The 45,178-nt window shown below is 42.0% G+C and carries 34 protein-coding genes (1 of these 34 running past the window's edge); 28 read left to right on the top strand and 6 right to left on the bottom strand.

Going from position 1 to position 45,178, the window contains the following annotated elements; translation table 11 throughout:
- Window positions 1-297: 297 nt before the first annotated feature.
- Window positions 298-1,278 carry a 3'-5' exoribonuclease YhaM family protein gene (locus BTR25_RS11565; RefSeq protein WP_075688215.1) on the bottom strand — a complete coding sequence of 327 codons (981 nt, stop codon included), beginning with the start codon at window positions 1,276-1,278 and terminating at the stop codon, window positions 298-300.
- Window positions 1,279-1,613: 335 nt separating this feature from the next.
- On the opposite strand from BTR25_RS11565, the gene BTR25_RS11560 reads away from it, so the two are divergent.
- Entirely contained in the window at window positions 1,614-1,979 is a 366-nt protein-coding gene (locus tag BTR25_RS11560; RefSeq protein ID WP_075688214.1) for an aminoacyl-tRNA hydrolase, read from the top strand.
- A 647-nt stretch (window positions 1,980-2,626) separates the two neighbouring features.
- Window positions 2,627-7,669 (top strand): 5'-nucleotidase C-terminal domain-containing protein, encoded by a 5,043-nt coding sequence (locus tag BTR25_RS27560; RefSeq protein WP_075688213.1) that lies wholly within the window; start codon window positions 2,627-2,629, stop codon window positions 7,667-7,669.
- A 147-nt stretch (window positions 7,670-7,816) separates the two neighbouring features.
- On the opposite strand, the gene norA is transcribed toward BTR25_RS27560, so the two are convergent.
- Window positions 7,817-8,998, bottom strand: coding sequence for a multidrug efflux MFS transporter NorA (gene norA, locus BTR25_RS11550; protein ID WP_075688212.1), 1,182 nt, complete (start codon window positions 8,996-8,998; stop codon window positions 7,817-7,819).
- Between the two features lie 108 nt (window positions 8,999-9,106).
- Here norA and BTR25_RS11545 point away from each other — a divergent pair, with 108 nt between their 5' ends.
- The 7 genes from BTR25_RS11545 to BTR25_RS11515 all read left to right on the top strand — a co-directional run bounded on the left by BTR25_RS11545 (window position 9,107) and on the right by BTR25_RS11515 (window position 16,628).
- On the top strand, window positions 9,107-9,931 hold the full coding sequence (locus BTR25_RS11545; protein WP_075688211.1) for a MerR family transcriptional regulator: 825 nt from the start codon (window positions 9,107-9,109) through the stop codon (window positions 9,929-9,931).
- Between the two features lie 190 nt (window positions 9,932-10,121).
- Window positions 10,122-11,756: a nickel ABC transporter substrate-binding protein gene (gene nikA, locus BTR25_RS11540; protein ID WP_075688210.1), complete on the top strand. Its 1,635-nt coding sequence runs from the start codon at window positions 10,122-10,124 to the stop codon at window positions 11,754-11,756.
- Window positions 11,757-11,774: 18 nt separating this feature from the next.
- Window positions 11,775-12,719, top strand: a complete 945-nt coding sequence (gene nikB, locus BTR25_RS11535) for a nickel ABC transporter permease subunit NikB (protein ID WP_075688209.1) — start codon at window positions 11,775-11,777, stop codon at window positions 12,717-12,719.
- Complete coding sequence (gene nikC, locus BTR25_RS11530) at window positions 12,716-13,546, top strand: nickel ABC transporter permease subunit NikC (RefSeq protein ID WP_075688208.1); 831 nt, start codon at window positions 12,716-12,718, stop codon at window positions 13,544-13,546. Before nikB ends, nikC begins: the two co-directional genes overlap by 4 nt.
- A 20-nt stretch (window positions 13,547-13,566) precedes the next feature.
- Window positions 13,567-14,385 carry an ABC transporter ATP-binding protein gene (locus tag BTR25_RS11525; protein WP_075688207.1) on the top strand — a complete coding sequence of 273 codons (819 nt, stop codon included), beginning with the start codon at window positions 13,567-13,569 and terminating at the stop codon, window positions 14,383-14,385.
- Window positions 14,386-14,414: 29 nt separating this feature from the next.
- Entirely contained in the window at window positions 14,415-15,233 is an 819-nt protein-coding gene (nikE, locus tag BTR25_RS11520) for a nickel import ATP-binding protein NikE (RefSeq protein ID WP_075688206.1), read from the top strand.
- Between the two features lie 63 nt (window positions 15,234-15,296).
- The gene (locus BTR25_RS11515) at window positions 15,297-16,628 is read left to right on the top strand and encodes an MATE family efflux transporter (RefSeq protein ID WP_075688205.1); all 1,332 of its coding nucleotides are present in this window, start codon (window positions 15,297-15,299) and stop codon (window positions 16,626-16,628) included.
- A gap of 254 nt (window positions 16,629-16,882) precedes the next feature.
- Here BTR25_RS11515 and BTR25_RS11510 read toward each other — a convergent pair whose 3' ends face one another.
- The gene (locus BTR25_RS11510) at window positions 16,883-17,566 is read right to left on the bottom strand and encodes a TetR/AcrR family transcriptional regulator (protein ID WP_254842685.1); all 684 of its coding nucleotides are present in this window, start codon (window positions 17,564-17,566) and stop codon (window positions 16,883-16,885) included.
- 172 nt (window positions 17,567-17,738) lie between these two features.
- On the opposite strand from BTR25_RS11510, the gene BTR25_RS11505 reads away from it, so the two are divergent.
- The 4 genes from BTR25_RS11505 (at window position 17,739) to BTR25_RS11490 (ending at window position 23,176) form a co-directional block, all read left to right on the top strand.
- Window positions 17,739-19,304, top strand: a complete 1,566-nt coding sequence (locus tag BTR25_RS11505) for a BCCT family transporter (RefSeq protein ID WP_075688204.1) — start codon at window positions 17,739-17,741, stop codon at window positions 19,302-19,304.
- Between the two features lie 2 nt (window positions 19,305-19,306).
- Complete coding sequence (locus BTR25_RS11500; RefSeq protein WP_075688203.1) at window positions 19,307-21,355, top strand: CocE/NonD family hydrolase; 2,049 nt, start codon at window positions 19,307-19,309, stop codon at window positions 21,353-21,355.
- 145 nt (window positions 21,356-21,500) lie between these two features.
- Complete coding sequence (locus BTR25_RS11495) at window positions 21,501-22,628, top strand: M24 family metallopeptidase (protein WP_217696967.1); 1,128 nt, start codon at window positions 21,501-21,503, stop codon at window positions 22,626-22,628.
- A 20-nt stretch (window positions 22,629-22,648) separates the two neighbouring features.
- Window positions 22,649-23,176: a DUF2179 domain-containing protein gene (locus BTR25_RS11490; RefSeq protein ID WP_075688201.1), complete on the top strand. Its 528-nt coding sequence runs from the start codon at window positions 22,649-22,651 to the stop codon at window positions 23,174-23,176.
- 67 nt (window positions 23,177-23,243) lie between these two features.
- On the opposite strand, the gene BTR25_RS11485 is transcribed toward BTR25_RS11490, so the two are convergent.
- Window positions 23,244-24,791, bottom strand: a complete 1,548-nt coding sequence (locus tag BTR25_RS11485) for a sigma-54 interaction domain-containing protein (protein ID WP_075688200.1) — start codon at window positions 24,789-24,791, stop codon at window positions 23,244-23,246.
- Between the two features lie 165 nt (window positions 24,792-24,956).
- Here BTR25_RS11485 and pruA point away from each other — a divergent pair, with 165 nt between their 5' ends.
- From pruA to BTR25_RS11450, 7 genes are all read left to right on the top strand, one after another.
- Window positions 24,957-26,501, top strand: a complete 1,545-nt coding sequence (pruA, locus tag BTR25_RS11480; RefSeq protein WP_075688199.1) for an L-glutamate gamma-semialdehyde dehydrogenase — start codon at window positions 24,957-24,959, stop codon at window positions 26,499-26,501.
- Between the two features lie 56 nt (window positions 26,502-26,557).
- Window positions 26,558-27,472 carry a proline dehydrogenase family protein gene (locus BTR25_RS11475; RefSeq protein WP_075688198.1) on the top strand — a complete coding sequence of 305 codons (915 nt, stop codon included), beginning with the start codon at window positions 26,558-26,560 and terminating at the stop codon, window positions 27,470-27,472.
- A 798-nt stretch (window positions 27,473-28,270) separates the two neighbouring features.
- Window positions 28,271-28,981: a GntR family transcriptional regulator gene (locus BTR25_RS11470; RefSeq protein WP_075688197.1), complete on the top strand. Its 711-nt coding sequence runs from the start codon at window positions 28,271-28,273 to the stop codon at window positions 28,979-28,981.
- Window positions 28,982-29,055: 74 nt separating this feature from the next.
- Window positions 29,056-30,528 carry an argininosuccinate lyase gene (gene argH, locus BTR25_RS11465; RefSeq protein ID WP_075688196.1) on the top strand — a complete coding sequence of 491 codons (1,473 nt, stop codon included), beginning with the start codon at window positions 29,056-29,058 and terminating at the stop codon, window positions 30,526-30,528.
- A 42-nt stretch (window positions 30,529-30,570) separates the two neighbouring features.
- Window positions 30,571-31,587: a TAXI family TRAP transporter solute-binding subunit gene (locus BTR25_RS11460; RefSeq protein ID WP_075688195.1), complete on the top strand. Its 1,017-nt coding sequence runs from the start codon at window positions 30,571-30,573 to the stop codon at window positions 31,585-31,587.
- Window positions 31,588-31,801: 214 nt separating this feature from the next.
- The gene (locus BTR25_RS11455; RefSeq protein WP_075688194.1) at window positions 31,802-33,739 is read left to right on the top strand and encodes a TRAP transporter permease; all 1,938 of its coding nucleotides are present in this window, start codon (window positions 31,802-31,804) and stop codon (window positions 33,737-33,739) included.
- A 57-nt stretch (window positions 33,740-33,796) separates the two neighbouring features.
- The gene (locus BTR25_RS11450; protein ID WP_083652336.1) at window positions 33,797-34,879 is read left to right on the top strand and encodes an NAD/NADP-dependent octopine/nopaline dehydrogenase family protein; all 1,083 of its coding nucleotides are present in this window, start codon (window positions 33,797-33,799) and stop codon (window positions 34,877-34,879) included.
- Between the two features lie 109 nt (window positions 34,880-34,988).
- On the opposite strand, the gene BTR25_RS11445 is transcribed toward BTR25_RS11450, so the two are convergent.
- Together BTR25_RS11445 and BTR25_RS11440 are read right to left on the bottom strand one after the other, a co-directional pair.
- Window positions 34,989-35,474: a DUF2798 domain-containing protein gene (locus BTR25_RS11445; protein WP_075688193.1), complete on the bottom strand. Its 486-nt coding sequence runs from the start codon at window positions 35,472-35,474 to the stop codon at window positions 34,989-34,991.
- A 103-nt stretch (window positions 35,475-35,577) separates the two neighbouring features.
- On the bottom strand, window positions 35,578-35,766 hold the full coding sequence (locus BTR25_RS11440) for a hypothetical protein (RefSeq protein ID WP_075688192.1): 189 nt from the start codon (window positions 35,764-35,766) through the stop codon (window positions 35,578-35,580).
- A 147-nt stretch (window positions 35,767-35,913) separates the two neighbouring features.
- Between BTR25_RS11440 and BTR25_RS11435 the strand changes: the two genes are divergently transcribed.
- The 8 genes from BTR25_RS11435 to BTR25_RS11405 form a co-directional block, all read left to right on the top strand.
- Complete coding sequence (locus tag BTR25_RS11435) at window positions 35,914-36,825, top strand: LysR family transcriptional regulator (RefSeq protein ID WP_075688191.1); 912 nt, start codon at window positions 35,914-35,916, stop codon at window positions 36,823-36,825.
- A 107-nt stretch (window positions 36,826-36,932) separates the two neighbouring features.
- Window positions 36,933-38,036 (top strand): 5-methyltetrahydropteroyltriglutamate--homocysteine S-methyltransferase, encoded by a 1,104-nt coding sequence (locus BTR25_RS11430; protein WP_075688190.1) that lies wholly within the window; start codon window positions 36,933-36,935, stop codon window positions 38,034-38,036.
- A 156-nt stretch (window positions 38,037-38,192) separates the two neighbouring features.
- The gene (locus tag BTR25_RS11425) at window positions 38,193-39,044 is read left to right on the top strand and encodes a MurR/RpiR family transcriptional regulator (protein WP_075688189.1); all 852 of its coding nucleotides are present in this window, start codon (window positions 38,193-38,195) and stop codon (window positions 39,042-39,044) included.
- Between the two features lie 22 nt (window positions 39,045-39,066).
- Window positions 39,067-40,266 (top strand): N-methyl-L-tryptophan oxidase, encoded by a 1,200-nt coding sequence (solA, locus tag BTR25_RS11420; RefSeq protein WP_254842684.1) that lies wholly within the window; start codon window positions 39,067-39,069, stop codon window positions 40,264-40,266.
- A gap of 27 nt (window positions 40,267-40,293) precedes the next feature.
- The gene (locus tag BTR25_RS11415; protein ID WP_075688188.1) at window positions 40,294-42,378 is read left to right on the top strand and encodes a hydantoinase/oxoprolinase family protein; all 2,085 of its coding nucleotides are present in this window, start codon (window positions 40,294-40,296) and stop codon (window positions 42,376-42,378) included.
- A complete protein-coding gene (locus BTR25_RS11410) occupies window positions 42,365-44,104 on the top strand; it encodes a hydantoinase B/oxoprolinase family protein (protein WP_075688187.1) in 1,740 nt (579 codons plus the stop codon). The genes BTR25_RS11415 and BTR25_RS11410 overlap by 14 nt, the downstream gene beginning before the upstream one ends.
- Before the next feature lie 16 nt (window positions 44,105-44,120).
- Window positions 44,121-44,270: a hypothetical protein gene (locus tag BTR25_RS27555; protein WP_175596758.1), complete on the top strand. Its 150-nt coding sequence runs from the start codon at window positions 44,121-44,123 to the stop codon at window positions 44,268-44,270.
- A 21-nt stretch (window positions 44,271-44,291) separates the two neighbouring features.
- On the top strand, window positions 44,292-45,178 hold the 5' portion of the coding sequence (locus tag BTR25_RS11405; protein ID WP_175596757.1) for a sodium:solute symporter family protein. 553 nt of this gene lie beyond the right edge of the window; only the first 887 of its 1,440 coding nucleotides appear in the window; it begins with the start codon at window positions 44,292-44,294; its stop codon lies beyond the right edge, outside the window.

Below are 45,178 nucleotides of genomic sequence, written 5' to 3'. Positions count from 1 at the left end.
CTGTATAATAGTTGCGAACACTTGTATAAAAATGTATGAAAAATAGGTATCGGATTGAATCCCCAATACGACGTAAATTGAAAAAATCCTTCAACGAATAAAAATTTATTTTTGGTGGGGTTACCATATTTTAGTTCATTAGCGAGGGCCGCGACTTCATTCTTCTCTGGCAATCAAAAATTTTGCGCTATGATCTTCTGCTTAAAAATCATCAAAGGCACAACTAGCTCATTAACGCTAGTTGTGCCTTTTTACGCGCAAAACTTCCGATTGTCCGCTTTAAGAACCGTCCCTGTGTCACTTTTTAGGTTTATAGATGTTACCGAGTCCCCAGACTTTTTGTACTTCTCCTTCTTGCATGTCGACTGTTGCTTTGGTGATCATGTTGATTTTTGCGTCGATATTATCGATCATGTGGCAAAGGTGAGCTTCTAACGTAATCGGTTCCGCTGTACTTCCCCAGCCGTTGTTGAGAGGACCGTGATGACTTGAGATAATGTTCATTAATTCATAGACCACCGTCACTTCATCATTAGAAACAGCTCGTTCATTACGGATCAGCACTAACTTTCGGTCAATCATCTGGTTTACGATTTGAATATGGCCTAAAAATTTTCCGAAAAGGGTGTATTCTGGAGCGGTATAATTGCGAGACATCTCCACGATTTTTCCCATATCATGAAGCGTAAGTGCTGCATACATCTTGCTCCGATTTACTGATTCACCATATTGGTCACAAATGCTTTTACAAATCCGAAGAAGTGAAAGGGTATGATACGCCAGACCCGAACGAAAATTATGATGCATTTTCACTGCGGCTACATGAGTCATGAAGTATTTCTTGTTTTCTTCAAACAAATCAGAGGTGATTTGGTGCAAGATCGGAATTTTGATTTCATCAATAAATGAAAGAATTTCTTTTTCCATATTTTCAATGGACTCTGGGGCGCTATCGATATAGTCACTCAAGTCCACTTCGTCGTTACTCGGAATGTGGAAATCGTTAATCGTCATTTGAAGCCTTCCGTTGTATTCAGATGCATTGCCGCTAATGTGCAGGACGGCTCCATTTGTGAATATGGTCAGCATTTCTTCAACGGTCCTTCCTTCAAACCCGTTGTTCCACAGCTTGCACTCGACGACCTTATGCTTTTTTCCAACCGTTACATCGAGATATGGATCACCTTTTTTGGTTTTATCCGATTTCACTCCTTTAATCAGGCAAAAACCGGCGAAGGATTCGCCTGGGACAACCTCTAATAAACAGGAAACAGCCATTTCATTTATCCTCCAATCTTCTCTGAAAGAACATATGTTTTTTACTATTTTAGCATAAAATACTAGGCGGTGAAATGAACATGGGGACGGTACTAGTGGCTTTTCTTAAAGCGTTGATGGGGTACTGAAAGGTTTGGAGCAAATATATTCGGACCTTTCATCAACAAGATGATTTGGATTACTAATTGGTCATTTTTTCTCAAACCTGACATCGGTGATTCATTTTGCTATGATATATCAAAAAATGGAAATATTATTGAAGTTGCGAGGATAATCGAAGTGGGCTAGCAGCTTCTGGTTGTGGGAAAAAATTTATAAATGAGGACTGATCATGGATGGATAAACAGGATCTCGTTCAATACTTTATTGTCAATCAGGATTTACATATGTCGAAGGGGAAGACAGCAGCACAAGTGGCTCATGCGGCAACGATTAGTACGATTAACCTGATGTCTACGCAATCCTCTTTTCCTGAACGGCATGAAAAGTTTGTAGAATGGGTAAAAATAGGAATGAAAAAAGTGATTTTAAAGGGGAAACAAGCCGAGCTTGAAAAGTTAGAAAAAAGTGGGTTTTTCAGTGTACGTGATAGTGGTTTAACCGAGGTTAAGTCAGGTTCTTTGACCGTTATTGCCCTTCCACCGATGGGGAAATTTGAAGCGAAAGAAATCGTCGGGCACTTAACACTCCTTAAAAACTAAACTTTGCGTACAGAGGGACGGTTCTCCTGCTTTATTTTCTTATTAAATAAAGTAGCAGAAGAACCGTCCCCGTGTGTGACCTCGACACTGTAAAAACATAACAGGGTGCTAATCCAGGTAGGATACGCCCTTTTTTAGTTAAGGCACAATCCTTATTACTAAACAGATGAGCACAATTGCTGTTAGAAATGGTTGATGATTTGTTTGTTATGCCAAAGAGTGGTGGTAATTTTTAGAAGATAAAGAAGGGGGGATGTGTACGGTTGCAGTAAGGACGCATAAGAACCGTCCCCATGCGTTTTTTTTACCAGATATTTCGACAATTTTCGGAATAATTCTCTTGTTAATAGTGTTCTAGGATTATATAATCGTGTAAGGGATTTGATTGCTGTATTTTAATACTAGAATAATTTCAGAAATTTACTTCTGTTTTAGTTTAGTATGATTGCTTTGATATTCAAATACTAGTAATTTTTGATGAGTATCGGTTTTGCAGGCGTTAACTTGTAAACTCTTTCATTCGTAAAGTGCTAGGATAAGATTTTCAAACAGCAAAATTTCCTAAAAAGTGCAATTGATGTACGGAGTTAACGCAATACGATCTGGGTACGGTTTTTACAAAGATTTCAGTTTTAAGGGGGAGAAACATGAAGAGAAGAAATCGAAAGAGTATGAGTATTGTCACGGTGCTTGCTTTGCTTATAAGCTTAATCTCACCAGCCGGCAATCTTAATGCAAAGGCTGAAACGGCTTTAGCTACAGATTTAATTATCTCAGAATACATTGAGGGCAGCAGCTTTAATAAGGCTATTGAACTCTACAATGGTACAGGTGCAGAAATCGACCTAAGTGCGTATACTCTTGAACACTATAATAATAGTGCTTCTGCTACTACTGGAACCCGTACTACGAGTAATATCTTACCATTAGATGGCAAGCTTGCGAGTGGTAAAACATACGTTATCTCTCGTTCAGATGCACATGCTGATATCGTAAAGGTAGCTGACAAAATCGATGAAAGCAAAACTGTTATTAATTTTAATGGTAACGACCAAATCGTTCTAAAGAAAAACGGAACAGCAGTTGATTCAATTGGTCAAGTTGGATCAGTTGAAAATGTTCTAATAGATATGACGCTTGTTAGAAACAGTAATGTTCTATCAGGAGATACCATTATTGATGATACCTTTGATAGAACCAAAGAATGGACTAATTTAGGGAATAATGTTTTTACCGACCTAGGCAAACACACTATGGACACAGCTTCCGAGCCTGGTGAACCAACTGAACCAACTGAACCAGAACCGGTTCCTGCTATTTCCATTGCAGATGCACGTAAAGCAGCTGTAGGAGAAGTGGTAACAATTGAGGGGATCGCAACAACTAATTCAGGCCTTTTGGGTGCTGGAGAGTTATTCCTGCAAGATGCTACTGCTGGTATATATGTTTATAGGAGCACACAAAATGTAACCAAAGGTGATTTTATAAAAATCACTGGTAAGTTAGCAACCTATAAAACTCAATTACAAATTGTGCCAACTGAGGTTGTCGTTGTTTCCAGTGGAAATGTACTTCCTGCCGCACAGTCTGTAAAGGCAGTAGATGAATCTACACAGGGAGAATTACTGAAGCTTGAAAGAGTAACAATCACAGAAATGACTAAGGATAGCTTCGGAACTGCTACTATCCAAGCTAAATTTGAAAGTGGCGAAACTGTAAGGGTTATTCAGGATAATCGTGCTGGCGCTAACTATGATGATTTAGTAAAACATTATAATGTAGGCGACCTAGTTCATATTATTGGAAATGGCTCAAAAGATGATACTGGTTTCAACCTAGTAACGACTGGTCTTGATAGCTTTGACTTAGTTAACAAACCAGCTGTTTATGTTACACAGTCACAGGGCGTTGTTCCAACTGGTACAAAAATTGAGTTGAAATCAGGCCTTGAGGGTGCTGAAATCTACTACACAACAAATGGTACTGAACCTACTGCAGCAAGCATAAAGTATGTGGAACCAATAGCATTATCAACTGGTGAAACAACGATTAAAGCCATTGCAGTAAAAGGTGAAGAAGTAAGTGAAGTGTTCAGCTTTACTTATAAAATATTAAATACTGAAGGCGTTAAAATCCATGATATTCAAGGAAAAGGACATGTATCTGAATATAATGGGGCTTCCGTTACAAACATCACTGGTGTGGTAACGCACGTTTTCAATAGAAACAGCTTTGTTATGCAAGATGTTGAAAACGCTGATAATGACCCTGCAACATCAGAAGCGATTGAAGTATCGTTAACGGCTCACGGTTTCATTGTTGGTACTAAAGTTTCTGTTGACGGAACAGTTGCAGAAGTTAATAATGGCATCTCTAAAACAACTATCAAGGCAACTGCAGGTACTTCACAAGGAGCAGCAGCTCTACCTGAAGCACTTGTAATAGGCAAAGATATTTTTCCTCCAAACAAAATTATTGATAATGATGGAATGAAATCTTTTGATCCAGAAGAAGATGGTATCGATTTCTGGGAATCTCTAGAATTCATGCGCGTTTCATTCCCAAATGCTCTTGTAGTAGGACCTCCGTATAGTAACGATGTTCCGATCGTTGTACCAGGCACTACAAATAATGAATTGAACGTTATGGGCGGATTGAATATCGCTGCAGACGATTACAATCCTGAGAAAATCTTTCTGAACAATGTTGGGTCTGATTTCCGTTCTGGTGATAAGTTTGATGGCAATATCGTTGGTATCATTACGTACGCGTCAGCTAACGGCTATCAAGTAGATACAGTAAACTTGCCTCCAATCATCAAATCAGATTTAAAACAAGAAGTTACTCATATTGTACCTTCAGAAGAAAAATTAACAGTTGCATCTTACAATGTAGAAAACTTCTCTAACAACACAGCAAACACACCTGACCACAAGGTTGCTAGAATTGCAGAGACATTTGTGCAAAACATGAAATCTCCTGACATTATTACTCTTGTAGAAGTTCAAGATAATGATGGTGAAACGAATTCTGGAAATACAGATGCATCCGAGAGCTATAACCGTTTAATTAACGCAATCAAAGTTGCTGGTGGCCCAACATATGCTTGGACAGATGTTGCTCCTGTAAACAACACAAACGGCGGTGCACCAGGCGGTAATATCCGTGTTGGTTACCTGTATAATTCAGAAAGAGTTTCATTGGTTCAAGGAACTAAGGGAACTGGAACGCAAGCAAACGCTTGGACAGAAGAAGGTAACTTAACGCTTAACCCAGGTGTTGTTAACCCTGCTAAGTACTCTGGAACACGTAAACCAATCGCTGCGGAATTCGAATTCCAAGGTCAGCGCGTGGTCGTAATCGGAGCTCACTTAAATTCTAAAGGTGGAGACGAATCCCTATGGGGAGCAAGTCAACCTCCTAAATTAGGCTCAGAAGCACAACGTATAGAGTTAGCAAGAGAAATTAATAACTTTGTTAAAGCAGGACTTGCTAAAAATCCTGCCCTGAATGTTATTGTTGCTGGTGATATGAATGATTTCGAATTCACTCCAGTACTTGACACACTAAAAGGCAATGTTTTAACCAATATGGTTGAAAAAGTACCTGCTGAGGATCGTTTCTCTTATTTCTTCGGAGGGAACAACCAAGTACTTGACCATGTTCTTGTAACAAATAACTTAGTATCGAATACTGCTGTTGATATGATTCATATCAATGCAAACTTCACAGAAGCACAGGGACAAGCATCTGACCATGATCCGCTATTGGTTCAAATTGATTTCCCTGACTTAACCATCATTCATACCAATGATACTCACTCAGCATTGGATATGTTGCCTAGAACAGTAACAGCAGTGAAAGATATTAGAGGCACCATTCCTGGAGCACTTCTTCTTCATGCGGGGGATGCACTTACTGGAACATTGTACTTCAATGAATTCCAAGGTAAAGCAGACTTGGCTATGATGAACTTGATGGGCTTTGATGCCATGACGTTTGGTAACCATGAATTTGACTTAGGTTCTTCACCAGAAGGCCACCAAGCATTGGTTGACTTTGTTAAAGGCGCTAATTTCCCATTTGTAAGTGCAAACGTTGATTTCTCTAAGGACGCTAAATTTGATGGATTATTCCAAGATTCAGTTGTGACTGAATTTGAAAACGGCAAAATCTATAACGGAATCATCAAAGAAGTAAACGGTGAGAAAGTTGGGATCTTTGGTTTAACAACTGAAGAAACAGCTGAAATTTCTAGCCCAGGCTCGATTGCATTTGAAAATTATCTCGATGAAGCTAGAAAGGCAGTTGCAGCATTAGAAGCACAAGGTGTTAAACGTATTGTTGCATTGACTCATATTGGATATGACGACAATGGAGCAATCGATAATGACTTATTATTAGCTGAGCATGTAGAAGGCATTGACGTAATTGTAGGCGGACACAGCCACACTGCATTGACAAAACCAGTTGTGGTAGCTAAAGATGCAACTCCTACTGTTATCGTTCAAACAGGCAACTCGAACGGCAACCTAGGTGTTCTAAATGTTGAATTTGATGATCATGGTGTTGTAACGGCTCACAATGGTCGCTTAATTGCAATCAACAATACTATTGCTGAGGATGCAGAAGCAGTAAGCGTATTACAGCCTTTCAAAACGAGAGTTACTGAAATATCTAATGAGGAAATTGGCGTATCATCACCAATTAACTTAGAATCTCCACGTACAAACGGTGACAATACAAAACCAAGTGTACGTAAAAATGAAACAATCTTAGGTAACTTGATTACAGACGGAATGCTTGAAAAAGCAAAAGCATTTACGGGTAAAAATGTTATCATGGCATTGCAGAACGGCGGCGGAATCCGTGCAGGAATTAATGCTGGACCGATCACTGTTGGTGAAATCCTTACTGTATTGCCATTTAATAACACACTTGCAACTATGGATTTAACAGGGGCAGAGCTAAAAGAAGCATTTGAAATCTCTCTTAGCCAATATCCTGTTGAAAATGGCGGTTTCTTGCATATGGCAGGCGGAAAAGTAGTATATGATCCTTCGAAACCAGCTGGAGCGCGTATTGTTTCTGTATCTTATTTAGATGCAAATGGCAAGTACGTAGCAGTTCAAGATGGTGTAACATATACTATTGCAACAAACGCTTTTACAGCTAAAGGTGGAGACGGCTATGATGTCTTCGCGAAAGCATATGCAGAAGGTCGTGTAACTGATCTAGGTCTTTCTGATTGGGAGAACTTCCGTGAACATTTAGTAAGCATTGGAAGTGCAGGAATTCCAACTGAAATTGAAGGTCGAATTGTAGATGTAAGTTCGGTACCAGGCGAAGAACCTGGTGAAGAACCAGGAGAAGAACCAGGAGAAGAGCCAGGAGAAGAGCCAGGACAGAACCCGGGTCAAAATCCAGGACAGAACCCAGGACAGAACCCAGGACAGAACCCAGGACAGAACCCAGGTCAAAATCCAGGACAGAACCCGGGTCAAAACCCAGGACAGAATCCAGGTGAAAAACCGGTTCAAAACCCAGGTAAAGAACCAGTTCAGAACCCAGGTAAAGGACTTCCAAACACAGCAACAAACAACTTTAACATCCTACTTGTAGGATTAATGTTAGTATTAGCTGGTAGTGGTCTATACTTCATTAGAAGAAAACGTACTACACAAAACTAATACGAATAACTAAGAAAAGGCGTGCCGCTTGTGGCACGCCTTTTCTTATAGAGATGCACAGGGGCGGTTCTCCTGCGACGCACAGGGACGGTTCTCCTGCTTCCTTAAGGAAGCAGGAGAACCGTCCCTGTGCATCATGCCTGTGTTTCATGCTTCAACTGATTTTGTGACCTGGTTTGCTTGCTTTTTCCAGAATAAGGTGATGATGATTCCGACGGTTAGGATTACGGTTGCGAAGTAGTAAGGATAGTTTATGTCGATATCAAATAGGATTCCGCCTAGGATGGGTCCGCTGATGTTTGCTAGGCTGGTAAACATGGAGTTCATTCCGCCGACAAAGCCTTGTTCATTTCCAGCGATGTTGGAAAGGTATGAGGTAACGGCAGGCCGGAATAAATCGAATCCTACGAAAACAATAAAGGTAACTAGTAAAATAGAAAAATAGGAATGAACCACGGTCATTAAGAAGACAAGTAAGGCTGATAAGATTAAGCTGTATCGAATTAGTTTGATTTCGCCCCAAACTCGTGTCAGTCGATCGAATAAAAGAACTTGTGACACGGCTCCAAAAATGGCACCACCTGTGATCACAATGGCAATATCGGCTGGTGTAAATTGAAATTTGTGGTCGACAAATAGACTAAAGAACGATTCAAAAGCGGCCAAACCAAATGATGCAATGAAAATTAAAATAAACGCAAGGAAGTATTTTGGTGCCAAAATTCGCTTGAAGCTGTTTTTTCCATCAGGGTTTTGTTCGTTGTGATCTTCTGTACGATTGGGCTCAGATAATAACAGAATCGAAAGGATTGCCGCAATGGTACCCATTGCCCCGGCAAAGAAAAATGGGACACGTGTTCCAAATTCCGCTAAGAACCCGCCAATACCTGGGCCGATGATAAATCCGGTGCTAATAGCAGCCGACATATATCCGAGTGCTTTAGGACGTGTTTCAAGATTGGTAATATCAGCAATATAAGCTGTAACAGCGGGCATGATAAACGCCGCACTGATTCCTCCTAAAATACGAGAAAAGAATAACATCTCGATTTCTTTGCCAATCCCAAATAAAAATTCGGAAAAACCAAAAATAAATAAACCGATAACAATCATAATTTTTCTACCGTATTTATCTGCTGCTTTCCCTGCAAAAGGTGAAACAATCAATTGAGCAATGGCAAAGGCAGCGGTTAAATAACCAATGGTTGTTCCGGTAATACCTAATTCATTCATTAGTGTAGGTAAGACTGGAATGACCAGACCAATTCCCAAAAAGGCTATAAATAAATTCATCAACAATAATCCTAAGGTGACTTTTTGAGTCTTCATCTTATCCATTCTCCTTAACATAACTTTGTAGGTCATGTTTTTCATTTTTATATAATGACTATGTTAGTGTATATAGTAACTATATAGTCAAGTGGGGTGTTATTAAAAATGAATGAAAAAAGTGGAAGATATTTAACGACAGGGGAATTCGCAAAGCTCTGCAAAGTGAATAAACAGACATTGTTTTATTATGATCAGATCGGGCTTTTATCTCCGGTATGGAAGAATGAAAAAGGGTATCGGTATTACTCTATACACCAAATCGAGTTGTTTTTTGTTATCGATTTATTGAAGGAGCTTGATATGTCGCTCAGCGATATTCAAGCATATATGCAAAATAAATCACCAGAAGGCTTTTTGTCATTAATGTATCAAAAGAAAAATGAGATTGTGAAAAAGCGCCAAGAGATTGAAGCGAAGGAAAGAATCATTGAGGCAAAAATAGCCTTAATGGAGGAAGCGTCATATCTTAGGTTTGACCAAGTAACAGTGGAAACGTTACCAGCGGCCACATTTTACTTAAGCAGAAATATCGAAAATATAATGAATGAAGAATTTTTCGGTGCGGTTTCGGACTTTATTGATGAATTGAATGTATCACACCTGGACACAGGATATCCCATCGGTGCGATGACAAAACGAGAACAGGTAGTAAAGGGAGAATACGCCAATTACAGCTACCTCTATATAAAGCAGCCAAATCCAAAGGCTGGTTACCCCTATTTTCAAACCCTGGAGGGCGACTACCTCATTGGCTATCATATTGGCGATGAGAAAACCATCCCTAACACCTATAAAAGACTGTTCACAGAAATGGACCGATTGCAGCTAGCATTAGGAGAATACGTCCTCGAAGAATACATCTACGACACCATCGTAAAAAACCAAAAAGAACAGTTTGTCACCAAAATCATCATACACGTTAAAAAGTGACGCAGGGACGGTTCTCCTGCTTCCTCCGTTTAACGAAGGAAGCAGGAGAACCGTCCCTGTGCTTTTACTGTGTTTTTAACATTATTAAAGTGAATACTTTGTGAAATATTTGAATCTTTATTGACAATTGGCGGTTGGAAATCTACTATTGATAATAGTTATCATTATCACTTAGGAGGATCAACTTACGATGGTAAACCCAAATAACAAGAAACGAACTTTGCTTATGACTGTATGGGTTCTGATAGTATCAATCGCTTTACTTGGCTGTTCAAGCGGTGCAGTTGAAAAAGAAAACTCAAAATCTAGCAATAAAGAAACGGAAAGTATAGTTACCTTTGCTTGGCCAAGAGATATAGGTGAAATGAATCCTCATATCTACAACCCATCTCAATTATTTGCTCAATCTATGGTCTATGAACCTTTAGTTAGCTACCAAGAGGGTGGAGAGCTCAAACCACATTTAGCCGAGTCATGGAAGATTTCCGAAGATGGGAAAGAATATTTGTTCAACATACGTCAAGGTGTGAAATTTACAGATGGCACAGATTTTAATGCAGAGATTGTGAAAAAGAACTTTGATGCGATTTTAAAAAATGCAGCAACACACAGTTGGTTAGGATTTATTTCGAAGATCGACCAAGCTGAGGCTGTCGATGAGTATACTTTTAAATTAACCTTAAAAGAACCTTATTACCCAACTATTCAGGAATTAGCGGTCGTACGTCCAGTCCGATTCCTTGGGGAGGCAGGTTTCCCTGAAGATGGTGACACGTCAAAAGGTGTAGAAAAGCCTGTTGGAACAGGTCCATGGGTATTAGATGAATATAAAGTAGATGAATATGCGGTTTTTAAAAGAAATGAAAATTATTGGGGAGAACTCCCAAATGTAGAGAAAATTAAAGTGAAAATCATTCCTGATGCTGAAACTCGCGTCCTTGCATTCGAAAAGGGGGAAATAGACCTTATTTATGGGGAGGGTGTAATCAATATCGATTCTTTTAAACAACTAGAATCAACCGGTTCCTTTGGGACTAGCATTTCTGAACCAGTCGCTACTAGACAGCTGGTCATGAATACGAACAAAGAACAGCTTTCAGATGTACGTGTTCGTCAAGCCTTACATTTTGGCTTTAATAAATCAGCGATGGTTGAGGGTGTGACATCTGGATTAGAAGAGAAGGCTGACTATATCTTACCAACCAACTTCCCTTATACTTCCAATGTGAAAGCAGATACAATCGAGTATAATGTTGAAAGAGCGAAACAATTATTGGACGAAGCTGGCTGGAAGCTGCCAAAAGGGAAAGCTATTCGTGAAAAAGATGGAAAACCACTAGAAATTGAGTTAATGTATAACTCTGCTGAAGTAATCCAAAAAACAATGGCTGAAACCTTACAGTCTGAATGGGCGGGCTTAGGTGTAAAATTAAATATTGCCGGAGTTGAGCTTACCACTCAAGTCGAAAGATTCAAAGCGAATGAGTTCGATATGAATTTCTATAGTAACTTTGGTGCTCCATATGATCCGCATACTTTCGTAAACATGATGGTCACGGAAGGATTTGGATTTAGAGAAGTCATTTCATCTTATCCTAACAAAGAAGAGTTACAGAACCAAATAACTGAGGTTCAACAAACAACGGATGAAAACGAGCGTCAACAACTTTACACGGAAATTTTAGGTTCACTACAAGAACAAGGTGCAATTGTACCGATTTCGTATATTAAGAAAATAGCTATCTATCAAAAGGATGTTTCTAATTTTACCTTCCCTGCTAACCGGGATGAACATCCATTTACAGGAATGAGTAAGAAGAAGTAAGCGACAGGGGAGTTTTTCATGGGTACTTATGTCTTGAAACGAATCATCACCATTGTTCCAATCTTTCTTTTGGCCACTTTATTAACATTTGGCATGATCAATCTATCGCCAGTGGACCCAGCTGAGGCATATTTTGCTGCTGCACATATCCAAGCGACAGATGAGATGTTGGAACAAAAAAGACATGAGTTCGGCTTAGATCAGCCTCTCTATATTCAATATGTAAACTCCCTAATAAAAGTAGGGCAATTTGATTTTGGCATATCCTATGTTACCAATAAACCCGTATGGCAGGAGATTTCCGCTCGTTTACCAGCTACGATTCAGCTAACGATCGGCAGTCTCTTGATTGCCATCCTAGTAAGTGTCCCGATTGGGTTTTTAGCAGGTATAAAGAAGAACAGTGGAATGGACCATTTGAGTCGATTCCTCTCTTTTATAGGGGCATCCATCCCCTCCTTTTGGCTAGGATACTTATTGATTTTTTTCTTTTCTGTAAAATTAGATTTGTTCCCAGTAGAAGGGATTGGTACGTGGAAGCATTTAGTTTTACCTTCCGTTACACTGGCTTTCCCGTTAATCGCCTTATATACTCGGCTGCTACGGGCAAGTGTTCTTGAAAATTTGCAGGAGGCCTATGTACTTTTTGCACGGACGAGAGGGGTTCATGAAACAATCATCATGGGAAAGCATGTATTAAGAATAGCCATTTCCCCGATGATTACCGGGCTTGGCATGAATCTTGGGAACTTAATGACAGGAGCGATCATTGTAGAGGCAGTTTTTTCATGGCCAGGGTTTGGGCGTTTTTTTATTGAGGCTGTTTTTAACCGTGATGTTCCTGTTATTCAAGGCTACGTGCTGTTGGCAGCAGGAATATTCCTGATTAGCAACTTACTAGTCGACCTGATCCAAATGGTTATTGACCCACGTATTTCTAGAAGAGGAAGGCAATACCGATGAAAGCAAAGCTTCGTGATCGATTAAAAAGTCAAAAAGTGATCGTCATTTGTTCTAGCCTACTGGGCATTTTATTCTTACTCACCCTTTTTGCTCCGTGGATTTCACCAAATGACCCAATTGCTGTCAATTTAGCGCATAAGCTACAGCAGCCTTCATGGGCTTACCCTTTAGGTACAGATCATTTAGGCCGCTGTACGTTTTCGCGTATCCTATATGGGGCACGAATTTCCTTAGGGTCTGCTATGCTCATCTTTATTTCTGCTATAAGTATTGGTTTGATTATCGGGATCGTTGCTGGGTATAAGGGTGGCTGGGTGGATCAATTGTTAATGAGACTGGGTGATGGATTGATGGCCATCCCAAGCCTTTTGTTCGTTCTTGGTTTTGTAGGGATTTGGGGAGCGGGTCTGAAACAGGTCATTTTAGGATTAATTCTCGTACAATGGGTTTATTACGCCAGGGTCATCCGAGGAATGGTTCTAAGCTTGAAAGAACAGAATTATATTACGGCTGCTAAAATCAGTGGTTCCTCTACATGGACCATTATGAAGAAACATATTATTCCTAATGTTCTTCCATCACTCGCTGTCATGGGAACATTAGAAATGGGTTGGGCGATTATGAACTTATCCTCCATGTCCTTCTTAGGCTTGGGTGTGCAGCCTCCTACACCAGAGTGGGGGGCAATGATTCATGAGGGAAAGTCCTATATCCGAACACATCCAGCCTTAATGATCTATCCGGGTGTCATGATTATGCTCGTTGTTGTTACCTTTAATTTATTAGGTGAATCACTATCAGAACGTTTTGGGGTTAAACGTCGCTAATGAAAAAGGACTGTTGAAAAATGGAAGACATTCTAAAGGTAAAAGATTTACATGTACAAGTTAGAACCAATGACGGTTCTGCCACACTCGTTCAGGCTATTTCATTTGGAATAAAAAAAGGCAAGATCTTAGGTCTTGTCGGGGAAAGCGGCTGTGGAAAAACGGTTACAAGTATGTCGATCCTCCAGCTCCATGATCAAAAAAATGTTGACATAAGGGGAAGCATTACACTGCACGGCAGAGAATTGAATGGGCTAGGAAACAGAGAAATGCGGAAAATTCGCGGGAAGGATATTGCTTTTATCATGCAAAATCCGATGAATGCTTTTACTCCCGTGTTTACGATTGGCCATCAATTTATTGAAACGATTCGATCTCATACAGGGTTGAATAAAAAGCAAGCAAAGGAGCTTGCGATTGGTGTGATGGAAAGTGTCAACCTGCCAAATCCCGCTAAATTGCTGAAAAACTATCCTTTCCAATTAAGTGGAGGTATGCTTCAACGGGTGATGATTAGCATGGCTGCCTGCCTGCGGCCAGCTGTTATTATTGCCGATGAACCTACTACAGCCCTTGATCTTCATAGTCAATCATTAGTACTGCGTCTATTAGATAAGATTCGTTCTGAGTATGGAACGTCTATTCTACTGATTTCTCATGATCTTGGCGTTATTTCTGAGATGGCTGATGATGTCATTGTGATGCAGCATGGGAGAATTGTAGAAAGTGCCAATGTGCTAAAATTATTTGATCACCCGCAACATGAGTACACGAAGAAGCTGTTAAGGACAAGACCTACCTTATATTTTGACAAACAGCCCTATACCTATATGCTGTAAAACAACGAAATTTCCGAGGGGTGAAACCAATGAGCTTATTACAGGTAAAACAAGTCAATTTTAGCTTTCAGTCAAGAAAGCTTTTTAAAGGGAAGGATCTTGCGAATGTTCTTCAGGATATTTCCTTTTCGATTGAAGAGGGAACATGTTTGGGCTTAATTGGTACAAGCGGAGCGGGAAAAAGCACCTTAGGAAGAGTGATTCTCGGGATTCAACGTCCACAGCAAGGTCAGGTCTTGTTTCAAGGAACTGACATATATCATGCCGATAAAGCAACCCAACATAAGATACGGCGCGATCTCCAAGCTGTCTTTCAGGACTCCTATTCAGCTGTTAATCCTCGAATGACGGCCGAACGTATTATTAGTGAGCCATTAGAGAACTATGAAAAGCTCACGATAGACGAACAAAGAAGAAGGGTCATTGAGCTTTTAGAAAGAGTCGGCTTACACGAAAAGGATTTAAAAAAATACCCGCATCAATTTAGCGGCGGACAATTGCAACGGATTAATATTGCTCGGGCCATCGCTCTTAAACCAAAGCTAATCGTCCTAGACGAATCAGTCAGTAGTTTAGACATGGTCACCCAGGGATTAATTTTACAATTATTAAACGAACTAAAGGTTGATTTTGGCTTATCCTATCTTTTTATTACACATGATATTAAAGCAGCCTTTTCCTTATCGGACCGTATTGGTGTCCTGGAAAAGGGAGAATTAATTGAGCTGTATGAATCAAAAGACCAATTTTTCACCTCCAAACACCCTGCGATTAAACGGTTAAGAGACTCCATTCTTGCTGAACACCCACGTTTTCGAACGATTACGACCCGGGCAAACCTGGTATAATAATTACCTTTGTCACAACCTTAGAAGCTGTGACATTTTTATTTTTTTGAAGGGGAAAGTGGTATGAGTTTTCAAAGTTCTACCTATTCAAGGACATTACAAACATCTCTTACGAATAAACAATACATGCTGTTAGCTTTACCGATTATTTTCTCTCAGATGACCACACCGCTCCTTGGAGCAGTGGATACTGCGGTAGTCGGACAACTTCCTAATCCCGTCTTTATCGGTGGGGTGGCTGTTGGCAGTCTCATATTTAATACGTTGTACTGGGTGCTTGGTTTTTTAAGAGTATCTACTTCAGGTTTCACCTCTCAGGCGCATGGTGCAAATAACCAGGTTGAATTGATGTATTCCTTATTAAGACCGATGTTGATTGCCATGGTCATCGGTAGTTTATTTGTTCTGTTTCAAGAACCAATTAAATGGGCCGCTTTAAAAATAATAAACCCTACTTCTGGTGTAGCTCATCAAGCTGCATTGTATTATGATATTCGCATTTGGGGCGCCCCCTTTGCACTAATGAACTATGTCATCCTTGGATGGCTAATCGGTTCGTCCCATGTAAAATTAACGGTATATTTGCAATTAGGGATGAATGTACTCAATATTTTGTTAGATGTTTTGTTTGTGACCAGCCTGAATATGGGGGTAGCGGGTGTTGCCATAGCAAGTCTCATGGCAGAGGTTGGAGTCATGCTTGCCGGAGTCTTTATTTTAGTAAAGATGAAATTAGTAGATATTCGGTCGATTCAATTAGTAAAAGATATTTTTGAAAGAACGGTTTTTATAAAAATGGTCAAGGTGAATCGCGACTTGTTTATTCGGTCGATTTGCTTGTTAACGGTTTACACCATCTTTACTTCAAAAGGAGCACAGATGGGGGAAGTGGAGCTGGCGGCTAATGCGATTTTGTTTCAGCTCCATTTTATTATGGCGTATGGCTTAGGCGGCTTTGGAAATGCAAGTAGCATATTAATTGGCAGGGCGATTGGTTCAAATAATAGACAGTTGTTTTCAGATACAATCAAGCTGTCTGCCAGGTGGGGGGCCATTGCAGGAATTCTCTTATCATTCCTGTTAGTAATGGGTTCTTCTGTTATCTATCCTCTTTTTACTTCTATTGACCAAGTCATCGAGTGCATGGTGCAATACCAAGGCTGGCTGCTATTATTTCCGATCGTCGGATTTTGGGGAATCATCCTCAATGGAGTGTTTTCCGGAGCAACAGAAGCCGCTCAAATTAGGAATTCGTTAATACTTTCAATGGCATTGTTTATTATCCTAGTCAACCTACTCACACCAGCATGGGGTAACCATGGACTATGGCTAGCATTCACCCTCTTTACCCTATCACGTTCTGTAGTCCTAGGAGCCTACTTAACGAAACTATAAATGCACAGGGACGGTTTTTTCATGCTTCGAAGTCCCTGATTTAAAAATAAGGAAAAAGAGGTAAGTCCACCTTATGCGAAAGCTGGTGGACTTAGCTTTTTTGTAATACTGAAATTTTATAAAAGGGAATTGGTTAATATTGGCCTTGAGAGGTTTTAATAAAAAAGGCTACGACCGGAAAAGTTATATTATTGATGGAGACTATAAGCCTTTCATCGATTGTACCCGATTCATGCCTCTGAATTTAATCAGAGTCATGCGCCTTCTCTCTTCTTTTGAAAATCAAACACCTTTTCTTTGAGGACAATTTCTCTAATATAATTCATGGTGATTTTCGCGGCTTCCTCGAGTTCATAAGATCTTCGATTATTGAGGATATTGGTAAACATCCCCTGCCAGATAAGGATGGTCAGTTCATTAATCCCATCGATATTTTCCTCTTTAATATAGCCTTCTTTACATGCAGCTTCTAAAACGGATCTTCCTCTTTTGGACATGTTTCGCTCAAATAGAATCGGTTTTAACTCTTCTGGAATGTTGATTAAATCAGTTGGGTAGAGTTTATAGTAGTCTTCGAGTAATTTTTCCGGATGTTCGCCTAAATCCATGATAAATACAGCATGGAAGATTTGAGGATTCTTAAATGAGTGCTTGCAATAGCATTCCCACGCCAGCAGGTATTTTTCAAGTGAATTTTCCCCCTTCTCCATATAGATAAACACTTCTTCTGTATATGGTTTCAAGAACTTCATAGAAGCAAAGAAGATTAAATGCGAGACTTCGGAAAAATAATTATAAATGGTGGCGCTGTTATAGCCAGCCCGGTCCGCTACCTTTCTAATCGTTATTTTATCAATGCCCTCTTCTTCGATAATTTCAGCTGTTGCATCGACAAAGTATTTCCACATCCGGCTCATTTGGATTTCCTTTTTTTTCACTATCAATTCCCCTTCCCAATACCTGTATAAATTATTAGAAAATTTTTATTGTTATGAATTTATTCATATGGTACTATAATCGTAATTAAATAGTAATCATGATTATATTTTAACAATGTTTGGAAGATTTGTAATTAGTTTAATTTAACAAATTTAAAAAGGGGTTGAATGAATGGAAAAGGTAAAAATTGATCCTGTTGTTTTTTGGTCATCTCTAATTGTAATTGTTGCTGCTACATTGCTGCTGGTGGTAAATCGTGAATCGGCAGAGCCCGTTTTAAATAGCTTAATGACAGCGATTACATATAAGCTTGATTGGGCTTTTCAGCTTTTAACCATTGGACTATTTATTCTGCTAGTTTGGCTGATCTTTGGCCGTTATGGAAAAATTAAGCTTGGGGAGGGGAAGCCTGAATTCTCCAACTTTAGCTGGGGAGCGATGTTGTTTTGTGCCGGCATGGGAACGAGTATTATGTTCTGGTCGATTATGGAGCCAATCTATTATTATATCGGACCTCCATTTGGTATCGAGGCAAACAGCAATGAAGCTGCGGAGTGGGCCGTTACATACGGACTGTTCCACTGGGGTATTTCTGCATGGGCACTATACGCACTGCCAACTGTTACGATTGCCTATTCCTTTTTTGTCAAAAAACAATCTTCTTTAAAAATCAGTACCGCTTGCCGTGGGGCACTTGGTAAGTATGCCGATGGATGGGTCGGAAAACTCATCGATATCCTCGTGATTTGGAGCCTTGTTGGTGGTCTTGGAACATCTTTAGGATTGGGTGTACCAATGATTTCAGCGGTTATCGGCGAAATCTTGGGTATGGAACAGTCACTTGGTTTGAGTATTGTTATCGTAGCAATTTGGACGGCCATTTATTGTACAAGTGCTTATTTCGGACTTTATAAAGGAATTCGTAAGCTAAGTGATTTTAATGTATACATGGCTCTGGGTTTAGCATTATTTGTTCTGCTTGCTGGTCCAACGCTATTCATTCTATCTTATTTTACAAACAGTCTTGGTTTAATGCTGCAAAATATCGTGCAGATGAGTTTTTACACAGATCCAATTAATAAAGGCGGCTTCCCGCAGGCTTGGACGGTATTTTACTGGGCTTGGTTTGCAGCAACCGCGCCATTCATGGGCTTGTTTGTGGCCCGTATTTCTAAAGGCAGAACGATTAAAGAATTGATCAGCTCTGTTCTTTTATGGGGTTCCTTGGGCAGTTGGCTCTATTTCGCGGTCTTTGGCGGTTATTCCATGCATTTGGAATTGAATGATATCCTTCCAGTCGCGCAAATTCTGAATGATTCTGGCGGCCCGGCGGCTATTGTCGAAGTTCTTAAAACATTGCCTCTTAGCAAGCTCGTTTTGATTTTCTTTGTAGTGTTAGGATTTATCTTTTTGGCAACGTCCTTGGATTCTGCTACCTACATTTTGTCTGCGATTGCAACGAAGGAACTGAAGGATCAGCAGGAGCCGGCACGCTGGCACCGTTTGTTATGGGGGGCGATTCTTGCTGTTATGGCGGTTGCCTTGATGATGATTGGCGGGCTGGGTGTTGTTCAAACCTCTTCGGTTATCGTATCGGTGCCTGTAATTATCATCTATATTCTATTAACTATTTCGTTATTAAGATGGCTAAAGCAGGATTATGGCAGTGTGCCTATTAAGCAGATAGAGGAAGGAAAAAAATCAGGGTCAGAGAGTAATAGTACTTTGGAGGTTTAACAATGGTTTTTAATGTTCGTGACAATAATCTATCGATTAAAAAAGAGTTTCCACGTAAGGTTCGCGAAGTCGAGCATGTTTGGATTCCGATGTCTGATGGAACTCGTCTCGCGGCCAGGATTTGGATCCCGGAGGATGCGGAGCAGCATCCTGTACCGGTGATTCTTGAATATATTCCATATCGTAAAAATGACTTTACGGCATTACGGGATTCTATCCGTCATCCGTATTTTGCCGGGCATGGATATGCCAGTATCCGCGTCGATATGCGCGGGTCTGGTGATTCTGATGGAATTCTTTATGATGAATATCTGCCACAGGAGCAGGAGGATGCGCTCGATGTTTTGAGCTGGATTGAGTCGCAGCCTTGGTCGACAGGGGCGGTCGGCATGATTGGCAAGTCGTGGGGAGGCTTTAATGGATTGCAAGTTGCAGCAAGAAGGCATCCTGCCTTGAAAGCAATCATTACCCTTTGTTCAACGGACGACCGTTATGCCGACGATGTTCATTATATGGGAGGCTGTCTTTTAGCTTCAGACATGCTATGGTGGGCCTCGACGATGCTGGTGTATAGCGGTCGGCCGGCGGACCCGCGGATTGTCGGAGATGAATGGCGTTCTACCTGGCTTGAGCGGCTTGAAAAAACTCCGCCATACGTAGAGGAGTGGGTGAAGCATCAGCGTCGTGACGCTTTTTGGAAACATGGCTCTGTTTGTGAAAATTATACGGATATTAATATCCCTGTCTTTGCCGTTGGCGGCTGGACGGATGGCTATACCAATTCAATTTTACGACTGCTGGAGGGGCTTTCGGGTCCGCGCAAGGGCTTGATTGGTCCTTGGGCTCACGAATATCCGGAGGTTGCTGTTCCGGGACCGGCCATCGGCTTCCTTCAGGAATGTTTGCGCTGGTGGGATCATTGGTTGAAAGGTGTCGATACTGGGATCATGGAGGAGCCGATGCTCAGGGCATGGATGCAGGAAAGTGTGCTGCCTCAGGTAGATTACGCTGAGCGCCCCGGCCGCTGGGTGGCTGAAACGGAATGGCCGTCACCGAATGTGGAGGCGGTGGATTTTTGGCTTGATGGCGGGTTGTTGGCAGATGCACCTGCAGCAGGTCAACGGATTTCAATACCGAGTGTGCAGACTCATGGGCTATATGCCGGGGTTTGGTGTCCGTTTGGGCAGGCCGGCGATTTAGCGTCAGACCAGCGTCTTGAGAATGGACTATCGGTTTGCTTTACATCTGAACCATTAGCAGCCCCTCAGGAAATTCTTGGTTTTCCAGAAGTAACCGTTGAGTTGGCTTCAGACCGGCAGAGGGCTTTACTTGCCGTCAGATTATGCGACGTTTCTCCTGATGGGGCCTCCACGCTTGTCAGCTGGGGGATGCTCAATCTGACTCATCGTGATAGCCATGAGCATCCGACTCCTTTAGTTCCAGGGAAGCGTTATACTGTGACGGTTCGTTTGAATGCGGTTGGTCATGTTTTACCTGCTGGGCATCGCTGGCAGGTTGCTTTATCGCCAACGTACTGGCCGCACGCCTGGCCATCACCGGAGCCGGTGACGTTACAGGTTTTCGCGGGGGAGAACACCCGTCTTACGCTGCCGGTAAGGCCGCACCGGGCTTTGGATAACAAATTGCCATACTTTGATGTACCGGAGACGGCTGCGGTTCTGGAACGTGAGATTTTACGGACAGAAAGCCGAACCCGTAAGGTTCATCACGACCTGATTGAAGGAACATGGATACTGGAGGACTTTTCTGATGAAGGAGCCCGCCGTCTTCCAAGCAATGGAATTGAATATGGCAGTGTTAATCGCAATGTTTATTCGATTAAAGACGGTGATCCATTATCTGCTGCTGTCCGTTGTGAGTGGTCGTTACATGTCGGCCGCGGCGAGTGGCAGACACGTCTTGAAAGTGTCAGTACGATGACAGCTGATGCCGAGCAGTTTTTTATCACTAATGAGCTCATTGCGTTTGAAGGCGAGGAACAGGTTTTCAGTAAAACGTGGAAATCGGAGATCCCGCGCGATTTAGTTTAGTTATTTTTACGATAGGTAGCTTCATAATTTGGAAACAGCCTAAATCTAGCTGATTTACCCCTTGTGTTGGCAAATGATGCCGCCAAGGGGTTTTCTTATACGCTACCAATCTAAAATTTTTATAAAGGAGAGTTCTTTCGTGAGCATGACTAAAAGGCTAGAAATCTTTAGGAAGTTTATGAATGAGAAACAAGTGAGGCTCAGCGTAATTTGGGAGCCGGATAATCAATATTACCTCAGCGGGTTTCGGGCGATATCCTATTCCCGTCCGATTGTGACGCTAATCAGCGAGGAGCTTATTGATTTGATTGTTCCGGGACTAGAGGAACTTCATGCCGGGGAAAAGGCAATTGCGGATCACCTATATGTCTATTATGAACAAATCGATAAAGGTCATCTTGAAACATCGTATCGCGACCATTTAACACCTTTACTGAAAAAATACCCTTCTGGAACGAAGGTTGGCGTTGAATTAGGGGTTCTCCCTGCAAACGTATATCTTTATTTAAAGGAATTTGGCTTCGAGCTGGTGGATGTCGGACAAAAGGTTATACACATGCGTTCAATCAAAGATAAGTCCGAAATTGAACAGCTCAAAATCGCAGGTAAGCTATCAGACTATGCGATAGAGGAATCTCTTAAATATGCACGGGCCGGCATCAGTGAGCTGGAGTTTGATACCTATGGCGACAAGACCCTGCTGGAAATTGCATCAAGGGATTATCCGGAAGAGCAGATTGGCTATGAGAACTGGACTTGTTCGGGTGTCAACCGGAGCGCGATGCCGCATCTCTATTCCTGTACGAGGAAATTTGCAGACGGCGACCCTGTCGTGCACAGCCGCCAGGTTTGGTTTAACGGCTATCGGGCAGAGAACGAGCGGACTTTTTTTGTCGGAAAGCCCTCTGAAAAACAAAAGGATTTGCTTAAACTAGCGATTGAGGCGCAACGGGTCGGGATGGAGATGATCCGGCCGGGAATCACGGCGAGGGAAGTGGATCTTGCATCCTATGAAGTTTTTAAAAAAGCTGGCTTGAGCGAGTTCGTGAATCACCGCGTCGGCCATGGTTTAGGATTATCGGAGCACGAAGAGCCCTACCTTCGCTTTGATAATTACCTCGTTTTAGAAGAGGGGATGGTATATACGATTGAGCCTGGGATCTATGTGCCTGGGTTAGGAGGATACCGGCATTCGGATACCGTGATATTAACGAAAAGCGGCAGTTACTCGATTACCCAATATCCTAGGGAAATAGAGTATTTAATTTTTTAATTCTTGCTGAGGTGAAGGCGATGTCTTCTATTATTCTGGTGATTATATTCATTAATATTTTATATGTTTCCTTGTTTACCCTACGAGTTATGATTGTTATTAAAGGGTTCCGGGTGTTGGCTTCGCTTTTATCCACGGCGGAGGTTTTTGTCTATTTGATGGGCTTAACCATTGTGCTGGATAATCTCGATAAGCCGTTGAACATTGCCGCTTACTGCTTTGGCTGGGGACTGGGTGTGTTTGTAGGCAGTAAGATAGAATCGTATTTGGCTCTAGGGTATGTCGTGATGGAGGTAATTGTCGATCCTTTGGTTATTCACCTGCCTGAAAAAATCCGTGAACAAGGCTATGGCGTCACCTCCTGGATCGCCGACGGGAAGGACGGAAAACGAATTGTCATGAAAGTGCTGGCGAAAAGAAAACAGGAGCAAAAACTGAAAAACTTTATCATGTCGGCCTCCCCGGGAGCCTTCATGATTTCATATGAACCGACCCACTTTAATGGCGGGTTTTTGCTGAGGCGAGTAAACAAAATGCACGTTGGGTGACAGGCACTGCTCATGGACAGTGTCCACCCCATATGGACAGTAGAAAAGTGATCGCTATGTCAGGCGATCACTTTTCTATTTGATATTTTTTTAGTTTGTTGTATAAGGTTACGCGCGACATGCCCAGAAGTTTTGCGGCTGCGGATTTGTTTCCGTAGGTTTTTTGCATGGCCTGAACTACTTTCGAGCGCTCATTCCCGCCTATTGTTTCTTGAAAAATAGTCATCTGCGGTGCCTGAATGTTTTTAAACAATCCAGCTGGGAGCAGCAAGGAGGTGATTTGATTGTCATCTGCCAAAATCATCATTCGCTCAATTGTGTTTTTTAGCTGGCGGATATTACCATTCCATGGGAAGTGCATGAAGGCAACCATCACTTCGGGGTCGATGGCTGGCACCGGCTTTTTGTATTTAAGGGAGAATTCTTGTAAAAACAATTGAACCAGTTCGGGCAGGTCTTCGATTCGGTCGCGGAGGGGAGGAATCGAAATCGAAACGACGTTCAGGCGGTAATATAGGTCCTCTCTGAAACGCCCCTCCTCCACCATTTTCTCTAAATCGCGGTTGGTAGCGGCAATAATTCTGACATCAACAGGTATGGGGGATGTACCGCCGACGCGATAGTATTGTTTTTCCTGTAATACCCGGAGCATTTTCACTTGAAGCTCAAGCGGGAGTTCGCCAATTTCATCTAAAAATAACGTACCGCCCTTTGCGGCCGCAATTTTTCCAAGCCTTCCTTCTTTCACTGCCCCTGTGAACGCTCCTTTTTCATAACCGAATAATTCGCTTTCAAACAGGGCGGCCGGAATTGCACCGCAGTTCAGGTCAACAAAAGGTCCGTCGCCCCGATCACTCGCTTTATGAATCGCCTGGGCATACAGTTCCTTCCCTACTCCACTTTCTCCTGTAATCATGACAGTGGCATCGGTTTGGGCAACTTTTTTCGCCAAAGCCACCGAAGAATTTAGTGCTTGGCTTCGACCTTTAATTTTATGAAAAGGGTCATCGATATCATGGACCTCCATTTTACTTTCCAAATCTTGAATATAGGCGGTGGTGGTGGTTAGTTCATCATTTAGCTTTACAATCTCTGTAATCTCGCGTTCAACGGAGATTCCGCCGATGACCGTTCCGTCTTTGAGGACGGGCAGTGTATTGATTAACACATGGACATCTTGTTTCGGCTGATTATATTGACGAGTGACCCCTTTTCCCTCCATTAAAGTGGACATTAAGACAACTGATTCCTTTTTGAAAAAGTCTGTAATCTGGGCTCCCATAATGTTGTCTGCGGCGGTTTCGTACATGCTTTCTGCTGTCGGATTCCAGGCCACCACATTACCGTTACTGTCCACAATGGTAATTGCATCATCAACAGCCCGCAGCAGGGTTTGATGAACAGTAGAGAGATTTTTCCATTCTTGAAAAATAACTTTTATTAACGTGGTAACCGGAACAAAACCAGCGGGTTTACCATTCTCATCCACCAACAGAATATCCTCTAACGCCTCTACATCGGACAGCATAGTGTCGACAGAATAATTTTTTCCTATCTGATTTCCGTCTTCAAAGGGAAGGGAGATGGAAAGAAGCAGAGTGTTAGCTTTTAACATACAATCACCTTTTCAACTGTTTAATGGTTTACAAAAGTGTTTAACTCTTTACACATAGTTTACACATTTGTAAGGGGATTGTACACATTATAGCGTTAAAATCAGCTTTTTATATTGGCACGGAAATTGCAACTATATTGGTAACGATAATTGAGGAGGAATACGATGTACCCTTATAAACATGAACCTTTTACTGATTTTTCAATCGAGGAAAATAAAAATGCGTTTAGTAGCGCATTAGATCTTGTGAATTCACAGCTTGGAAAGGAATATCCATTAACGATTGGCGATGAAAAAGTCACAACGGATTCTAAAATCACTTCTTTTAATCCTGCAAACAAGGTAGAAGTAGTAGGGGTTGTTTCCAAGGCAAGCAAGGATTTAGCTGAAAAAGCGATGCAAGCGGCATTAACTGCATTTGAATCTTGGAAGCATGTTGAACCTGATAAGCGGGCGAGTGTCCTGTTCCGTGCCGCCGCGATAATGCGCCGCCGCAAGCATGAATTTTCTGCTTACTTGGTAAAAGAGGCTGGTAAGCCATGGAAGGAAGCCGATGCTGATACAGCGGAAGCAATTGATTTTCTTGAGTTCTATGCCCGGCAAATGGTCAAGCTTGCGGATGGTGTATCGGTACAAAGCCGTGAAGGGGAATGGAATCAGTTCCACTATATTCCACTTGGAGTCGGCGTTATTATTGCTCCATTTAATTTCCCGCTTGCCATTATGGCTGGGACAACCGTAGCAGCAATTGTAACGGGAAACACCGTACTCCTAAAGCCTGCGAATAATACTCCGGTGGTGGCGGCGAAGTTTGTGGAATTAATGGAAGAGGCAGGGCTTCCTGCCGGCGTTCTTAATTTCGTTCCTGGAAGCGGTGCGGAAATAGGAGATTATCTTGTCGATCACCCAAAAACTCGTTTCGTTTCCTTTACAGGGTCACGTGAAGTGGGCTGCCGTATTTATGAGCGTGCGGCAAAGGTTCATCCAGGGCAAATCTGGTTGAAGCGCGTTATTGCCGAGATGGGTGGTAAGGATACCGTTGTGGTCGACAAAGATGCAGACTTAGACCTTGCTGCTACCTCGATTGTATACTCGGCATTCGGATTCTCAGGCCAGAAGTGCTCTGCCGGATCCCGGGCGGTCGTTCATCTGGATGTGTATGATGAAGTGCTGGAAAAAGCAGTGGCGTTAACGAAGACATTAACCATGGGAAACCCGGAAGATGTTAACACCTATATGGGACCTGTAATCGACAAGGCCTCTTTCGATAAAATTATGAGCTATATTGCGGTTGGAAAAGAAGAAGGAAGGATCGCCGCTGGCGGGAATGGTGATGATACAAAAGGTTACTTTATCGAGCCGACCATTGTGGCGGACGTGGATGAAAAAGCCTGCCTGATGCAGGAAGAGATTTTTGGGCCGGTCGTCGCTTTCTGTAAGGCACGCGACTTTGACCATATGATGGAAATTGCGAACAATACGGATTATGGTTTAACAGGAGCGCTTATTTCGAACAACCGTGCCCATATTGAGCGGGCAAGAAAAGAATTCCATGTTGGAAACTTATATTTTAATAGAACTTGTACGGGCGCCATCGTTGGTTACCAGCCCTTTGGCGGATTCAATATGTCCGGTACTGATTCAAAAGCCGGCGGCCCTGATTATCTTGGCCTTCACATGCAGGCAAAAACAACATCTGAAATGTTCTAACTTTAAATTGGCTGGGACTCCCTTCCTGGGAGTTCCTATTAATGGAGGAATAAATCATGATTGAGGCAATATCAAAAAACTTTTTCCTAGCAGTTTCTCAAAGTAAACCGTTGAATAAAGCGGCTCGGAGGTGGGGGTTAAAGTTTGGGGCTTCCCAAGTGGTTGCGGGAGAGACAATTGAAACAGCGATCGCTGTGGTGAAAACGCTTAATAAAGAGGGCTTGGCTGCCACTTTAGACCATCTTGGCGAATTTGTTTCGAGCAGAGAAGAAGCCCGTGAATCAACGGATTACTGCGTTCGCACGCTGCATGCGATTCATAAGGAGAAAGTGGACTGCAACCTTTCCGTCAAAATGACGCAATTGGGCTTAGATATTGATTATGATTTTTGCTTGAACAATATGAAAAAGATTGTTTCAGCCGCAAAGCAATACAATAATTTTGTTCGAATCGATATGGAAGATTCCACCCGTACTCAAGTAACGCTTGATATTTTAAGAGAGCTTCGTAAGGAATATGATAATGTTGGTACGGTCATTCAAGCGTATCTCTATCGTTCGGAGCAGGATATGAAGAATTTGGAAGGAATTCCGCTCCGTCTTGTGAAAGGGGCTTATAAAGAACCAGTTGAGGTTGCGATTCAAGAAAAGCCGCAAATTAATGAAAATTATTTAAAACTGATCCAATCCCATTTGTTAAGTGGAAGCTATACCGCGATTGCCAGCCACGATCATAACTTGATTGACAAGGTAAAAGAGTACGTGGAGGGGGGAAATATCCCAACAAGCCAATTTGAGTTTCAAATGCTTTATGGATTCCGTAACGAACTTCAAGAAATCCTGGTAAAGGAAGGATACAAAGTTCGTGTTTACGTCCCATTCGGGAATGACTGGTTCGGTTACTTTATGCGCCGTCTCGCAGAAAGACCCCAAAACATAGCTTGGGCATTAAAAGGATTCATCTCAAAATAAAAAGGGCTCTACTTAAAAAAGTATCGATTTAAATATATTTCCATTATGAAACTAGAAAATCGTTCAACTAAACAATATTACCTGATTTGAATTAGTAGAAGGAAAACAAGGGGCGGTTTTACTAGTAAAGCAGTAAAACCAGCCCTTGTTTTTAAGTTAAACGAAAGCTGATTTTGGCATCGACTTCGGCTATTCTTTCAATTAACTTAATTGAAAGAATAGCCGATTTTATGAATAAAAGTTTAATTAGCTATGATGCCTGGCAACTTAATATTGGTGTTAAATTTAACTCTCAACCAAGCCTGAATATTTTATACAGTTCAATGCTTTTATGATATGGCTCTCTTTAAAAGTTTTCTTTTTGTAGTAGCTCCAACCTTGAACTTTTTTACTGCAGAATCAGGGTTATTAGCATTTTCTATATTCTCATTCATGACCTAGGGAACGATTGAAAGTAATTCCCTACCGTATGGTGTTTCATACCCTCGAATTATTAATTGGGGCTTTTCGGTCCCGATCCTAATTAAATCTGAATTGGGCGAACCCTCAGGCACATACTCAAGGATTAATAACCCTAATTTCCTCTATTAATTCCCAAGGTTTAGTTACAGGAGAACCGTCCCTGTGCTTGTTTGATAAATTGACAGTAAAATTTAAAATAGTCTGAAAATTTGTGTTGATTTTGGGATGGGCTGTGTTTTATAATCATATGTACAGACATACGAACATTCGAACATCCGCACATTCGAACAAATTGTCATTTATAGGAAAAATAAAAATATAAAATGGGGAATTGATATGAAAGCTTTGATTAATGATGAAAGCGGCATTCCGCTTTATTACCAGATTAAAGAGTTAATTAGAGAAAACATTGATAGCGGGGAATGGAAGAGCGGGGATAAGATTCCAAATGAGCTGGATATGGCGAACAGCTTTAAGGTGAGCCGGTCTACGATTCGCCAGGCTATTTTGGATCTGGTGAAGGAAGGAATTTTAACAAGGAAGAAGGGGGTTGGCACCTTTGTTGCCATGCCTAAGTTTGAAGGAAACTTTATCAATTTAACATACCCGGATGAGCTCGGAACGAAGCACACTCCGATTAGTATGAAGGTGATTGATGGGGATTCTCTTAAGTTAAAGCCACTTCAGCTCAATAGTGGTGAGAAGGTCTATGAAATTATCCGTTTGCGTTTTTTCAATGAGGAACCTGCTGCGATTGAAACTTCCTATATCCCTGTTAAGTACGCTCCAGGCTTACTTGAACACAACCTTGAGGGTAGGTTATTTGATTTAATCATCAGTCAATATAACATCCAGCTTACTCGCTATAAAAATTATATTGAACCAGTTCTGCTAGATTTATATGAGGCGGATGTGCTGGAAGTGGACCAAAGCCAGCCGGCCTTGAAAATTACAAAGCTTTGGATGACACCTCAAGGAACGCCTACTGTTCTAAACATAAGCGTGTTCCGAGGCGACCGCTGTAAAATCCTATTTAGTTCAGATTAAATTTAATGTGATCTAGGTAGATTTTAATACTAGTAACTAGCACAAACTATCTACAAAGGAGTGATGATGGCAGGATGAGAGAACGTTTAAAGGTGGCACCTTCAGCTGAAGTAATGGAATATCTGCTTATGCCCGCATTAGAGGCTGAGCGGAGTAGGTCTTTTACGAACATGATGGATGTGAACAAGGGTCACCTATTAATGTTAATTTCCAAGGGGATTGTCAGCCGTGAAGTCGGGCAAAAAATTGCCGACGCCTTAGAGGAAATTAACGAAAAAGGGGCCTCAGCATTAGAATTAGATCCAAAATTAGAAGAGTTATATTTTAATATCGAAGCTGCCTTGATTAAATTAGTTGGGGTGGAGGTTGGCGGTCAGCTGCATACGGCCAGAAGCCGAAACGATTTATTCGCCACTGTTGCTCGAATGAACAGCCGTGACCAGCTCTTAAGTGTCAATCAATTGTTAACGGAGCTTCGCGAGGTCCTGCTTACCCTAGCGGAAAAGTCTCTATATGTGGTGATGTCTGGCTATACGCATATGCAACCGGCAGAACCGGTTACGCTGGCACACTATCTTTCCGCCATCCTATTTTCGCTTGAACGTGATCATAAAAGATTTGAACATACCTACAACCAGATCAACATTTCTCCTTTGGGTGCCGGTGCTATGGCATCAACATCTTTTCAAATCGACCGCGAAGAAACATCCAATCTGCTCGGCTTTCATCATGCTATCGACAATTCTATTGATGGAGTCGCATCTAGAGATTACCTGCTAGAGGCTCTGTCTACCATGAATATTTTAATGAATAACTTAAGCCGTTTCAGCCATGACTTGTACATATGGTCAACGGACGAGTTTGGACTTGCCGAGGTGGATGATTCTGTTGCAGCCTGCAGCAGCATTATGCCGCAAAAGAAAAATCCTATTACACTAGAACATATTAAAGCGAAATCAGGGCATTTAATCGGCGCGGTGGTTTCGGCGACCAGTATTTTAAAGAATACACCCTATGGTCATAGCCGTGATTTAACCGAAAGTTTTAAGTATCTATGGGATTCTTTCTCCGAAGTAACCTCAAGTCTACATTTAATGATTGCTACGGTAAAAACATTAAAGTTTAATGAAGAAAAAATGTTTTTACGGGCGTTAGAGAATTTCTCAACCGTTACAGAACTGGCCAATACAATTGTTCGGGAGGCGCATATCTCGTTTAAAGAGGCCCACCAAATTGTTGGCCATTTAGTAGGTGAAATGCTAGATAAGAAGATTTCCGTTACCCAAATCGATGCTGAGATGATTAAAAGGATCTCTTTAACTGTAATTGGAAAGGAGATTATTTTAACGAAAGCTGGTATTCAGAATGCATTGGATCCTATTCAAAATGTGGAATCGAAGAATGCCAGCGGCGGGCCAGCACCGTCTGAGGTGAAGAAACAGTTAACTAGAATAAAAGAAAGATTGGATTTGGACCGTGGATGGTTAAAAGAACAACAAGTGATGCTTGAAACGAAGAGAAAGCTTCTAACAAGGGTCACTATCTGAGAAGGGGTCGTTTGAAGAAAACATATCAAGGGGGAAATTTTAATGAAGAAAACCATGTCAAAGCTGTTCTTATTGATGATGATGTTTGTTCTTGTACTCGCTGGGTGCTCTGAGGGAAGCAGTACAACATCAGAAGGGGAAGATGAGAAAAAGCAAGAGAATCACAAACTTCTATTAGGTACTTCTAGCCAAGGTGGCACCTACTATGTTTGGGGCGGTGGCTGGGCTGATATTATCGGAAAAAATCTCCCTGGTACAGATGTCGCGGTTGAAGTAACCGGCGGTCCGACTTCGAATATTCAATTGATTCAAAGTGGAGATATGGACCTAGGATTTGTGACAGCTTGGCTTGGTGGTGAAGCCTATAATGGAACAGGCTGGGCAACGGAAAAGTTTGATAAAATTCGTTCGATTTTTCCGATGTATGCAAGTTTTCTGCATATGTACAGTTTGAAGGACAGCGGGATCACGGGGATTGGTGATTTTGCAGGGGTGAATGTAAGTACAGGTGCACCGGGCAGTACGAGTGCTGAAGCTGGAAACGGGCTTTTAGAGGTATTAGGAATTAAGCCGAGCAGGGTAAGTGCTTTACCGACGAATACGGCTGTTGATAATTTGCGTGATGGAACGATTGATGCTGGATTTGCGGTAACAGGTGTACCGGGGCCATTTATGCTTGATCTCGAAACGACTCATGGGGTGCAGCATATCGGTTTAACCGAAGCGGAAATGAAAGAGGTCATCGCGAAATATCCGTACTGGTCTGAAGGAGTTGTTGCTAAAGGAACGTATAAGCACCAGGAAGAAGATTTATTTGTTCCATCGTTCTGGAATATAGCGATTGCATCATCTGATTTATCAGAAGATTTAGTCTATAATCTTGTAAAAACAACGTTTGAACAGCACGAAGCACTATTAGCGGTCGATCCAAGTGCAAAAGAAGCGATCGCTGAAAATGCGAAATATAGTACGATTCCTTATCATCCAGGAGCCATTAAATACTATAAAGAAATTGGCATAGAAATCCCGGACAATCTTATTCCTCCTGAAGCAAAGTAAATTAGTCGTTTGAATTATGGGGGGCTTCTTGTGACAGGCGCTATATGTTTTGGAGCCGCTGCCAGAGAGGTCTCTATTTTTATATAAGTTGGGGTCGGTTTTGGGTTGTGGTTGAGAGATATACGGGTTCCTCGGGTTTCAGGTTCCAAGGTGTCCTATTTACACGTTTTTAAAGTTACTTTTGATATTAATGCCTAAGATCGGGGAGGATTGCATGACTGAGAAAAATATAACGGATGTGGAGATTCAAGAAGGTACTGGCTCGAAGCGTTCGCTTCAAGGAGTTCAACTGAAGGTATTTACTAGCATCGCTGTGTTTATGTCGTTATTCCACATTTACGTATTAGGCTTTTATCCGATTACACCATGGATTTTGTATACCGTCCATCTTGGATTGGGAGCTATTCTAGTTTTATTGCTCTACCCGATGAAAAAATCATTATCTCAAAACGGTAAGGTAATCACCTCCATTATTGACTATAGCTTAATTCTACTCATAGTGTATGCTGGAGCCTATCTGATTTTGGAGATGGATGAGTTAGTCTATCGCATCGGGGTCGCGCCGACGCCAATGGACTTATTTGTTAGTATTATTCTCATCGCTACGGTATTAGAGATTACTAGAAGAACGACAGGGCTGATTTTACCTATTCTCGCGTTAATTTTTATCCTTTATGCGCATTTCGGTACGTATCTTCCAGGGGATCTTGGTCACCGTGGATACAGTTGGGAGCGGATTTTAAGCTACTTAAATAGTATGGATGCAATCTTTAGTGTTCCAATTGGTGCTTCGGCAACCTTTGTCTTTTTGTTTATCCTTTTTGGTGCGTTTTTAAGTGAAACTGGAGGGAGTAAGTTCTTTATTAACTTTGCTATTGGTGCTGCTGGAGGGAAAAGAGGGGGTCCGGCCAAGGCCGCCGTTCTCTCAAGTGCTCTGTTTGGTTCTGTATCGGGCAACTCTGTAGCCAATGTTGTTTCTACTGGGGTTTTTACGATCCCTCTAATGAAGAAAATCGGTTATCCGTCTCGTTATGCGGGAGCAGTTGAAGCTGTGGCTTCCACAGGCGGTCAAATCATGCCTCCGATTTTAGGGTCGGCCGCGTTTATTATGGCACAGCTGCTCGGGACATCCTACATGAACATTGTTTTAGCTTCGATTGTGCCTGCTTTATTATACTTTTTCACGGTCATCGTCATCATTGACTTTCAGGCAGCGAAGTTAGGATTAAAAGGATTGCCGAAGGACCAGCTTCCGAATCTGAAAAATGTCATTAAGAATGAAGGTCACTTATTTATTCCCTTGCTAGTGCTTATTTTTACCATGACGGTATTGAAAACAAGTCCGATTAAGGCAGCTATTTGGGCGATTGCTTCTACATTGATTGTCTCATATTTTAAAAGGCATTCGCGGTTGACTATAAGGAAAATTATCCGCTGTTTGGCATCCGGAGCAGAGTCTGCATTGGGAATGATTGCAGCCTGTGCCACTGCCGGTCTTGTGATTGGGGTGCTGAATTTAACGGGAGCTGGTTTGAAGTTTGCCTCGTTAATTCTTTCTTTTGCTGGAGATAACTTGGCATTGGCGTTAATTATGACGATGTGTGCCACGATTATCTTAGGGATGGGGTTGCCAACAACGGCCGCTTATTTAATTACTGCTGCCGTGGTAGCGCCTGCCTTGATTCAGATGGGGGTAGCGCCGTTAGCTGCTCATATGTTTGTTTTCTACTTTGCTTGTCTGTCTGCGTTCACGCCACCAGTTGCTCTTGCAGCCTATGCAGCAGGCGGAATTGCGGAAGAAAAACCGATGCTAGTCGCCTTAACAGCGATGAAAATTGGTATTGTTGCGTTCATCATTCCATTTGTATTCGTATATGGCCCAGCTATCCTTTTACAAGGGACGATTGTTGAGATCATTGGTTCAACGGTAACAGCATTGATTGGCTCGTTCGCACTAGCTGCTAGTGTAGAGGGGTGGTTCATTGGGAAACGTGCGGGTGTCTTGGTTCGATTAGTGCTCATCGCAGCTTCGATTACCCTTATCGTCCCTGGCGGTCTATCCGACATAATTGGTCTTGGACTCATTGGGGTCGGAGTCTTGTGCCAAACCGTCTTATCACCAAAAAAAAATGACTCAGCGTTGGAAATATAGAATGTAGGGGTGCCTGTCACCACTCAAATTTGCCGAATTAGAATAGGAGGGGTTATTTTGAAGTTTACGATTATTGGTGCTGGTAATGGCGGCCAGAGTATGGCTGCTCATCTTACGCTGTTAGGTCAGGAAGTAGTTTTGTATGATATTCAAGCGGAGTTGATTAATAAGATTAAAGATCTTGGGGGAATTAGAGCGGAGGGTGTTTTTGAAGGGTTTGCTTCTGTTCATGCGACAACTGATTTGGAGCTTGCCATGCGAGAGCCTGAGGTGATTATGGTCACGACAACCGGTACGGCTCATAAGCATGTAGCCCGTTCTATTTCACCATTTCTTAAAGATGGGCAAGTGATTATGATTTTCCCAGGGTATTGGGGAGCGCTTGAGTTTAGAAACATCTTCTCAGAACTAGGGATGAACAAAGATGTGTATGTTGCTGAGACTGAGTCACTGATCTATACGTGCCGGTATATCGAGCCGGGCCATGTTCGGGTTAGAAAAGTAAAAGAGTCTTTAGAGTTTGCTACGCTTCCAGCAAGTGACGCGGAGCTTGTCAAAGAGAAACTTAAGGACGTCTACCCGCAGCTCGTTCCGACTGACAGTGTTCTGACTACAACCTTAAACAATGTAAATCCTATTTTCCATGTTCCGATCCTCTTATTAAACACTGGTCGTATTGAATCTGAAGGGGACTTTTATTTTTACCCAGAGGGAGCGACTCCTGGTGTGGTCAATTTAATGGAAGAATTAGAGAGGGAACGATTGGAGATAGGAAAGAGTTTAAGTATTAATCTATCAACTTGTTTGGAACTCCTTAACAGGTTCTATGATGTAGAAGAAGCCACTTTATATGAAGGAATACAAAAAAATCCTGCCTATCAAACTGGTAAGGCTCCAACGACTTTAAATTATCGCTATATCTATGAGGACATTCCATACGGACTCTATCCAATTGTAAAACTAGGTGAAAAGCTAGGCGTCAAAACCCCAACCGCCAACCTACTCATCGACCTAGCCTCCCTTATCAGAAAAGAAAACCTCCGAGCAAATGGGCTAGAACTATCCGACCTGGGGTTAGCGGATAAGACCCCAGAAGAAATTGTTGAATATCTAAAGGTAGGAAATCGAGCATATCAATAGGATTTGGAAGCATGGGGACGGTTCTCATGCTTCTTTTGCATCTCATGAAGGAAGCAGGAGAACCGTCCCTGTGCTACCACCTGTGCTACCAATCATGATCGCGAGTTTGTTATATAGCTACAGAAGTTTTATTGTTTACAACAAACTTAATAAACAGTAGGCGAACAAGTGGCCCCATAACAAGCAATTGCATTGGCAATGCTACGATAAAGTTCATTCCAAAAGTAGTTAAGTATTTTACTAGAAAAGAGTCACCTTGGACACCATTGTGCAGATAGGATATAGCCAGACCAAAAAAGGACATAAAGAAAGCCATTCCTACTACCATACATGTTGACATTGCTAAAATAACAATAAATTTTTTAGATTTGTCAATTGGTAATGTAAATACGATCTTTTTTGCCACAGGACCGACTATAATAATATCTAATCCAAGTGCAAGAATAAATCCGATCATCAATTCCCCTAATACTGTGGTAAGTTTCATTGAACCGATGGCTCCATTTAATATCAGGTTATAAAACGTCATAACGAATACCATCCCGAAACACATCATTAAACCAAATTGTAAACTTTCTTTCCTAGTTGTAGGCAATTTTTATCATCCTTCCTTTTTTACCTTTGCTAGTATAGCAAAAGTAAAAATTCAACATAAGTGAACATTTTGTGACAATTTTGTGAACATCCACTAAATCTTTCTATGAGAAAAAAGAATAGCGTTGGAATTTCATTAATAATCCTCTGTCTTCATCGTAAAGCCAAATAAATGCTTGAAACAATAAAATTGCCAAAGTACCCTCGCGCAGTTTTTTGCGTGTAATAAACAGAATAAAGCTAATAATGCCGAAAGCCCACATTGCTACCAGAATCAAACGCTCTATTATCATGTTTTACAACTCACCTTCTATCTAAAGCATATTCTTTAGAAAATAATCCACAATATAGTATTTGGAGAAATACAAGTAAAAGTGGTATGTTATGGTATTATTGAAAGCAAGGGTACGGTTCAATTATGTTCAGAGAGGGTTAAGCTGATGACGTTACAGCAACTAAGGTATGTGATTGAGGTAGCAAGAAGTCGGTCGATTAATAAAGCAGCACAGAGGCTGTTTATTAGTCAGCCAAGTCTTTCGAACGCACTAAAAGAGCTGGAGGAGGAGGTAGGGATTACGATTTTTTCGCGAACCAATAAGGGAATTTTGCTTACTCCTGAAGGATCAGAGTTTTTAGGTTACGCAAGGCAGGTAGTGGAACAGGCAGAACTTCTCGAGAATCGTTATACCCATACACGATCGCTGCAGCAGCATTTCTCTGTTTCGGCCCAGCACTATGCATTTGCGGTAAGTGCCTTTGTACGTCTGTTAAAGGAATATGACAGGGAAGAATACGAGTTCACTTTACGAGAAACAAAGACATATGAAATCATTGATGATGTGAAAAACCTGCGAAGTGAAATTGGTATTTTATATGTTAATGAATTTAATAAAAAGGTCATTCACAAGTTTTTAAGAGAGGGCAATCTACAGTTTCATGAGCTGTTTGAGGCCAAACCCCATGTTTTTATTAGCTCAGCTAACCCGCTTGCGGAAAAGGATTATGTAACTTTATCTGATTTGGATGACTATCCCTTTCTTTCTTTTGAACAGGGAGATTATAATTCCTTCTATTTTTCAGAAGAGATTCTTAGCACTCTTTCTAGACCGAAAAATATTCGGGTAACGGATCGGGCCACTTTATTCAACTTACTTATTGGATTAAATGGCTACACCATTTCAACCGGTGTCATTAGTCATAAATTAAATAGTAAAGACATTATTGCTGTTCCTTTGAAGGTGGAAGAGCGGATCAATGTTGGTTATATTACGCATAAAAACGTTACAAACAGTACTTTGGCCACCATTTATATTCACTACTTACAAGAATCGATTGAAGAAGAATTGCGTTAGTTATAGTTTAAAACTATAACAAGGGATAGATTTAATGTGTTACGTTATAATGGTTTTCCTATGTTACACTAACCTTACAGTTTTTAACAGAAAGTGGGAGATTATTGATGACACAAACACGAGTAAAAGCTCCATTTAGAGCCGATCATGTAGGAAGTTTATTACGCCCAGAAAGAATTCATCAGGCTAGAAAGGATTTTCAACAAGGCAGCATCAACGCACAGGAACTACATACCATTGAAACAGAAGAAATTAAAAACATCGTAGACAAGCAAATCGAAGTCGGACTACAAGCTGTTACGGATGGAGAATTTCGTCGTAGATTTTGGCATACAGATTTTCTCGAACATTTAACGGGTATAGAGGGCTATGTTCCAGATTATGGATTTGCGTTCAAAGGGGAGGAAACGGAAAGATACGATGTGCGAGTGATCGGAAAAATTGCGTTTAACCCAGATCACCCACATATTAAAGAGTTTATCGAATTTAAAGAAATAGTTGGGGACCGAGCTGTTGCCAAACTAACCATCCCAAGTCCAAACCAATTATTTAATGCTGGTATCCGTAACCTTGAAATTTATCCAGACATTGAAGAATTTACAAATGATATTATTCAAACATACCGTGATGCCTTCAAAGCCTTTTATGATGCAGGCTGCCGCTACCTGCAGCTGGATGATGTGTACATTGCTGGTCTGAATGCACCGGAGATTCCATTTAATGATAGTGGTTATTCCCGTGAAGAGTTAATAGACTTAGCTCTACGTGTTGTGAATGGAGTATTAGAAGATAAACCGGAGGATTTAGTCGTAACCACTCACCTTTGCCGTGGGAATTACCGTTCTAAATGGGCGTTTGAAGGCAGTTACGCTAAAATTGCGCCAACCTTATTTGCAAAAGAAAAAGTAAACGGATTTTTCTTAGAGTATGATGATGACCGTTCCGGTGATTTCGGACCACTGGAGCATATACCAAATGACGGCCCATTAGTCGTGCTAGGTGTTTTCACATCAAAACATGGGAAATTAGAAGATAAGGAAAATATTAAAGCGCGTGTAGAAGAGGCAGCAAAATATGTGCCATTAGACCAATTATGTATCAGTCCTCAATGTGGTTTTGCTTCTACCCATCACGGAAATATCTTAACCGAGGAAGAACAATGGGCGAAGCTAAAATATATTGTAGATCTTTCAAAAGAGATTTGGGGATAGATTTTAGAACGAACACTTTAGACGGTAGTGACGCGGGGACGGTTCTCCTGCTTCCTTAGGGAAGCAGAACCGTCCCTGCGCTTTCTTCTAGGAGTTTTATATCTTTAAGGGGTATAATTTAGGTTATATTTTGATAGAGGCATTAGGGGTGATTGTGTGGCAAATATATCGATAATTGACAAGTTGGTTGAGAAAAGTGCGCAATTGCCGAAGAAACAACAGATACTTTGTAACGACATTATTGAGAATTACCGAGAAGTGCATGTGCTTACGATTGCGGAGCTGGCAAGGCGTAATCAGGTGGGAACGACAACGGTCATTCGGTTGGTTCAATCGGTGGGTTATAACAGCTTTCAGGACTTTAAAAAAAGCTTGCAAGAATATGCGCTTGCTTCATCTGTTGATAAATGGTCATATTTAAAAAATGCCTTTAGTGAAGGGGTTGCTGACGATCATGCCCTACCGAATTCGTTCCAGGAGCTTTCCAAAGCACTAAATGGAACGGTCAATGAGGAGAACATCCTCAATATTACAAAAGCGGTTTCGATGTTAATCGAGGCAAAGAAAATTCATGTACTGGGTGTCCGCGTTTCGAAGGTCGCTGCTTTATATTTTGATTTGGTGCTCACTAGTTTTAGCACGAAGGTCCACCAATTAAGCTATGATAATGAATTTGTCTTTGACCGGATCCTTCAATTTGAGAAGGGGGATATCATGGTGGTTTTCGCATCTTCGATTATGACGAAACGAACGATTGAAGCCGTAAAATTATGTCATGAACTCGGGCATCGAATTGTTCTGATTACCGATTTGTCGCCATGTCCGGCATCTTCTTATGCGGATGCTGTTCTTAAGGCGGTACCAAGTAAAAATCGCTTTTCTATTATACCAATCTTGGCAATTGCCGAAGCGATCATTATTGAATTGGGCAGGCAAACATCTGAAGAATCGATACATAATCTAGAAAAAATCGGAAGTGTGCTGCGTGACAAAAATATCTCGATTTAGTCAGGTCCAGAAGCTGTAGTTCTTGTTAGAAATAACGAAGAACTACAGCTTTTTTTATGCCCTCAACCAATATTTTGTTAAAAAATCTAACAAACAACTTGTTGGGATAATCGGCATTGGAACGATGGGGAGTATGGCGGCCTGGCAATTAGCCAGTAAGGGAATGTCGGTAATCGGGTTTGAGCAGTTTGGTATCGGCCATGATCGTTCCGCCGCAGGAGGAGAATCGAGATTGTTCCGTACAGCTTACAAAGAAGGTGCACAATATGTTCCACTGCTTCAGGAAGCTAAAAAACTATGGAGGCAATTGGAGGAAGAAACTGCTACAACCTTGCTAACGCTAACAGGCGGATTGACCATTGGGAACCCCAATGATGATGTCATTCTAAACGTCCAAAAGTCGATTAAAGACTATCAGTTAGACTGTAAACTATTAGACTATGAAGAAGCTAAAAAAAAATACCCGCAGCATCGTTTGCTAAAGGATGAAATGATGATCTTGGATAAGGAGGCGGGGTTTATTCGTCCAGAATTAGCCGTTGTAGCCGCGGCCTCACGTGCCAAACAGCTAGGAGCCGAAATCCGCAGCTATTGTACGGTAGAAAGAATCGAACAGTGGGGCACCAAGATCAAGGTTACGGCTAATGGAGAAAGCTATGTCGTAGAAAAATTACTCATCACCGCAGGACCTTGGGTAACCAAATTAATTCCTTCCTTTCAACCGTTCATCAGTGCAAAAAAAATCATTCTAACGTGGTTTCCAGCAGAAGATATTCGGCAGTTTCAAGGCGATCGTTTCCCTGTTTTTACAAGAACGACAGAAGGAACTCGCTTCTTCGGAGCCCCTACCGTCGATCATTCGATGGTAAAAGTAGGGGTTAGTCTTCCGATGAGTATCGTAAACGACGTCGACCATCTGAATCGAACCGTCGAACTTCAAGAAATAGAAAAGTCTCGCGCGTTAATATCTAAATACTTTAACGGGCTGTATCCAGACCCAACCCGGACAAGCGCCTATATGGATGCATATACCGCTGATGATCATTCGATTATCGGTAATGTACCAGACCTTGCCAATGCCTACGTGTTTGGTGGCTTTTCCGGCCATGGGTTTAAGATGGCACCAGCGCTTGGAAAGCTAGCGGCCAGTCTGTTATCAGAGGAGACCCATAACTTTACGATTGACCAGCTAAGCCCGACACGCTTTACAGCGATGGTCTAAATAGATAGAAACAGGAGGAATTACTAGATGAATTATCGAATTGGAGTAGATACAGGCGGTACCTTCACCGATGTATCGTTAATGAATGAGCAGACGGGAGAAATGTTTATTACAAAGGTCCCATCCACACCAACCAATCCTTCTCTGGCTGTTATTAACGCAGTGAAGCAAATCGTCACGGAGACGGGGATTGACTTTGAACAGATTTCCTTCTTTATTCATGGTTCTACGGTGGCGACAAATGCCCTGCTCGAGGGAAAGGGTTCAAGGACAGCATTAATTACGACTAAAGGCTTTAAGGATGTACTGCAAATTGGCCGGCAAACACGGCCGAAGTTGTATGACTTTAGGGCACGAAGATCGGACCCATTAGTGCCAAGAAACCTTCGATTCGAACTGGATGAACGAATGGATTATCTCGGCAACATCATTCGGGAAGTCGATAGAAAGGAAGTCTTACAACTGGCAGAGGAGTTAAAAGCAAACAAAATTACGTCTGTCGCGATTTGCTTTATGCATTCGTACATCAATGCAGCGAATGAACAGAAGGTAAAGGAGATTTTAGCAGAAGCGCTTTCCGATCTTCCAATCACACTGTCTTGTGAAGTGCTGCCAGAGATTAAAGAATATGAGCGTACTAGTACTGTTGTGGCGAATGCCTATGTGCTGCCAAAAATGAAATTTTATCTTGGACATTTAAAGTCTGCTTTGAACGAATTAGATATTCCAAGCAGCTTATATATTATGCAATCGAACGGCGGAATTATCAGTGCAGAAACCGCGATGAATATGCCGATTCGTACCGTTTTATCTGGTCCTGCTGGCGGTGTGCTTGCCGGTAGTCTTGTTGCCCAGAATACGGAGTTTAAAAATATTATTACCATAGATATGGGAGGAACAAGTCTAGACACCGCGTTGATTGAGAAGGGAATCCCACAGTATACGACCATCAGTGACGTTGAAGGACGTCCAATCAAGGTTCCGATGATTGATATGCATACGATTGGTTCTGGCGGTGGCAGTATTGCCTGGATTGATACGGGTGGTGCCCTCCGTGTGGGCCCTCATAGTGCTGGTGCCGATCCTGGTCCTGTTTGTTACGGAAAAGGCGGAACCGAGCCAACCGTAAGTGATGCGAACGTGATACTCGGCCGGTTGAATCCGGACTCGATTTTAGGCGGAAGAATGAAAATGGATGTAGAGTCAGCGAGAAAGGTCGTGAAAGAAAAGATAGCTGACCCATTAGGCATTACCGTAGAAGAAGCGGCCGAAGGGATTTTAAAGGTAATTAACGCGAATATGGTAAGAGGAATTCGTGTGATTTCAGTGGAAAAAGGGCATGATCCTCGTGATTTTTCGTTAATGGCGTTTGGTGGAGCTGGTCCGCTGCACGCGGTGGATATTGCAAGAGAAATCGGGTCAAAGGAAGTGATTATCCCCCCTACCCCAGGTATTACCTGTGCGACAGGGATGTTGATGGCAGATGTTAAGCATGATTATGTCAAAGCTTTTTCTGCTCCTTTATCGGAAATCACACATGACCATTTAAACGTTAGGATCAATGACTTAATCGTCAAAGCGAGAAAAGACTTAACCGAAGAAGGGTTTTCCACAGAAGCCTCCGAGCTGCGAGCGAGCTTGGACCTTCGTTACCTTCACCAAGCATATGAAATTACGATCCCACTAAACAGCTTGTACGTGACCGGTCAAATCATAACTGAAGCCATGGCTACCTTCCATGATACACATAAGAATATATACGGCTTTAACCGCATAGGAGAGAAGCTTGAAATGGCCAATATCCGCTTAGTCGGCATCGGAAAAATTAAAAAAGTTAAAAACGATCATAGAAAAGCGGCAAAGGCACTTGAATTGAAACCAATCGGCAAACGGGCTGTTTATTTTGAAACGTCCTTCTATGAAACACCTGTCTACCAGCGCAGTGATCTTAATACCGAGACCGTGATTTCGGGCCCGGCGATTATTGAACAGCTTGATTCAACGATCATTGTCTACCCGGAACAAACAGCGATCACCACCCTAGACGGAAATCTGATTATTAACTTGTCCAATGTGGAAGCAAAGGAGGAAGAACAGTATGTTCTCTCGTAAGATTGATGGCATCACACTCGAGGTTATGAAAAATGCCTTTTATACGATCGCAGAAGAAATGGGTGTTACGCTCATTCGCACTGCTCTATCAACCAACATCAAGGACCGAATGGACTGTTCGACTGCCATCTATACGAAAAATGGCGATCTCGTAGCGCAAGCTGAGCATGTCCCTCTTCACCTTGGCTTAATGCCTTCTGTTGTCCATGAGGTTCTCAAGCTCTTTCCGCCAGATCTGTTAAAAGAAGGTGATGCGATTTTAATCAATGACCCGTACATCAGCGGCTCTCATCTTCCTGATATTTTTATGATTAGTCCGATCTTTTTACACGGGAAACTTGTAGGACTTGCCGCAAATATCGCCCACCATGTTGATGTGGGGGGACTTTCTCCAGGTAGTATGTCAGTAAAAGCAACGGAGATTTTCCATGAAGGATTGCGGATCCCAGCTGTTCGTATACAACGAGAGGGTGTATTGGATCAAGAAATGATCCGCCTTTTGGAAAAAAATGTCCGAACCGGAAAAGAAGTACTCGGAGACATTTATGCACAACTGGCAGCCAATAAAGTCGCGGAAACTCGCTTAATTGATCTGATCGAAAAGCACTCTGTTGATTTTGTTTTTGACTGTATGGAAGAGATCATGAACTATTCAGACCGAAGAATGAGGGCAGCCATCACAAAGGTACCTAATGGAAGCTATCAATTTAAAGATATCCTCGAGGGAGACGGAATAACCGAAGATGAGTTAGAGATTCAAGCTTTAGTAAAAGTTGCTGAGGACACCATTGAAGTGGATTTCACCGGCTCTGCCAAGCAAACGCAAGGACCCGTCAACTCGACACACGGTGTCACCAATGCCTGCGTGTACTATGCCTTAAAAGCGATATTGGATTCAGAGGTTCCGCCTAATGCAGGAACGTACCGCAGTATAAAAATCCATGCTCCAAAAGGAACGATCGTCAACCCTAATTTTCCGGCGCCGGTTTCCAACGCGAACTCCAACACATCTCAACGAATCACTGATACGATCTTCGGTGCTCTCGTTCAAGTATTACCGGAAAGGTCAATGGCTGCTTGTTCGGGGACGATGAACGGTTTTGCTATTGGAGGATTCGACCCAGAGAAAGAGAGCTATTTTTCCTATGTGGAAACATACGGTGGCGGTCAGGGAGGTTTACTTGATTTAGATGGGATGGATGGCGTTCATACCAATATGACCAACACGTTAAATACACCAGTAGAGGTGATGGAACAGACCTTTCCGTTCTTTGTAAATAAATATGGGCTGATTGATGGTAGCGGCGGTGCTGGAAAATTCCGCGGCGGATTAGGAATGGAAAGAGAGTTGACCCTGCTCGGCGATGATTTCACGATTACCTTGATGTCCGACCGTCAGAAACATCAGCCATGGGGATTATTTAATGGAAAAGGCGGACAAACCTCTTCTTGCACGCTTGTAACCCCAGAAGGAGAAAAAATGGCTCTTTCTTCGAAGGTTACGATGAAGGCGGATAAAGGAAGTAAGATTCGTTTAGCGACTGCTGGTGGAGGCGGATATGGTTCTCCATTCGAACGCGATCCGCAATTCGTCTTAAAGGATGTTGTATTAGGGCACATAGATTTTCAACAGGCAAAGGAGGATTACGGCGTGGTCCTAGAAGAAGAGGGCATAGCGGTTCATGAAGCGGAGACCAGTCGTGTACGCCTTGCCCAATATTCTTAACAAGGAGATGATTCAATTGAAAGAACAGGAGAAAGTATTAAAAAGTGATGGTTCTGAGATGGACGAGGTGGTTTCACCTCCAGGCAAGATGTTTGGACTATTCATTGGGTTAATCATTTTAACCTTTGCGTATGTGTACGGTTGGTCATTTTTATTAGGTAAATAATTAAAGAGGGGATGGATGGGAATGGCAGCAACTCTTTTTGCGATTTATTTCTTGGTCATGATTCTAGTTGGTCCGTGGGCTGCGAAGAAGATGAATAAAAAGGATTCCGGCGACTTTATCCTTGCCGGCAGAGCGGTTCCTACATGGCTGGTAACAGGTGGTATCGTTGCTACTCTGATTAATTCGGCAACCCTTTTGGGGTATGGGGGTTCCGGTTTTTCTCTAGGTATATCAGGATATTTTGCTAGTTTAGGGTTTGTGGTCTGTTTAATGTGGATGGGCTACTGGTTTATTCCGCGCTTAAGAAGAACCAATATCACCACCATCCCAGAATTGTTTGAGCGGTTTTTTGGCTGGCCCCATCGTCTCGTTTCGACCATCTTAGTCATTTGTCGTGATTTAGGGGTTACCGCGGGAGCAGCGATTGGAATGGCGGTTGTGTTCCGATCGGTGTTTGACATTTCCTTGGATTTAGCGCTGGTGATTACCCTAGCGGTGACACTTGCCTTTACGATTCTTGGCGGAATGTGGGCGGTTATGATTACCGATACGATCCAAGCAGCTATTATTCTCATCGGTACCACACTTTTGATTCCATTAGGGATTGCTTATATTGGCGGCTGGACAGAATTCGTCAACCTCATCCCAGCAACACATATCGATGTATGGAATGCAGGCGAATCGCAAACAATTGCCTGGATTATTGCAGGTGCATTAACATGCCTTGGTTATCAAACGTTAATTCAACGAGGACTGTCTGCAGAAAGTGATGAAGTGGCGAGAAAGTCTTTTAGAAATGGCGGGTTGATTGCCATCGCCTGGTACATGGTTCCGTTCCTAATTGGAACCTTAGCGGTTGTGATTTTCCCTACGATTTCGCCTTCTGAAGCCTTTATTTCAATGACATC

This window comes from Bacillus sp. MRMR6 (assembly GCF_001940785.1).
Classification (GTDB): Bacteria; Bacillota; Bacilli; order Bacillales; family Cytobacillaceae; genus Neobacillus.
The sequence above is the reverse complement of the archived record's forward strand: the minus strand, read 5'-3'. Positions and strand labels throughout refer to the sequence as shown.

Excerpts from the sequence above, each read along its gene's own strand:
- BTR25_RS11565 (WP_075688215.1), bottom strand. The coding sequence starts at position 1,278 with ATGGCTGTTTCCTGTTTATTAGAGGTTGTCCCAGGCGAATCCTTCGCC.
- BTR25_RS11560 (WP_075688214.1), top strand. The coding sequence starts at position 1,614 with ATGGATAAACAGGATCTCGTTCAATACTTTATTGTCAATCAGGATTTA.
- BTR25_RS27560 (WP_075688213.1), top strand. The coding sequence starts at position 2,627 with ATGAAGAGAAGAAATCGAAAGAGTATGAGTATTGTCACGGTGCTTGCT.
- norA (WP_075688212.1), bottom strand. The coding sequence starts at position 8,998 with ATGAAGACTCAAAAAGTCACCTTAGGATTATTGTTGATGAATTTATTT.
- BTR25_RS11545 (WP_075688211.1), top strand. The coding sequence starts at position 9,107 with ATGAATGAAAAAAGTGGAAGATATTTAACGACAGGGGAATTCGCAAAG.
- nikA (WP_075688210.1), top strand. The coding sequence starts at position 10,122 with ATGGTAAACCCAAATAACAAGAAACGAACTTTGCTTATGACTGTATGG.
- nikB (WP_075688209.1), top strand. The coding sequence starts at position 11,775 with ATGGGTACTTATGTCTTGAAACGAATCATCACCATTGTTCCAATCTTT.
- nikC (WP_075688208.1), top strand. The coding sequence starts at position 12,716 with ATGAAAGCAAAGCTTCGTGATCGATTAAAAAGTCAAAAAGTGATCGTC.
- BTR25_RS11525 (WP_075688207.1), top strand. The coding sequence starts at position 13,567 with ATGGAAGACATTCTAAAGGTAAAAGATTTACATGTACAAGTTAGAACC.
- nikE (WP_075688206.1), top strand. The coding sequence starts at position 14,415 with ATGAGCTTATTACAGGTAAAACAAGTCAATTTTAGCTTTCAGTCAAGA.
- BTR25_RS11515 (WP_075688205.1), top strand. The coding sequence starts at position 15,297 with ATGAGTTTTCAAAGTTCTACCTATTCAAGGACATTACAAACATCTCTT.
- BTR25_RS11505 (WP_075688204.1), top strand. The coding sequence starts at position 17,739 with ATGGAAAAGGTAAAAATTGATCCTGTTGTTTTTTGGTCATCTCTAATT.
- BTR25_RS11500 (WP_075688203.1), top strand. The coding sequence starts at position 19,307 with ATGGTTTTTAATGTTCGTGACAATAATCTATCGATTAAAAAAGAGTTT.
- BTR25_RS11495 (WP_217696967.1), top strand. The coding sequence starts at position 21,501 with ATGACTAAAAGGCTAGAAATCTTTAGGAAGTTTATGAATGAGAAACAA.
- BTR25_RS11490 (WP_075688201.1), top strand. The coding sequence starts at position 22,649 with ATGTCTTCTATTATTCTGGTGATTATATTCATTAATATTTTATATGTT.
- BTR25_RS11485 (WP_075688200.1), bottom strand. The coding sequence starts at position 24,791 with ATGTTAAAAGCTAACACTCTGCTTCTTTCCATCTCCCTTCCCTTTGAA.
- pruA (WP_075688199.1), top strand. The coding sequence starts at position 24,957 with ATGTACCCTTATAAACATGAACCTTTTACTGATTTTTCAATCGAGGAA.
- BTR25_RS11475 (WP_075688198.1), top strand. The coding sequence starts at position 26,558 with ATGATTGAGGCAATATCAAAAAACTTTTTCCTAGCAGTTTCTCAAAGT.
- BTR25_RS11470 (WP_075688197.1), top strand. The coding sequence starts at position 28,271 with ATGAAAGCTTTGATTAATGATGAAAGCGGCATTCCGCTTTATTACCAG.
- argH (WP_075688196.1), top strand. The coding sequence starts at position 29,056 with ATGAGAGAACGTTTAAAGGTGGCACCTTCAGCTGAAGTAATGGAATAT.
- BTR25_RS11460 (WP_075688195.1), top strand. The coding sequence starts at position 30,571 with ATGAAGAAAACCATGTCAAAGCTGTTCTTATTGATGATGATGTTTGTT.
- BTR25_RS11455 (WP_075688194.1), top strand. The coding sequence starts at position 31,802 with ATGACTGAGAAAAATATAACGGATGTGGAGATTCAAGAAGGTACTGGC.
- BTR25_RS11440 (WP_075688192.1), bottom strand. The coding sequence starts at position 35,766 with ATGATAATAGAGCGTTTGATTCTGGTAGCAATGTGGGCTTTCGGCATT.
- BTR25_RS11435 (WP_075688191.1), top strand. The coding sequence starts at position 35,914 with ATGACGTTACAGCAACTAAGGTATGTGATTGAGGTAGCAAGAAGTCGG.
- BTR25_RS11430 (WP_075688190.1), top strand. The coding sequence starts at position 36,933 with ATGACACAAACACGAGTAAAAGCTCCATTTAGAGCCGATCATGTAGGA.
- BTR25_RS11415 (WP_075688188.1), top strand. The coding sequence starts at position 40,294 with ATGAATTATCGAATTGGAGTAGATACAGGCGGTACCTTCACCGATGTA.
- BTR25_RS11410 (WP_075688187.1), top strand. The coding sequence starts at position 42,365 with ATGTTCTCTCGTAAGATTGATGGCATCACACTCGAGGTTATGAAAAAT.